General features: G+C 44.9%; 41 protein-coding genes and 1 pseudogene (2 of these 42 running past the window's edge). 39 read left to right on the top strand and 3 right to left on the bottom strand.

The genetic code is table 11. The features are described from left to right. Positions 1-1,669, top strand: the 3' portion of a protein-coding gene (locus AB5Z12_RS00735) for an aryl-sulfate sulfotransferase (RefSeq protein WP_226815172.1). It extends 407 nt beyond the left edge of the window; 1,669 of the gene's 2,076 nt are visible here — the last part of the coding sequence; the start codon falls outside the window, past its left edge; the stop codon is at positions 1,667-1,669. A gap of 64 nt (positions 1,670-1,733) precedes the next feature. After that, positions 1,734-1,838, top strand: coding sequence for a DUF6783 domain-containing protein (locus AB5Z12_RS00730; RefSeq protein WP_368072594.1), 105 nt, complete (start codon positions 1,734-1,736; stop codon positions 1,836-1,838). A gap of 14 nt (positions 1,839-1,852) precedes the next feature. On the opposite strand, the gene AB5Z12_RS00725 is transcribed toward AB5Z12_RS00730, so the two are convergent. Beyond that, entirely contained in the window at positions 1,853-2,758 is a 906-nt protein-coding gene (locus AB5Z12_RS00725) for an AraC family transcriptional regulator (RefSeq protein ID WP_118577895.1), read from the bottom strand. 354 nt (positions 2,759-3,112) lie between these two features. Here AB5Z12_RS00725 and AB5Z12_RS00720 point away from each other — a divergent pair, with 354 nt between their 5' ends. From AB5Z12_RS00720 to AB5Z12_RS00560, 33 genes are all read left to right on the top strand, one after another. Further along, positions 3,113-4,036 (top strand): dihydrodipicolinate synthase family protein, encoded by a 924-nt coding sequence (locus tag AB5Z12_RS00720; protein WP_118577896.1) that lies wholly within the window; start codon positions 3,113-3,115, stop codon positions 4,034-4,036. A gap of 203 nt (positions 4,037-4,239) precedes the next feature. Continuing rightward, positions 4,240-5,289: a sialic acid TRAP transporter substrate-binding protein SiaP gene (locus tag AB5Z12_RS00715; protein WP_173717183.1), complete on the top strand. Its 1,050-nt coding sequence runs from the start codon at positions 4,240-4,242 to the stop codon at positions 5,287-5,289. A 234-nt stretch (positions 5,290-5,523) separates the two neighbouring features. Next, complete coding sequence (locus AB5Z12_RS00710; RefSeq protein WP_173735351.1) at positions 5,524-6,018, top strand: TRAP transporter small permease; 495 nt, start codon at positions 5,524-5,526, stop codon at positions 6,016-6,018. Then, entirely contained in the window at positions 6,015-7,301 is a 1,287-nt protein-coding gene (locus AB5Z12_RS00705) for a TRAP transporter large permease (RefSeq protein ID WP_148461351.1), read from the top strand. Before AB5Z12_RS00710 ends, AB5Z12_RS00705 begins: the two co-directional genes overlap by 4 nt. Before the next feature lie 357 nt (positions 7,302-7,658). Next, positions 7,659-11,264 (top strand): glycosyl hydrolase, encoded by a 3,606-nt coding sequence (locus tag AB5Z12_RS00700; protein WP_368356789.1) that lies wholly within the window; start codon positions 7,659-7,661, stop codon positions 11,262-11,264. A 21-nt stretch (positions 11,265-11,285) separates the two neighbouring features. Continuing rightward, complete coding sequence (locus tag AB5Z12_RS00695) at positions 11,286-11,744, top strand: YhcH/YjgK/YiaL family protein (RefSeq protein WP_148461352.1); 459 nt, start codon at positions 11,286-11,288, stop codon at positions 11,742-11,744. A 74-nt stretch (positions 11,745-11,818) separates the two neighbouring features. Then, positions 11,819-11,905, top strand: a complete 87-nt coding sequence (locus tag AB5Z12_RS00690; protein WP_368356822.1) for a DUF6783 domain-containing protein — start codon at positions 11,819-11,821, stop codon at positions 11,903-11,905. Beyond that, positions 11,902-12,453, top strand: coding sequence for an ECF-type riboflavin transporter substrate-binding protein (locus AB5Z12_RS00685; RefSeq protein ID WP_148461353.1), 552 nt, complete (start codon positions 11,902-11,904; stop codon positions 12,451-12,453). The genes AB5Z12_RS00690 and AB5Z12_RS00685 overlap by 4 nt, the downstream gene beginning before the upstream one ends. Positions 12,454-12,743: 290 nt before the next feature. After that, positions 12,744-14,468 carry an ABC transporter ATP-binding protein gene (locus AB5Z12_RS00680; RefSeq protein ID WP_173716768.1) on the top strand — a complete coding sequence of 575 codons (1,725 nt, stop codon included), beginning with the start codon at positions 12,744-12,746 and terminating at the stop codon, positions 14,466-14,468. Then, a complete protein-coding gene (locus tag AB5Z12_RS00675) occupies positions 14,458-15,288 on the top strand; it encodes an energy-coupling factor transporter transmembrane protein EcfT (RefSeq protein WP_148461355.1) in 831 nt (276 codons plus the stop codon). Before AB5Z12_RS00680 ends, AB5Z12_RS00675 begins: the two co-directional genes overlap by 11 nt. Before the next feature lie 325 nt (positions 15,289-15,613). Next, positions 15,614-15,838 carry a hypothetical protein gene (locus AB5Z12_RS00670; protein WP_148461356.1) on the top strand — a complete coding sequence of 75 codons (225 nt, stop codon included), beginning with the start codon at positions 15,614-15,616 and terminating at the stop codon, positions 15,836-15,838. Between the two features lie 293 nt (positions 15,839-16,131). Beyond that, positions 16,132-17,355 carry a M28 family metallopeptidase gene (locus AB5Z12_RS00665; RefSeq protein ID WP_368356790.1) on the top strand — a complete coding sequence of 408 codons (1,224 nt, stop codon included), beginning with the start codon at positions 16,132-16,134 and terminating at the stop codon, positions 17,353-17,355. 12 nt (positions 17,356-17,367) lie between these two features. Continuing rightward, positions 17,368-17,904, top strand: a complete 537-nt coding sequence (locus AB5Z12_RS00660) for a hypothetical protein (protein WP_368356791.1) — start codon at positions 17,368-17,370, stop codon at positions 17,902-17,904. 53 nt (positions 17,905-17,957) lie between these two features. Next, a complete protein-coding gene (locus AB5Z12_RS00655) occupies positions 17,958-18,749 on the top strand; it encodes a LytR/AlgR family response regulator transcription factor (protein ID WP_368368527.1) in 792 nt (263 codons plus the stop codon). 200 nt (positions 18,750-18,949) lie between these two features. Further along, a complete protein-coding gene (locus AB5Z12_RS00650) occupies positions 18,950-19,171 on the top strand; it encodes a hypothetical protein (RefSeq protein ID WP_187565353.1) in 222 nt (73 codons plus the stop codon). 445 nt (positions 19,172-19,616) lie between these two features. Beyond that, complete coding sequence (cysK, locus tag AB5Z12_RS00645; protein ID WP_368356792.1) at positions 19,617-20,546, top strand: cysteine synthase A; 930 nt, start codon at positions 19,617-19,619, stop codon at positions 20,544-20,546. Positions 20,547-20,965: 419 nt separating this feature from the next. Further along, positions 20,966-21,625: a hypothetical protein gene (locus tag AB5Z12_RS00640; protein ID WP_173770577.1), complete on the top strand. Its 660-nt coding sequence runs from the start codon at positions 20,966-20,968 to the stop codon at positions 21,623-21,625. Next, positions 21,622-25,335: a leucine-rich repeat protein gene (locus AB5Z12_RS00635; protein WP_368356793.1), complete on the top strand. Its 3,714-nt coding sequence runs from the start codon at positions 21,622-21,624 to the stop codon at positions 25,333-25,335. The genes AB5Z12_RS00640 and AB5Z12_RS00635 overlap by 4 nt, the downstream gene beginning before the upstream one ends. Before the next feature lie 488 nt (positions 25,336-25,823). Further along, positions 25,824-28,412 (top strand): leucine-rich repeat protein, encoded by a 2,589-nt coding sequence (locus tag AB5Z12_RS00630; protein WP_368356794.1) that lies wholly within the window; start codon positions 25,824-25,826, stop codon positions 28,410-28,412. A gap of 105 nt (positions 28,413-28,517) precedes the next feature. Next, a complete protein-coding gene (locus tag AB5Z12_RS00625; RefSeq protein WP_368356795.1) occupies positions 28,518-31,406 on the top strand; it encodes a tetratricopeptide repeat protein in 2,889 nt (962 codons plus the stop codon). A 205-nt stretch (positions 31,407-31,611) separates the two neighbouring features. Beyond that, the gene (gene larE, locus AB5Z12_RS00620) at positions 31,612-32,436 is read left to right on the top strand and encodes an ATP-dependent sacrificial sulfur transferase LarE (RefSeq protein ID WP_195478252.1); all 825 of its coding nucleotides are present in this window, start codon (positions 31,612-31,614) and stop codon (positions 32,434-32,436) included. A 246-nt stretch (positions 32,437-32,682) separates the two neighbouring features. After that, positions 32,683-34,578, top strand: a complete 1,896-nt coding sequence (locus tag AB5Z12_RS00615) for a leucine-rich repeat domain-containing protein (protein ID WP_187565334.1) — start codon at positions 32,683-32,685, stop codon at positions 34,576-34,578. Positions 34,579-34,898: 320 nt separating this feature from the next. Continuing rightward, positions 34,899-36,356: an ABC transporter substrate-binding protein gene (locus AB5Z12_RS00610; protein ID WP_227200121.1), complete on the top strand. Its 1,458-nt coding sequence runs from the start codon at positions 34,899-34,901 to the stop codon at positions 36,354-36,356. Between the two features lie 58 nt (positions 36,357-36,414). Further along, positions 36,415-40,308, top strand: a complete 3,894-nt coding sequence (locus AB5Z12_RS00605) for an ATP-binding protein (protein WP_368356796.1) — start codon at positions 36,415-36,417, stop codon at positions 40,306-40,308. Between the two features lie 117 nt (positions 40,309-40,425). Beyond that, the gene (locus tag AB5Z12_RS00600; RefSeq protein ID WP_368356797.1) at positions 40,426-42,861 is read left to right on the top strand and encodes a glycoside hydrolase family 3 C-terminal domain-containing protein; all 2,436 of its coding nucleotides are present in this window, start codon (positions 40,426-40,428) and stop codon (positions 42,859-42,861) included. A 13-nt stretch (positions 42,862-42,874) separates the two neighbouring features. Then, positions 42,875-43,378 carry a GtrA family protein gene (locus AB5Z12_RS00595; protein ID WP_118577927.1) on the top strand — a complete coding sequence of 168 codons (504 nt, stop codon included), beginning with the start codon at positions 42,875-42,877 and terminating at the stop codon, positions 43,376-43,378. A gap of 81 nt (positions 43,379-43,459) precedes the next feature. After that, a complete protein-coding gene (locus AB5Z12_RS00590) occupies positions 43,460-43,621 on the top strand; it encodes a DUF6783 domain-containing protein (protein ID WP_306467751.1) in 162 nt (53 codons plus the stop codon). Positions 43,622-43,716: 95 nt separating this feature from the next. Continuing rightward, positions 43,717-45,111, top strand: a complete 1,395-nt coding sequence (locus tag AB5Z12_RS00585) for a S1C family serine protease (protein WP_148461379.1) — start codon at positions 43,717-43,719, stop codon at positions 45,109-45,111. A gap of 359 nt (positions 45,112-45,470) precedes the next feature. Continuing rightward, positions 45,471-46,199, top strand: coding sequence for an HAD family hydrolase (locus AB5Z12_RS00580; protein ID WP_118577735.1), 729 nt, complete (start codon positions 45,471-45,473; stop codon positions 46,197-46,199). A gap of 3 nt (positions 46,200-46,202) precedes the next feature. Further along, entirely contained in the window at positions 46,203-48,215 is a 2,013-nt protein-coding gene (locus AB5Z12_RS00575) for a diguanylate cyclase (protein WP_368356798.1), read from the top strand. A 121-nt stretch (positions 48,216-48,336) separates the two neighbouring features. Further along, complete coding sequence (locus AB5Z12_RS00570) at positions 48,337-49,923, top strand: sensor histidine kinase (protein WP_368356799.1); 1,587 nt, start codon at positions 48,337-48,339, stop codon at positions 49,921-49,923. Then, positions 49,920-50,948: an ABC transporter substrate-binding protein gene (locus AB5Z12_RS00565; RefSeq protein WP_195589577.1), complete on the top strand. Its 1,029-nt coding sequence runs from the start codon at positions 49,920-49,922 to the stop codon at positions 50,946-50,948. The genes AB5Z12_RS00570 and AB5Z12_RS00565 overlap by 4 nt, the downstream gene beginning before the upstream one ends. Continuing rightward, a complete protein-coding gene (locus tag AB5Z12_RS00560) occupies positions 50,923-52,527 on the top strand; it encodes a response regulator (protein WP_173718023.1) in 1,605 nt (534 codons plus the stop codon). The genes AB5Z12_RS00565 and AB5Z12_RS00560 overlap by 26 nt, the downstream gene beginning before the upstream one ends. Before the next feature lie 9 nt (positions 52,528-52,536). On the opposite strand, the gene AB5Z12_RS00555 is transcribed toward AB5Z12_RS00560, so the two are convergent. Further along, positions 52,537-53,685 (bottom strand): GntR family transcriptional regulator, encoded by a 1,149-nt coding sequence (locus AB5Z12_RS00555; protein WP_294425902.1) that lies wholly within the window; start codon positions 53,683-53,685, stop codon positions 52,537-52,539. 5 nt (positions 53,686-53,690) lie between these two features. Beyond that, complete coding sequence (locus AB5Z12_RS00550) at positions 53,691-53,843, bottom strand: DUF6783 domain-containing protein (RefSeq protein ID WP_320054993.1); 153 nt, start codon at positions 53,841-53,843, stop codon at positions 53,691-53,693. Here AB5Z12_RS00550 and AB5Z12_RS00545 point away from each other — a divergent pair. The 4 genes and pseudogenes from AB5Z12_RS00545 to AB5Z12_RS00530 form a co-directional block, all read left to right on the top strand. Then, positions 53,781-53,942 (top strand): annotated as a pseudogene (locus AB5Z12_RS00545) (DUF6783 domain-containing protein); the annotation flags it as partial. The gene AB5Z12_RS00550 and the pseudogene AB5Z12_RS00545 sit on opposite strands and share 63 nt — an antisense overlap. A gap of 500 nt (positions 53,943-54,442) precedes the next feature. Next, positions 54,443-55,426, top strand: a complete 984-nt coding sequence (locus AB5Z12_RS00540; RefSeq protein WP_173769138.1) for an ABC transporter substrate-binding protein — start codon at positions 54,443-54,445, stop codon at positions 55,424-55,426. Positions 55,427-55,594: 168 nt separating this feature from the next. Beyond that, the gene (locus AB5Z12_RS00535) at positions 55,595-57,151 is read left to right on the top strand and encodes a sugar ABC transporter ATP-binding protein (protein WP_330386301.1); all 1,557 of its coding nucleotides are present in this window, start codon (positions 55,595-55,597) and stop codon (positions 57,149-57,151) included. Continuing rightward, a protein-coding gene (locus AB5Z12_RS00530; protein WP_118577725.1) for an ABC transporter permease crosses the window boundary here: on the top strand, positions 57,151-57,671 show its 5' portion. It continues 541 nt past the right edge of the window; the window shows 521 of its 1,062 coding nt (coding positions 1-521); it begins with the start codon at positions 57,151-57,153; its stop codon lies off the right edge, out of view. The genes AB5Z12_RS00535 and AB5Z12_RS00530 overlap by 1 nt, the downstream gene beginning before the upstream one ends.

Here is a 57,671-nt window from a genome sequence, read left to right as displayed (position 1 = left end):
AGTACTTTTTGACACAGAAGAAGAGTATGGAGTGCGCTTTACTGTGAAAGGAAAAACTGCAGCAGCAGACATCAGCGGAGAGATAGATGCGGCCAGTTCACACAGAGTGCCCATTATCGGTCTTTATCCGGGAGAGGATAATACAGTAGTACTGGAACTTCTGGATGATTCCGGCAGAGTGAAGGATTCCCAGGAGATCACCATTACAACAGAAGCTTTGCCAGAGTCTCTTACGGATGTGATCGAACCTGTGGAGACCAGTGGAGAATCTGCATATGATCTGACCATGGTTTACGGACAGCGCACTCATCTTCCTTTTGCATATGACTGCATGGGAGATATTCGCTGGTATATGAACAAAGAGACTGGAAATTATGGCCTTTACATGCTTTCCAACTGCAGAATGATCTGGCAGGATACTGCCGGATATGTTCCGAACCTGGAGAAGCCTCAGTCTACCAATCTTTATGAGCTGGATTATCTGGGAAGAGCTTACAACATGTATTATCTTTCCGGGGGAAGTCATCATGAGGTAATTGAGAAGGAGCCAGGCGGAAATCTTCTGGTGCTTACAAGCTCCATGCAGAGCCATTGTGAAGATAAAGTTGAGGAAATCGACCGGCAGACAGGTGCGGTGGTAAATGAACTGAAACTTCAAGATATTATTAAATGCAAATACGAGAATCTGGTTGACTGGGCTCATATTAATACGGTTTCCTATCAGCCGGAGACAGATACTATTCTGCTCAGTGTCCGCAATCTGGAATCTGTGATCAAGGTAAACTGGACAACCAAGGAAATCCAGTGGATTCTTTGCGATCCAAGATTCTGGGAAGGCACAGACTATGAAAAATATGTGCTGAAAGCAGATGGTGATTTCATTTATCAGTTCCAGCAGCATACAGCATATCAGATTGATACAGATCTGGATGGCGATGACCAGACTATAGAAATCACCATGTTTGATAACCATTTCCTGTGGAGAAGGAAGAAAGATATCGACTATTATGACAAGACAGAGGAATCCTACCTGCTGGTATATTCTGTAAATGAAGCAGAAGGTACTGTGAAGCAGATTAAGAAGATTCCTACGGTATGGTCCAAGATCACATCCGCAGCGATTTATGAGGCTGACAGCAATCATTTCTTCGGAATGTGCGGTCATGTGGCAAATGCAGAAAACGGCTGGAAGGGAATGACCTACGAGTTTGACTACGATACAGAGAAGGTCCTGAATCAGTACTGTCTTAAGAAAACCTTTTACCGTGCAGAGGAAATGCGGATTGATTACAACGATCTTGCAAGTCCTATGGAGCTGGATGAGAATTATATCAAAGGAGAATTGTGGCAGCCGGTGAAGACCTGGAAATGGCTGTGGAACAAGAAACCGGATCAGGTGCTTCCGGCAGATACCCTGACATATAACATCACTGGAAAAGTGCTCTATATAGGGACCTATGATCATCAGATTTCCCAGATCATTTTTAAAGGGGCGAAGAATACCTATGTTTATGATACAACAGAGGTTCGTCTGCATATGGAAACATTTCTGGATTTCTATGAAAATATCCCGGTGCCGCTTCAGGGAATGAATGCAGATAATTATGAAATCTACGTCATGTATCAGGACGGATTTTATGATACACAGCAGACCTTTGCAATCAATTAAACAGGTGATATTGCAAAGCCAGAATAGTAAGGGTATTGAGCCCGGATTCAGCTGCCGCAGCTGAATCCGGGAAAAATATACAGCAAAGCAGGGCGCGCAGATTGCGGGAATGATTTTCAAACACGCTCTGGACGCGGAAAAAAATGCTGCAAAATCATTTTTGCAATGATTTTGCAGCATTTTCTATGACTGGGAAAAACTTTTGCGGTATGCCGCCGGGCTGTAGCTCAGAGTCTTTTTGAAAACAGAGCAGAAGTAATTGCTGGAAGAAAAGCCCAGCTGGTAAGCAATATCTGTAATGGAATCATCTGTAGTCTTCAGAAGCATCTGTGCCCGATCCATTTTCTGGAGGGTAATGTATTCAGCAGGAGTAATTCCCAGTTCTTCTTTAAATTTGGCTTTAAAACGGGATAGAGAATAGTTGGATGCCTGGGCAAGCTCCTGAAGTGTAATGGGGTTTTCAATATTCTGTTCAATGTATTTCAGCGCATGTCCGATGTCACTGTTCAGCTGTTCATTGATCTCTTCCTGGGCTGGAACTGCAGTCAGGTAGTTCAGGCTGGCAAGTACACAGGTCAGATACTGGACACCGGCAATGGAGTCGCCTTCTGTTCCGTAAGAAATCAGGTTAAAAGCAGTGCGCAGCATGGAAATCTGGGAACTGCCTACATGGTACAGGTGCTGATCCATATTCAGAAGCCGATGGCACAAAATATTGCTGTAATGCTGGTTCAGACCAAGGAAATTATCGTGCTCCTTCAGATCCAGCTGCATTGCAAAAAATTCGCAGCGGTTCTGGGCAATATGTCCTGTAGTATGAAGCTCATAAGGTCTGGTGATAAAAAGGTTATTTCCGGTAGCACAGTAGCTGGTGCGGACGCCGCCTTTCATAACGTAAGTCTTGCGCTGGCCTTTCACCATGAAATGAAGCTCGATGATATCAGAGTGATAATGCAGAGGAACCGGAACGCCAGGTGCCATAGGTGTAAAATGAGAAAGATTTCTAAGCCCCGGGATCTTATGTTTATCTGCTGTTAATATTTTTTTATGTTCGTTCCATATGTAATCGTCAAATATTTCCTGTTCCATTCAAGTCGCCTCTTCTTATGTCCGTGAATTATTGTGTTGCAGTCTGTTTTACTACTGTTCACTGGTAACGTTCCGCGAAGTGTGTTACTGTGAACGAAGTGAACCGTAACTCTGTTTTGTTTACCGCACTATGTTTTGCTGGTTTGTATTCTTTTTCGTACAAAGTTATAAAATAGTACTAAATATTTTGCTGAAAGCAATTTTAAATTATTTATATTATACTATAGTCACAGTTGAAAAGCAATTGCGCGGTTGCAGTGGATAGTAAATGTTGTTGTTCATTCCGTTCATAAAAACACATCGCGGAACGTTACCGGTGAACAGCAACAAGTAAACATCAAGAGGGAGAAGAGCATGAAAAAAACAATTGCAGGCGGCGTATGGCCGGTTATGATCACACCTTTTACAGAGGACAACAGGATCGACTATGATGCAGTCCTTCGAATCATTGAGTGGTATGACAAGAACGGTGTTGACGGAATCTTCGCAGTATGTCAGTCCAGTGAAATGTTTGAGCTGAGCCCACAGGAGAGAGTGGAGCTTGCAAAATTTATTATCAATAATACACCAAAGCACATGGGAGTAATTGCTTCCGGACATTGCGCTGAGAAGGTAGAGGATCAGATCCGCGAAGCTCAGACTGTAATCGATGCCGGTGTAGATGCATATGTTTTCATTTCCAATCAGTTTGCAAAAGAGAACGAGAGCGAAGATGTAGCTAAGAAAAATATTGAATATCTTCTGGATCACATTGATGGAGATATGTTCGGGGTTTATGAGTGCCCGGCACCATACAAGAGACTTCTTTCACCAGAGCTTCTCAAATGGTGTGCAGAGACTGAGAAATTTGCATTCCTGAAAGACACCTGCTGTGATCTTGATCAGCTGGAAGCAAAATGCAAAGCAGTTGAAGGCACTGGATTAAAGATCTTTAATGCAAATGCAGCAACACTTCTTCGCAGCATGGAAATGGGATGTGCAGGATACTCAGGAGTTATGGCAAACTTCCATCCGGATCTTTATGTATGGCTTTGCAAGAACTATAAAGAGCAGCCGGAGAAAGCACAGGAGCTTATGAACTTCCTTGGCGCTGCTTCCATGGTTGAGTGCCAGGTATATCCGGTAAACAGCAAATACCATATGAATCTGGTAGGTGTGCCGATGACACTTCAGTCAAGAAGACAGGATTATAAGCTTCTTACAGGAAGCAAGAAATTAGAGATCGAAGAGTTCTGTGCGATCACAGAGACCTTCCGCAAGAGCTTTTTTGGAAAGTAATCAGAGATAACTGCCGGAACGGTGGGGACTGTGAGGCAGATGCGAAAGGTATTGAAAGGGCCGGGGATAAAGGTTACTTCTTGTCGGAAGGGCAGGAAGGCCGGCTGAAAGGTATTTCTTAAGATTTGTAATTGGGGTTACAAATATACGTGAAAAAAGGGAAACAAAAACACATAGTGTGTAAAAACCAGGAGGATGAGAGAATGAAAAAAAGATTAATGGCAGCAGTATTATCAACAGCTATGGCAGCAACAATGCTGTTAACAGGAAGCATCAGTGTACAGGCAGCAGATGCTGCAGCAGCAAATGACCCGGCAGTAGAACTGATCTTTACATCAGTATCTGTAAGCGGTGACTCCCATACAGAGGCTATGTATGAGTTTGCAGATAAAGTAGAGGAATTATCCGGTGGTTCCGTAACATGTAAATGCTACGACAACGGTTCTCTGTTCTCTTCCGAGAACGAGTTCGATGCTCTTCTTAACGGAGATGCAGATCTGGCATATATTTCCTTCCCGACAATTGCAACACAGATTCCGTCCTACAGCATGTTTGCTTCCGGATATCTGTTCAGCTCTTATGAGCATATGACAAGCGTTCTCAACGGTGACATCGGACTTAACAAGATCCGTCCACAGATTGAAGAGACACTGAACATCAAACCTCTTTCCAGCTTCTATCTTGGAAGCCGTGTAATCAACACAAGAGAGAAAGAGATCAACAGCTATGATGATATGAACGGATTACTTCTCCGTATGCCGAACTCCGAAGCATGGCTGTTCCTTGGTGAGGCACTTGGTGCAAACCCGACACCACTTTCCTTTAGTGAGCTGTATACTGCACTTCAGACTGGCGCTGTAGACGCACAGGATAACCCGCTTCCAAGTATCGAGAGTGCAAAATTCTATGAAGTAACAAAATACATCGCAATCACAAACCACGTTGTTGACTCCATCATGCCATGTATCAACGGTGACACATGGAACAGCATGACAGAGGCTCAGCAGGAAGCTGTTACTGAGGCTATGGAATATGCAAGAGATGTAAACGATACAGCAAGACTTGACAGAGAAGCTGAACTGATCAAATTCTTTGAGGAGAAGGGACTTACTGTTACATATCCTGACATCAACGAGTTTAAAGAAAAAGTTCAGGCTAAGTACATGGAAAACGAAGATATGATCAAAGACTGGGATATGGATCTTTACAACGAAATCCAGGCTATGGCTGATACAACAACCGCAGAAGAGTAAACCGAATTGTCGTGACAACAGGCAAGACATAGTGATTAGCTATGAATTGACAGCAAAACTTGAGACATCTGTCTGACTTATAACAAAGAAAAGTCCCAGGCTGTGTGTACGGCCTGGGCTTTTTAATAAAGAACAAGTTTTGGGTCTGTCTGCACAGGTGATACATTTTGCAGTAGTGGCTGAAAATGGGAACAAACCGATGGCAGAAAAGTGAATCTGAGAGGAGAGGAAACTGTGGATAATTTCAAAAAGATCGGGAAAAAGATCGTCGATTTCCTTGGCGTTTTTATCCCAAACATTACGTTTTTGGTAATTTTCCTTACCTTTATGGTAACAATCGTATCCAGATATTTTTTCAAAACCCCTGTAACATGGAGTTATGAGGTATCTGTTCTGGGTTACATGTGGACCATGTTCTTCGGCGTTGGTAAGGCAATGGAGGCTGATGAACACGTAGTATTTGGTCTGGTTTACGATGCTGTAAAACCTCGTACCCAGTTTATTTTTAAAGTAGTTTATAATACATTTCTTTTAATCCTGCTGGTAATCTGCTTTGTACCGTGTTTCCAGTCCATGGTTGGAAAGAAAATGGTGACAGGAGTTCTGAAGCTTCCATATACAGTTGTTTTTGCACCATTTATGTATATGCTGGCTGAGATCATTGTCAGAACCTGTATCAATATCAGAAATGCATTTAAAGAATACAAGGAAGGAGGAAAAGAATCATGAGTATGCCGATTATTATGTTGTTCGTGGTTATGGCTATCTGCTTTATAATCCGTATGCCTGTTTCTTTCTCCATGCTTGCAGCTTCTATTACATATTTTCTGCTTGCAGCTCCGGACAAACTGGGCCAGGTATTTACCGTTATCACTGGTAACATGTTTGCGAACTATACCATGCTTGCAGCGCCGCTGTTTATTTTCATGGCAAACGTGCTGAATGAAGGTGAGGTAACAGACAAGCTGTTCTCTTTCTGTAATGGTCTTCTTGGAAGATTAAAAGGTGGTACAGCACAGGTTAACGTATTTATTTCCCTTATTTTCTCTGGCATGACTGGTTCTGCTATCGCAGATGCTTCCGGCATTGGTCTGATGGAGATCGACCAGATGAAAAAAGAGGGCTACGATGCAGAGTTCAGCTGTGCCATCACAGCCGCTTCTGCAACGGTAGGACCGATTTTCCCACCAAGTATTCCGATGGTTATTTACGCTATGTTATCTGGCGCTTCCATTGGTAAGCTGTTCATGGGCGGTATGGTTCCTGGCGTTTTACTTGCCATTCTTCTTATGATCTACGTTGCGTTTATTTCTCATAAGAGAAATTATCCGGCTGGTGTGGTCATGAGCAAGAGAGAGTTCCTGAAGGCTACACTGCAGGCTCTTCCGGCGCTGTTTACAGTTGTAATCCTTCTTGGTGGAATTTATTCCGGTATCTGTACTCCTACAGAGGCTGGTGCTGTTGCTTCTGCATACGCACTGATCATCTCAGCACTGATTTACAAAACACTGGGATGGAAAAAGCTTTGGGGTATCATCAAGAAATCCGCTGCCAACACAGCTACACTGGCTCTTCTTTGCGGAACTTCCATGCTGTTCTCTTACATCATCTCTCTGGAGCAGGTTCCGAGAGTTGTTGCAAGCCTGGTTATGGGAATCACAGATAACAAGTACATTTTCCTGTTTATCGTAAACATCGTATTCCTGCTTCTTGGCTGTGTACTTGATGTAAGTACGATCCAGCTGGTATTTGTACCAATGGTTCTTCCACTGGTACAGGCTATGGGCATTGACCTTGTTCATTTCGGCGTTGTGATCTGCCTGAACATGATGATCGGTCTTTCCACACCGCCATTTGGTATGCTGTTGTTTATTGTTTCGGGACTTGGAAAAACGAAGATCAAGGGTGTCATACGGGAGATTTTGCCGATGGTGCTTATTATGATCGGGCTGTTGTTCCTGGTTACTTATGTACCGGATATTATTATGTTTATACCTAACAACTTCATGTAAAATATGAACTTGGGTAGTATGAAAGGGACTGTTTTGCAGTCCCTTTTGTTGTATCATTGGCTGCACGGACGCATTTTCGCAGCTGATATTCCACGCGGGGCGGTGCAACACTGCGGCGAGCTAACTGCTAACTACGACTAAATCGTTCAGGAGAGCCTTCACGATTAAGTCTTCGTAAGCAGTGGATCTCGCCTCCGTTAAGGGCGCACCTGGAAATGCCCAGCTTAGGAATATCAGTTGCGAAAACGCTGTGTATTGGTAACGAATGGATACAATAAAAGCGACGGTGCTGATGATGATGGAATAGGGAATTTAGAACAATAATGTAATGTGGGACTATAAGAGGAGGACATAAGGATGGGCACATTGGATAAGGTAAAGGGATTGGTTGAGAATCCGCCGAAGGAGTATCGGAGTGCTCCTTTCTGGGGATGGAATGACAGGCTTCAGAAGGAGAATCTGGGAGAGCAGATAGAGGGATTTAAGAAGGCGGGGATGGGGGGATTTTTTATTCATTCCCGTGAAGGGCTGGAGACGGAGTATCTTTCCACAGAGTGGATGGAGGATGTGAAGTTTTGTGTGGATAAAGCCCGGGAAAATGATCTGGAGCTGTGGATATATGATGAGGATAAATGGCCGTCGGGGGCTGCGGGAGGTATGGTCAGCAAGGTAAATCCAGCGGAGTTTACGGCCAGGGCGCTGACGATGGAGTGCGGGAAAGCAGGAGAGCTGGCGGTGCCGGCGAAGCTAAGTACCGAGGAAGAAAGGATAGTTACTGAGGACTCGGATTCGTTAATGTGCGGCGGGAATCGAAGCGTGGACGAAAATTCCATGTCCGGTAGGAACGGCGGTGAAGGTTTGGCAGTGGAAGAAACTATGGAGACAGAGTTTCTTCAAGGTATTTATGTGATTCAGACAGAAGCGGACGGCAGATTTATTAAGAGGATGAAAGAATATCCGACTTATGAGGAAGCTGCTGGAGCTTGCGGTGTTGATGAAGAGATTCTGCTTCTGCGCCAGGAGATTTCTGGTAAGAGTGAGTGGTACAACGGCTTGATGCCGCCAGATAATCTGAATCCGGAGAGCGTGAAGACATTTTTGAAGTTGACCCATGAGCATTATGAGGAAGTGTTTGGCGGAAGTTTTCCAAAAGAGGTGAAAGGATTTTTCACAGATGAACCAAACTGCTGTGATTTCTTCAGCGTTTTCCATGAAGGCAGACCGTGGATTCCGTGGAGTATTGGATTTACAGAGTATTTTATTGAAAAGAGAGGATATGATCCGCAGGAGAAGCTGCCTTATCTGTTTTTTGATGGGGAAGGGGCGGAGAAGATCCGTCATGATTATTGGAAGACGGTGGCACAGCGTTTCGAAGAAAGTTATATGAAACAGGTTTATGAGTGGTGTGATAAACGGGGACTTCGTACTACGGGACATATTTTATATGAGAACGACCTGGGCTATCAGACTCGTGTGTGCGGTGCGGCGATGCCTCAGCTTCGTTATCTGCATAATCCTGGAATTGATCTTCTTGGCGCACAGACGGATGAGTATCTGACTGTGAAACAGTGTGCAAGCGTGGCACATCAGTATGAACGTTCCATGACCATCAGTGAGGCTTACGGCTGCACTGGCTGGGAGCTGGATTTTTCTACTCAGAAATGGCTGGGAGACTGGCAGTTCGCGCTTGGAATTACGAGACGTTGTCAGCATCTTGCCCTGTATTCCATTACTGGCTGCAGGAAGAGGGACTATCCGCCGGTTTTCAACTATCAGAATACCTGGTGGGATGACAATGATAAGATGGAGAATTATTTTGGTCGTCTGGCGCTGTGTCTTTCTCAGGGTGAGCCGGTGCGGAAGGTGCTGATGATCCATCCGATTTCCAGCATCTGGACCGAGTGCCGCAGTGACCGGGCGGAGGATTTCAATCATCTGGAAATGAATATGGGATGGCTGGATGAGCATATTACTTCTTTAAATCGAAAAGGTGAGTATTATAACCGGATCGCAAAAGCGCTGACTGCAGGGCATGTGGATTTTGATTTTGGAGATGAGATCCTGTTGGAGCAGGACGGCAAGGTTGAGGATGGAATGTTTGTGGCAGGAAAGTGCAGCTATCAGGTGGTTGTGGTTCCGGGAGTGAGCAATCTGTTTGCAAACACGGTGAAGCTGTTGAAGGAATTTCTTGCAGCTGGTGGAATGGTGATCTGGCTGAAGCCGTATCCGGTGATGATTGAAGGAGAACGGATTGGTAGTAAGCAGATCTGCGTTGCTAAGAGATGGGATAAAAAAATAGACAGTGAAGATGTAAATGAAGAGAAATCTGACCGCAGGAAAGTGTGTGGAAAATATGGTGATATCCGGGATGTTTTAGATGAGGAAGCATTTGTTCATACGGTTGAGCATGAATGGGAGCTGACGGAAGCTGTGGCGAAATGCACCGGAAAAGATTTTACTGTGCGAAATGCCAGCGGCGCAGAGGATGGTGAGATTCTTTCCATGCTGAGAAAGACAGAAGATGGACATATTCTTTTCCTGACAAATCACGATCGGAACAATGCACATCAGGTTTACATAAAACTTGACTGCGGGAACGCTGTGGAAGAGCTTGACCCGCTGACCGGAGAAGTTTGTGAGGTGGAAACTGTTGCGGATGGAGAGGGCGTTTGCTTTACCAGGACATTCGAGACGGGGATGAGCCGAATTTATTTTGTGAAGAAAATAATAGGGGCTGGACAGATTATTAAAGAGATAAATAGTGTTGAAGACAAATGTGGAATTGAGGAAGATACTACCGTTGTGGACTTGGCGGCTGTTTCTGATGGCGTAAATGCGGTGCATGAAATGACAGTGAGCAAAGCTGCCACATTCCCATACAGACATCCGCATTACACAGATCCCGTATTAGCTACATTCGGTCCGGACGCGAAATTAAGAAGAACTATGGAGAATGTGCTGACGATAGATAAATGTACTTATGAGCTGGGGACTGCTTCAGCAAATAAAATTTGTGACGGAAATGCTATGGTGGAAGATAAAGATCTTGACGCAATTGTAGAGCTGGTATCAGAATTCAGACATGGCAGCGGACTGTCAGAAGCAGGAAGCGTCTGTGAGTCCGCAGAGATGGAAATCTGGCAGGCGCAGAAGGAAATTCGTGAGAAATTGCGCATGCAGCAGGTTTACTATAACGGTGCACCTCAGCGATATACCTGGGTGGATCAGCCACATCCGGCAGATGGAACACCATTTACCATGCATTTCCGGTTTAATGTTGCAGAAGACATTTCCAGTGAATGCAGTTTTGTAATTGAGAAGCCTTATGGTCTGGAAGTTTACTTCGATGGCGTGAAATGTGCGCAGACCGGCAAATGGTTTATTGACAAAGACATGCGTTGCTTCGGACTTCCTGCTTTGAGTAAGGGGGTGCATCGGATTACCATAAAAGGCAGTTACGACCAAAAGCGGGAACTGGAAGATGTATTCGTAATTGGAAATTTCGCCGTAGATATGTCTGGCAATATTTCCAGGGAAAAAGAAATTCTGCATACTGGTGATTGGAGCATGCAAGGTTATGTAAACTATCCTGGCGGTATGATTTACCAGTACAAGGTGCCACAGTTGATTTCCGATAAGCAGGTTCTTCTTCATTTGGGTGAGTGGAGAGGTACCCTTCTGAAAGTCAGAGTAAATGGTAAGGAAGCTGGTTTTCATTTCGAAAAGAAGAACTGTGTCACAGATGTAACTGGTCTTTTCGAAAAAGAAGAGAATACTCTGGAAATTGAAGTTTCAGGAAGTCCAAGAAACATGTTCGGCCCATTCCACCAGTCCTACACCGGCTGCAGCCGAATCAGCTGGGCTGATTTCCGCACCGAGGGAATGTTCCATACGGATGGGAAGGTGCTGAAGCCTTATGGTATGATGGGGCAGAGTTATATTTGTGAGTATGAAGAGCAGTAAAAAATAACAGGAGGATTTATCATGATTGCAGATTACGCAGACAAACTGAATACATATGAGGAATTTAAAGATTACGCTGACATGGTTCAGCAGTTTATCAAAAAACAGAAAGAGGAGAACCTTCCAGAAGGCAGATACGACCTAAAAAACGGCATTTTTGCCTTGGTTCAGAAATATACCACCAAGCCACTGGAAGGTGCACAGATGGAATCCCATAAGAAATACTGTGACCTTCAGTACATTGTAGAAGGCACTGAGAAAATTTACTGGGCATCTCTTCGCAAGCTTACCGTAGAGGATGACCGCACCCCGGAAGCTGACATTATTTTCTATAAAAGTGGTCCGGAGCAGGGATACACTCTTCTGGAGGCTGGCATGTTTGGTTTCTACGCTCCTGAAGACGGTCATATGCCCTGCATCGCCGTAACAGAAGCCCAGCCCGCAACGAAAATTGTGTTTAAGATTCCGGTGAAAGGCTGAAATAATGTGGATTCAGATTGACAAGCTCTTAATAAAGCGTATACTATAGCGTGTTAGAGCCTGCTTGAAAAAACATTCCCGCAAATTGTGACGCACATCTTGCAGAAAGCCTTTATCAAACACGCTCTAGTAAGACACATAGTAGGAGGAAAGAGCTATGAAAAACAACAATAGTATCAAAACCGTAGTTGCCATCGGTATCGGTGCAGCACTGTTCTTTGTGCTGGGACGCTTTGTGGCGATCCCTAGTCCGGTTCCGAACACAAACATCAGTCTTCAGTACGCAGTACTTGGACTTCTTGCAGCAATGTATGGCCCGGTTGCAGGCGGACTCATTGGTTTCATCGGGCATACACTGATCGACCTGTCCTGGGGTGGAAGCCCATGGTGGAGCTGGGTTATCACATCTGCATTTGTAGGTGTTGTGATCGGTCTGTTCGCCAAGAAGCTTCAGGTTCAGGAAGGCGATTTCGGAAAAGGCAAAGTTGCCGTTTTCACAGTTGCAAACGTGATCGCACATGTTGTAGGATGGGTAGTTGTTGCACCTGTACTTGACATTGTAATCTATGCTGAACCGGCAAACAAAGTATTTGCACAGGGTGCATTCGCCGCTGTTTCAAACACCATCACAGGTGTTGTAGTCGGCGGTCTTCTGATCCTGGCTTATACAAAAACAATTGCAAAGAAAGGCTCCCTGGATCAGGAATAAGTTGAAAGGGAAATTTGTAAAAGACCTTGCTATGGGGAAACTTGTGGCAGGGTCTTTTTTGATGCATAATTTTATTGGATCCAAAAAGTAAATTTCGCAAGATTTATGCAAAATAAGATAAACTTTGGTAAGAAATTTTATTGTGGATTTAAGAAATTCGTGTTATCCTTTTGAGATGGTGTAAGGTGTACACTTATAGAGATGCAAATTGTTAAGTGGTTCTGAAGCAGTCACATTGTTTACAAATTGACGATGGATTCGCTTCAGGATATTTGATTTTGAGGTACTATATGACAGAGAAAAAATCTCCTATTATTTCTTTCAAAAACTTTTCTTTCCAGTACCGGGCACAGAAAAAGCCTACGCTGAAGGAAATTAATCTGGACATTTATCCTGGCGAGCGGGTGTTGATCGCAGGTCCTTCCGGCTGTGGAAAAAGTACTCTGGCAGGCTGCATCAATGGCCTGAATCCTTTTTCCAATCCAGGAGAATGCAGCGGGGAACTTATTGTGGATGGTGTGGATGCGCCGAAGAGCAGCATTTTTCAGCTCTCTGCACATGTGGGCACAGTGCTGCAGGATCCGGATGGTCAGTTTATCGGGCTGACGGTTGGCGAGGATATTGCCTTTGCATTGGAAAACAGCTGCATGCCGCAGGATGAAATGCATGAGATCACCCGTCACGCGGCAGAGCTGGTCGGAATTCAGGATCATCTGGATTACGCGCCCCACGAGCTTTCCGGAGGGCAGAAGCAGCGCGTCAGCCTGGCGGGGGTAATGGTGGATCAGGTGAAAATCCTGTTGTTCGACGAGCCATTGGCCAATCTGGATCCGGCTACAGGTAAGCAGACTATTGAGCTGATCGACGAGATTCAGGAAAAAACAGATACTACGGTGGTGATCATTGAGCACCGTCTGGAGGATGTTTTGTGGCGAGATGTGGACCGTATTGTTCTTATGGGCGATGGAAAAATTCTGGCAGATCTTCACCCGGATGAGCTTTTGTCCACCAGACTTCTGGAAGAAAACGGAATCCGAGAGCCTCTTTATCTTACTGCACTGCGTTATGCAGGTGTGGAACTTGCTCCTGCGAAGAAACCGGCACATGTTGATTCTGTTGTGATAGATAAGGCAGACCGGAAGAAAATGACAGACTGGTTCTGGTCCCGCCCGGCAGCAGAGGCTGAGAAAGAACATGAGCCGCTGCTTGAAGTTAGAAATCTTACCTTTGGTTATGAGAGAGGCAGGCAGACCTTACGTGATGTTTCTCTTACAATCCAAAAGGGTGAAATGGTCAGCATTGTAGGGAAAAACGGTGCCGGGAAATCTACTTTTTCCAAACTGGTCTGCGGCTTTGAGACACCAGATTCCGGTGAAATTCTTTTCCAGGGAAGGAATCTTCTGCAGGAAAATATCCGCCACAGAGCCAAACATATTGGCTATGTGATGCAGAATCCCAATCAGATGATTTCCAAGACTATGATTTTTGATGAGGTGGCACTGAGCCTTCGCAATATGGGAAAAAGCGAGGAAGAGATTCGGGAAAAAGTGGAGGAAACTTTGAAAGTCTGCGGACTTTTCCCATTTCGGAACTGGCCGGTATCGGCGCTTAGCTTCGGGCAGAAGAAGCGTGTGACCATTGCCAGTGTGCTGGTGCAGGATCCGGAACTGATCATTCTGGATGAGCCGACTGCGGGACAGGATTTTCGCCATTATACAGAGATTATGGAGTTCCTTCGTGGGCTGAATGAAAAAGGGGTAACAGTTGTGATGATTACCCATGATATGCATTTGATGCTGGAATATACGCCTCGGGCACTGGTTTTTGCAGATGGCAGGCTGATCGCGGATAGAAGCGCGGCAGCAGTTCTTTGTGATCCACAGCTGATCCGTCAGGCGGCACTGAAGGAGACCAGTCTTTTTACCTTGGCGAACCAGCTGGGAATCAGTCCGGCGGAAGAGTTTGTGCAGCGTTTTATTGAGGAGGACAGGGAGGTGCGAAGCCATGGCCGCTAAGACAGTGTTGAATTATCTGCCAAGGGAAAGTGTGATACACAAGCTGACAGGTACCACCAAACTGGCGTTTTTCCTGCTTTTTACTTTTGCAAGTATGATCACTTATAATACGTGGGTACTGCTTGGGCTGTTTGCGGTGAGCCTGGCGGCGTTTAAACTGAGTAAGATTAAGTTCCGCGAAGTGCGGTTTATGATGATTTTTATGCTGGTATTTCTGGTGTTGAATAATCTGTTTATTTTCCTGTTTGATCCTAACCAGGGAACGACGCTGTATGGCACCAGACATGTGCTTTGCCACCTGTTCTGGCGGTATGATCTGACTGCAGAGCAGCTGTTTTATATGGTGAATATTTCTCTGAAATATTTTGTTGCGCTGCCGGTTGCAATCTTGTTTATTTCTGCAACGAACCCAAGTGAGTTTGCTGCTAGCCTGAACAGTATTGGAATTTCCTATAAAGTGGGTTATTCTGTGGCGATTGCGCTTCGATACATTCCAGACATTCAGCGTGACTACCATAGCATCAGCCAGGCTCAGCAGGCAAGGGGCGTAGAACTTGGAAAAAACGAGCACTTTTTTGCCCGGCTGAAGAATTCGGTGAATATTCTTCTGCCGCTGATCCTGACCAGCCTGAATCGGATTGATACTATTTCTAATGCAATGGAGTTGCGTGGGTTCGGAAAGGATAAGAAGAGAACGTGGTATATGAAGAGACCTTTTGAGAAAAGGGACTTCGTGGCAATTGGAGTTGGCGTGCTGCTGCTGGCAGTAAGCCTGACGGTGACGATACGGTGGGGGAGATTTTATAATCCGTTTGTGTGAGGGAATTGAATAATATGAAAGATATGAGATGGCTGTGCGAGGGGGCTCGCATGGCTATTTCTTTTAAAGTAAATTAAGGAGTGTACATATTATATTTGGTTATTTGTGGGGGGAGACAGATATAAAAAGAAGCATGACTGTCAAGAAGGAGATTGGATGCAATCTTTAAACGCACTATTAGTAAAACATTGGAAAAGGCATTTTATGGTCAATCATATGAAGTGAAAATTTTATGGTCCCTTCTTGTATTCTGAATTTGTGCGTGTTACTATGAACTTGTAGATATCTTTTGATCTGTGAAGCGTTTCCTGCGTAAGGAGGAAAAATGAGCAGAAAGCCACAGAACAAAAGAAAAAGAGACACTGCTTACCATCCGGAGCTGCATACAAGAGATGTGAACAGCCGTGAGATTTTCAAAAACGATACACTTGCCAGCCAGTTTTTGAGAAATTATACGAATATTCCATTGTTTGCGAATGTTCAGCCTGAAGATATCAAGGATGTATCCAGCAAATCAACTCTATTTACAGCAATGCGCCGGAAGCGATAAAAGAAATTTACAAGAAGATTTTATGGACTTTACTAATAAAGATGAATGTGCCCGTGGACGAGGCAAGAGAGATGATGGGCGAGATTGGAGGTCGTGGAATGGGTTATCTGTTTGAAAAAAGAGCAAATGTAACCGAAAACTAAATTTAAGTAAGGGAAACAAATCACGATGAAAGGTATTAATACGTAAAATGTTATAAACTTAAGTGAAATTTATAAAAACAAACCTCCGGTTCTCAGGGACACTCTGAGAGCCGGAGATTTTATCTTCAATTCACAAAGGAGAAAACCATCATGAATTTATCCAATATTTTCGAATCCACCGATTTCGTCCACGCCAGTGGCACGAAGGAGGAACTGCAGGTTGCTGAATTTCTGAAAGCGCAGTGCGAGGCACTGGGAGTGCCAGCGAGGCTGGAGGCTTTTCGGGTTGCTATGGGAGAGATTGAATCTGCGCATTTGTTTGCAGATGGGAAGGAAATCACCTGTAAGGCGTTTAACTGCTGTGGCAGCGGCAGCGTAGAGGGAGAGCTTTATTATATGCCGGGAACGGATCCTGTTTCCATAGCAGGTGCAAAAGATAAAATTGTACTGATGGACACTCAGGGAGTTGGATTTTTTGTTTACCAGGACCTGATAAAAGCAGGAGCAAAGGGAATTATTTTCCAGTACGGAAATATGTATTATCCAAATACAGATATTGATCAGCGCGATCTGCGCGAAGCCGTTGTAGGGGAAGAACGGAAAGTTCTTTGCGCCATGATCCATTCCAGCCAGGCAGTAGAACTGGTGAAAAATAAGGTGAAGAACATTCGTCTGGAGGTTTCCCAGAAAGAGTACGACGGAGAGTCCCACAATGTAATTGCAGAGCTTCCTGGCAGACGGGACGAGTTTATTGTGCTTAGTGCCCATTACGATTCCACTTCTTTATCCCACGGCGCTTATGACAACATGAGTGGCTGCGCAGGTTTGCTTGGAATTATGGAACAGCTGAAGGGAAAAGAACTAAACTATGGTCTTCGTTTCGTATTCTGCGGAAGTGAGGAGAGAGGGCTTCTGGGCTCTAAAGCATATGTGAAGGAGCATAAAGAGGAACTGGACAAAATAGTGCTGAACATTAATCTGGATATGATTGGAACTTATATGGGTAAATTTATCTCCTGTGTTTCCGCAGAGGACAAGCTGGCACATTATATATCTTATATGGCAGCAGAAATCGGTTTTCCAATTGAGGCAAAGACCGGAGTGTATTCCAGTGATTCTACACCTTTTGCAGACAGCGGAATTCCGGCACTCTCTTTTGCCAGAATTGCCAGCTCCAATGTGGCACCAATTCATTGCCGCTATGATGTGAAGGAGGTTATGTCCATGGAGCAGCTACAGGGGGATATTGATTTTCTGGTGAAGTTTACAGAACGTTTTGCAAATGCAGCAGTGTGTCCGGTTGCAAGGGAGATTCCGGAGAAAATCAAGAAAGAACTGGATGAGTATCTTGCAAGAAAAAGAAAAGAGCAGTAGGGGAGGCATCCTATGAGTTACATAACCACATACACAAGAAACCATTTCAATCCGGTTCATCCGGAGGCGGAGAAGATCGATATTCAGGATATTGCACATGCGTTGTCGCTGACCTGTAGGGGAAATGGACATGTAAGTTCTTTCTGGTCTGTTGGGGAGCATTGTATTTGCTGTGCGAAAGAGGCTCTTGGGCGAGGGTATTCCAATCGTCAGGCGCTGGCTTGTCTTTTGCATGATGCCAGTGAGTGCTATATGTCAGATGTGCCCCGTCCGCTGAAGCAGGAGATGCCCAGATACCGTGAGGTGGAAGAGCAGCTGCTTCAGGTGATTTATAAGAAATTTCTGGGAAGCAGTCTGACTGATGAAGAAGCGCAGCATCTGAAAGAAATCGATGATGATCTTCTCTGGTATGATTTAGAGGTTCTTCTGGAAGAGAAACAACCGGGGGATGCACCGAAGCTGCACTTTGAGCTGGATTATACAGTGCGGCCGTTTGTTGAAGTAGAGCAGGAATATCTGGAAATGTTTCAAAAACTGAGCGAATCATAAAAGACAGATTTTTACTCGGAGAATGCGGCATTTATTATGCAGAAATATGAGGGATGGCAGATTCAGAAACAGACCTCAGACAGATTCTATGGGAGGAACAACACATGAACCAGGAGATAAAAATAGCGGTTTGTGATGACCTTGCGGAAGACAGGGAGAATATCACCCGGCTGCTTTCGGAATACACAGACAAAAATAACCTATATGTGAAAATAGAAGAATTTTCTTCCGGGGAGGCATTTTTATCCTCAGATACATCTGTTTATTCACTGGTTTTTATGGATATTTTTATGAGTGGGATGAACGGTATGGAGACGGCGAAGAAGCTGATTTCAAGAAACAGCCGGGTGCAGATCGTGTTCGGGAGCACCAGTACGGAGTTTGCAGCAGAGGCCTTTGATATTGAGGCGCTTCATTACATGGTGAAGCCAGTGAGAAAAGAGAAGCTGTTTCACATTCTGGATCGCTTTTTTGACAGTGTCTACTCCCTGCGGACTGTGAACGTGAAAGTGGGACGGCTGGAGGAGAGCATTTACATTTCCGATATTCTGTATGCAGAAGCAGATGGAAAACGAGCGAAAATTCACACGAAAAAGGGCGTGATAGATGCTTCCATGTCTATGGCAGATCTGGAAGAGGTTCTGCCAGCCAATGAGTTTTGCCGCCCGATCCGGTGGGCGCTGGTTTCCATGAGGGAAATCGTGGCTATGCCTACGGATATTCTGAAGCTGTCGGATAAGACAGAAATCCCCATCAGTCGTCTTAAGCGAAAGGAAATCCAGGATGCTTTTGCAAATTATAGCTGGCGAAGTACGAGACGGCGCATGCGGGGCGGAATCCTGTAAAAGAATTTGCAGACTACGTATAATTATAAAAGGAAAAACTTTATAGCGTGTTTGAAAAAAGGTTTTCTGTAAAATATACGTTATAATCTGCAGGCGAAACTTGAAGCGAAATATTGAGAGAACGTTTCGGACATGTTATGATGTGGAAAATATGAAAAATCTTTAGAAAACAATTTTTTGAAAGCGGAGGACATCATACTATGGGAAAAATTATTAATTTATCATCCGTACTGGAAAAAGAAGAGAAATTACAGCAGGTTGTAGATTACATGGAGGAACTGAAAGACCAGTTTTCAGATTTGATCCAGGAGTATGAGGATGATGGCGCAGATGTAAGGAAAGTCGATACACTGACTGAGGCTCTGGACGCGCTGGAAGATGCATATGAGATGGTCTGTGAAGTTGCTGAGGAAGAGGAGTGATAATTTATTAAAAATAAGGTACATTCAGCTAAAAACACGAAACAACACAACGTGTTAATTAGTACTGGGTGTACTTTTCTTGTATATTGTGGAGATTTTGTAGTGTATAGAAATCGTACAAGCGTCGCTACGCGACGGCTCTAATGTTACTGTGAACTTTGTTCACAAAAAACACCTCGCGGAATGTTACCAGTGAACAGTAACGCTCCAATCTATTTTCTTATATAAAATCCCAAAAACCTATTGACATAGTGGGTTAATAGTGGTAATATCCATTTAACGAATAAATAACCCAGTAAATCAATACGGAATATCGACAATTATTGCCGAAGAAGCAAGCTGGCAGTTACTGGGGGCAGATACAGACATAACAGGCGGGCCGCCATACGGCGACATCACCTCGAATAAATGTAAAGCGGCCGCAGGCGCCGGGAAAGGAATGGATATGGCATACTATAAGGGAACACTTGGATTAATCGGAAACACCCCACTTGTAGAGGTTACTAATATTGAGAAGGAGCTTGGACTGGAAGCTACTGTTCTTGTGAAGCTGGAATACTTTAACCCGGCAGGAAGCGTTAAGGACAGAATTGCCAAGGCTATGATCGAGGATGCAGAGCAGAAGGGAATCCTGAAGGAAGGTTCCGTAATCATTGAGCCAACTTCTGGAAATACCGGAATCGGTCTGGCATCTATCGCAGCAGCTAAGGGATACAGAATCATCCTCACCATGCCAGAGACCATGAGTGTTGAGCGTCGCAACATTCTGAAAGCATACGGCGCAGAGCTTGTTCTTACCGATGGAACCAAGGGAATGAAAGGTGCCATTGCCAGGGCCAACGAACTGGCAGAGGAGATTCCGAACAGCTTCATCCCAGGACAGTTTGTGAACCCGGCGAACCCGGCAGTGCACAAGGCGACTACAGGTCCGGAGATCTGGAAGGACACTGAGGGAAAGGTTGATATCTTCATCGCAGGTGTTGGTACAGGCGGAACCCTTACCGGAACAGGCGGATATCTGAAAGAGCAGAACCCGAATGTGAAAATTGTAGCACTTGAGCCTTCTACCTCCCCGGTATTATCTGAGGGAAAAGCAGGTCCGCACAAGATCCAGGGAATCGGTGCCGGATTTGTTCCGGATGTTCTGAATACCAAGGTTTATGATGAGATTTATAAAGCAGAGGCTGATGAGGCATTTGCCACAGCGAAGCTTCTTGCACACAAAGAAGGAATCCTGGTTGGAATTTCTTCCGGAGCTGCGTTAAAAGCCGCAATCGACTATGCAAAGAAGCCTGAGAATAAGGGCAAAGTGATCGTAGCCCTTCTTCCGGATACTGGTGACAGATACTATTCTACACCACTGTTCACTGAATAAAGATACATTGTAAACATACGGTAACTGTGAAGGCATTGCGCAGTTATAGTTTACCAAATAAGAAGCCTCACTATCTGATATCGCTTATACAGAGTTGTTATCAGAGCGGTGAGGCTTTTTTGCGTAATATTACGCTATTATTTTATTTGGTTAGCAACTGTACCGTCAGCATTGATAGTACAATTATCGGTCGGATTGAACTCGAGAATGTACATAAAAATTGCATGCTTATACATAAAAACGACAACTAACTTTTCCGGCGCCGTTTGTGATTGTAAGGGGAAAATAGCTATGCTAAAATGGATTTAGTCAATTATCAAAAATAAATGTAATTGTTCAGTGCTAATTTTCAAAATGCTTTGTATTTCGGCATTTGATTCTGACCAGTTATAAATGAATTTAAGGGAGAGAAAAGAATTATGAAAAGGAAGGCAATCAGCCGGATACTTGCAATTTCGCTGAGTGTTGCAATGTGTGCACAAAGCATTCCGATTTATGCGGCAGAAGAAATTGGGACTTCAGCTGCAGCGGACTTCTTCGCAGAAGATTCTATTGAAAACCAGAGTTTGAATGAAGGCGACGCGGAAACTAACACGGAAACCAACACAGAAACCAACGCGGAAACTAACACGGAATCTAATACAGAAACCAACACGAAAGCCGATGCGACAACCGGCATATCGGAAGCGTATACGTTGGAAGAGAGTAATTCAGCGACCACATCGGAGGAAACGGTTACTGACGAGGATGGATTCTGGTCTGGAGAATCAGAAACAGTTGAATCTTCAGCAAATGGTTCTGGTGGATGGGAATCTGCGGAAATGGATGGAGCAGAAGCGGGAGATGAGGCGGTAAAGCGAGATGCTGCAGCTTTTGTTTCGGGCGACGTGGAAGAAAACGTAGAGGAAACTGGAGAGACAAATGAATTGGAAGAGGCTCTTTCTGAATCGGCAGAGATGACAGAAGGTGATTTTTCCTATGTAATTGTAAATAACAGTTATGCGCGTATTACCAGATATTCCGGAAGTGCCACCAGCGTTCAGGTTCCGTCTACCATAGGTGGTTATGCGGTCAGGTGATCGGAGCGAGAGCATTCCAGGGAAATACAGTGCTGGAAAGTGTGGAGCTTCCCGATGGTCTTACCACCATATACGCCTATGCATTTGAAAACTGTACCAGTATCACCAGCATACATCTGCCAGACAGCATCACCACATTGGGCTATAAAGTCTTTGGAGGCTGCAGCAATCTTGTCAGTGCCAATTATCCGGTGAACTGGGTAAACAGCCCCAGTGGAAACGGATCGAACAGCTATGAATATGGAAATGTATTTTCCGGCTGTCCGAAGCTGACCGGGATAGAGATTCCGGAAGGAGTAAAGGTAATCGCACCCCACAGCTTTGCAAGCTTAACCACACTAACCAGTGTAACGTTGCCATCAAGCCTGACCGAAATCGGTGCATACGCATTCGCAGGAGCAACCGGTCTCACAGAAGTAACGCTTCCTTCCAATACCAAGACGATAAGAGATTATGCATTTGCCGACTGCGCAGGTTTAAAGGATATTTACATTCCAGATTCCACTACTGATATCAGGAAAGCTGTATTCGAAAACTGCCCACAGCTGACGATACATTGCAGTTATTATTCTATGGCAACCATATATGCCATTGAAAATAATATTCCATTTGAGCAAATTGGAACTTATACGGACAGCGCCGAAACCGTCCTGGATCGTTCAGGCACCAGCTATTACGGAGACTTCGGAAGTGCCACAGCCAATGGATATGTGGCCATGACAGTACGCTATAACATAAAAGACACATGGAAATCTGCAGTAAGCGACCTGAATGTGAAGCTGGTTCTTCCTTCCAACGGAGAGCTTGACGAATCCACATTAAAGGTGGATGGGGAGTTATGCCAGAACTATAATTTAAAGGACAGGACACTGACCATTCCTGTGAAAGGCACCTCAGGAATTATCCGTTTCAGCATCAAAGCACAGAATCAGTCAGCTGCTCGCAGTTATGCCATTTTAAATTACAGAAAGAATAGAAACTCCAGCCAGGAAATCATTGGTGTATTGAATGAAAGCATTAATCTGTTCACCATAGATGCACCAGATGTTGTATCAAAGCCAACCGTAAATGTTTCCGGTATGGCAAATGCTGGAGGAACTGTTACCCTGCTTGTGGATGAGAAAGAACAGCAGACAGTCCAGGTATCAAAGGCCGGCTTATGGTCTGCCGTCCTTACACTGGAAAATCCTTCCAACTATGAGACATATAAGATCAAAGCACTCTGCACACAGGCAGATGGTACAACAGAAACAAGAACTGCCGCAGTTACCTATAATGAAGGAGAACCCTCAATCGAGTCCTTCAAAATGTACTATAATGAGCATGACAAAATAAAATCCTACGATCTGACAAAGACAGACGGAGTAACACCTTTGGTGTATTACCTTCCGAAAAGCAAATTTGACTATGAGCTTACCTTTGAAAACCCGGATCAGATAAAGACTCTGTACGTTACAAGCACCAGAAACAACCAAACGAAATATCTGGAAGCAACCTATGATCCGGAAAAAAATGCGTTTGTGACAGACGGATATTTCGATGAATCCGATCACAACTATGTTCCTGGTGTGATCAGCTATGAATATAACAAAAAAGTTCCAGAAGTAAAAATGGGACAGGATGTTGACTGGGAGGCTTTGCAGAAAGGACTTCCCGAAGGCGCAGAAAATGATATTACGGTAAGGAAAAATACAGCAACGGATTATGACGCAACCATTGATCTCAGTAAATTCGGGGAAGATCTGAAAGATGTAGGACTGGATGTCACCATCAGCGTGTTTGACGAGAGCAACAGCTCCAGTATGGGAACATGGAAGGGATTGATCGACGAAGCCAATAAAGATATGGGCTATCTGATCCCGGGGTATGATGACAGCAAGTATATCTGCAACCTGGATTATTCCGACAAAGGCACCTGGTATATGCTGGTAAAGGATGTTACCGGAAATAAATACATTGGATTTATGCTGGACACTGCTACAGATAATGCCGGTACCCTGGATCAGTACTGGACACTTTCCCAGATTTCCTCCCACCTGTCAACAATAAATAAGGGAGCGTCTATGTTATATCAGAACTATCAGATTGAGAAAGACATGGATGAGCTGAGAAAAGACGTACTGGCTTCCGGCGGTAACTATTCCGACCAGGAATTAAAGGAGAAATTGAAAGCTGTGGATAATCTGGAGAGTGACCAGAAAATGTTTATGATCATGACAGCGATGATTCCACTGGTCGTAGCCGGAGGTGCGATGGGCGCAGGTCCGGTAATTGCGCTGACTGCCATATTGGGAACGATTACAGCAGCTTCCTCATTATTCTGGGATATCAGAAAAGCAGATATTAAAGGGGAAAAATTCAAGCTTCGTTTTGTAGTAGATCCAAGCGGCTATGTGTTTGATCTTTCCACAGGAGAGAGAATTGAGGATGTTACCGTAACAGCTTACTGGATTCCATATGATGAATCTGATGATTTCTGGAATAAAACGCCGTCCCCATCCGAGTATGGAACGAAATGGAATGCGGGGGAGTATAACCAGTACAATCCTCTTCAGACAAATGCAGACGGAAAATATGCATGGGATGTGCCGGAAGGCTGGTGGAGAGTAAAATACGAGAAAGAGGGATATGAAACTACATGGAGTGACTGGATGACCGTTCCGCCTCTTCGAACCGAAGTGAATATCGGTATGGTATCGCAGACAAAACCGTCGGTAGAGCACAGCTGGGATAACGGAACGGTAGTCATAGCAGCGACTTGTACTTCCACAGGAATTATCAGCTATGAGTGCACGGACTGCCATATTACCAGAACTGAGGTTTTACCGGTGAATCCGGACGCCCACAGCTGGGATAACGGAAATGTGACAAAGGAAGCCACCTGTACTGAGGAAGGTATCAGAACCTTTACCTGTGTGAACTGCAGACAAACCAGAACCGAGAAGCTGCCCGCGAAGGGACATGGGGAAACAGAGGTCAGAGGGAAAAAAGCAGCAACCTGTGCAAGTGAAGGCTATACAGGCGACACTTATTGTAAGATCTGCGGAACCAGATTAAGCGGCGGTGAAACAATCGCGAAGACAGAACATACCTGGGGAGAATGGGAAAAGACATCAGATGCTACCGTATTTGCAGCTCAGAAAGAGAAAAGAATCTGTAAGCTCTGCCAGACCACAGAAGAAAGAGACAATGGAAATCCGCTGACTTCCAAAATGACACTTACAGCCTCTAGCCTGAAAATGAAAATAAAACAGACCACAAAAGTGCTCAAGATTTCCAGCATGGAGAGTGGGGACTATGTAGCATCTGTGGTTTCAGGCAACAGTAAACTTCTGAAAGTAAGCTCCTACACCAAAGACGGTGCAGTTACGCTGAAGGCTCAGAAGAAAACAGGAAAGACGAAACTTACAGTGACTCTGGCTGGCGGTGCAGTAAAAACTGTGAATGTTACCATCCAGAAGGGAACTGTGAAAACCACCAAAATTTCAGGTGTACCGAAGAAAATCACCTTAAAGAAAGGGAAGAAACAGACCCTGGCATCGGTTCTGGCACCAATCACAACCCAGCAGAAAGTGACCTACACCACATCTAATAAGAAAGTCTGCACTGTGACAAAAGGTGGTGTAATTACAGCGAAGAAAAAAGGTACTGCAAAAGTTACGGTACGCTCCGGCAGAAAAAAGGTGGTTATTACAGTCAAAGTGCGGTAAGTTGCAAGAGCGCGAAGCGGGCTACGCCTACTGAAAGAAAACAAAATATACCGTAAAGCGGGGCGTGCAGATTGTAAGAATGATTAAGGGGCAGACTTTAGAACTGCCAATATTACAGGATGTATGATGCCTCTGATAAACTGCCGTGTCTGATATGTTTAAGAAACATATTGAACACGGCAGTTTTTTCAAACAGGATAACTGTTTAGTATCTTCACACTGCCTTCTGGATAGTTGTCAAACAGGTTGTGTTGTGCATAAAAAAAGCAATCTTGTGCATAAAAACCGTAACCTTTCCCACCATTATTGTCTCAAAAATTCAATTATGATATTCTTTTTATGAGAAAAAAAGAGCAATTTTCCAGCTTTTGAAAATTTGCTGGTGCTATTCAGAGCCACGAAGCGTGTTGCTGTGAACGGAGTGAACAGTAACCCAAATGGATTTTTGAACAGTTATAATTGCCGAAAAAATAAGGGGGAATGAAAGAGTGAAAAAACAAATTTCAAAATGTGTGAAAATGCTGTTCCTTGGCATTATCATGTGCCTGGGTATGGCGCTTAGCGTGCATGCAGAAGGCTCAGGACAGTTTTTCCAGTTCGACGGCGAAAAGTGGAACAAGGAAGAATTTTCCTGGACAGACAGTCAGGGGCAGATCTGGTATGCCCATGAATATGGAACAAATGGAGAAGCTATTATCAGCGCAGTAACCGAGGCTGTTATGGAACTGCAGGTTCCGTCATATGTGTATAAGGATGGTGTGGCGAAGAAGGTAATTGGAATCGGTAAGTATTTTCCGGATTCAGAATATGATTACACATGGGACCGGTTTAGCTGTTTCTATTACGATGGAAAGTATGGCAACGGAATGCTGTATAAGTTGATTCTTCCGGATACACTCTGCTATGTGATGCCCAATGCATTTTCAACAGGTGGCAGCTGGTTTGACGGACTGGCAGCCGTTCAGCTGCCGCAGAATCCACGGCTTGTAATTGGAGAAGGTGCGTTTTATGGGGATAAGAATCTTCAAATCGTGCATTTTAATGACGCAGTAGGCGGTGCACAGCCTGTAAAAATCGAGAAGCAGGCATTTGGTAACTGTCCGAAACTGGAAGAGATAACGTTTCCGCCAACAGGAGCTTATAACGAGATTGATAAAGAAGCTTTTTACAGTTATGGGGAATGTTGTAACCTGAAAAGAATTTACAATGCCCCATCCGAGCTGGAACTGGGCTGGGATCAGTACTGTGCCGGTGTTGAGGAGGTTTCCTTTGCAGAAGGACTTACATATGTCGGTGGAATTTCGACTATTGTAGCTTCTGAATGGAATGAGGATGGAAGTCCCTCGCGCGGACAGGGAGAATACATTAAAACACTGAAAAAAGTAACGTTGCCCTCCACACTGAAGGAAATTGGCTGGGACGCATTTAAGGATAACAAGAACCTTACTTACATCAATCTCCCGGAGGGCTTAACCACTATTGGAAGTTATGCTTTTGCAGGCTGTACAGCGCTTACAGGTTTTACCTCTCTTCCGGCAAGCGTAAGCGGAGGTATCGGAGAAGGTGCATTTATGGGCTGCAAGAACCTCCATCTTGAAAATATATATATTCATGGAACTGACAGCCTGAAATATCAGTTCACCGACAGTGGAATTGTAAGTATCCGCATTGGTGCTGATGTAACATATACAGTTGGTGCAATGTTCAAGGGCTGCACAAGCTTAAAAGAAATCACAGTTGACGCAGGACATCCGTACCTTTCTTCCCAGGACGGTGTGCTTTACAGTAAGGTCTATAAAAGCAGCGGAGGGGAAGTGGCTGGCAGAAGTATTTTCACCTATCCTGCAGGAAAAAGCTGGGCAGGAAGCTATACACTTCCGTCAGATGTAGTATTGTTAGGCGGTTTTGCATTTGATTCCTGTAAATTTACAGAGATTCACATTCCGGCCCGTGTACTGGATCTGGATTATGACTCTATGGCTTCTATAGGAGATACGAACACATATTATGCCTTTGATTCTATCAAAGACAGCTGTAAATTATACGTTGTAAAAAATTCTTATGTGGACAATTACTTTAATACACGTTATCATTTTTATTATGAAAATGGTGATGTGCTTCCAATCAGTTATGATCTGGCTGGCGGAACAAATGACAGCTCCAACCCATCCACTTTCACAGGTGGAAACAGTATTGAGCTGAAAGCGCCTACACGAAGCGGTTATACCTTTACCGGATGGACGACAGTAGATGCGGATGAAGAAGTAAATTCTTCCGGTTCTTACACACCATCAATGGGTGAACTGGTAAGCGGTGTTAAACTGACTGCAAACTGGAAAAAGAACCCAGATCCTACCAAGGCACCAGAACCGACGAAAACCCCGGCGGCAGAGCCGACAAAAGCTCCGAATGCAGAGCCGACCAAGGCTCCATCTGCTCCGGAACCGACGAAGACTCCGAACGCTTCTGATAATAATCAGAACACTGTAATTCCATCCAAGCTTCCGAAGCTTACCGGAACCAAGGCCACCAATGTACTTACCGATGGTGCCAAGATTTCCTGGAAGCGGATTGCAAGAGCAACCGGATATCAGATCACAATTTCCACTGACAAGAAATTCAAGAAAAATGTAAAGAATTACATTGTTGAGGAAAATAAAAACAATGAACTGATCTACGGTTTGAAATCTGGAAAGACCTATTATGTAAAAGTAAGAGCAGTCGCACAGGGCGGCGGCAAGAAGGTTACTGGAAAGTATAGCAAGGCTGTTAAGTTTACAACTTATGTTGTGCCGAAGGTAAAGAAGATCAGTGTAAAGAATAACAAGAAGGGCACGATCACCATTACGGCGTCCAAGGTAAAAGGTGCTGCCGGATATGCGTTTGTGGTTACCGCAGATTCCAATCTTTACGATATTGTGGACATCAAGGAATCCAAAAAGAATACGGTAACTGTGAAGAACCTGACGAAGGGACATACCTATTATATACGTGCGTGTGCATATAAGCTGAACAAGCAGAAACAGAAGGTGTTTGGCGTGTACGCAAAGAAAGCTAAGATTACAATCAAAAAATAAGAAATCAGTTGTTGTATTTAGTTACCTGCAAAAAGTGCTGCTGGTCAGGTGACCAGCAGACAGTAATAAAAAAGGAACTGTGTTTACAACCGGAGAGAACGTGACATGAAAAAAGATGAGCAGACAAATGTGTTGCTTTCGCTGAAAAACTTATATCGGTTGTTTACCGTGAAAGATTATCCGGTCTATTCTACCGGAATTCTGGGAGAAAAAAGTAAAAAAGGTCTGACTCTGGTCAGATTCTGGGATGAATATCTTCTCTATGAGTGGAAAGGCACCAGACACGGAAAAATGATTTTTCGAAAGGATGGAAGCCAGAACCGTTATCATTCGGAATTTTGTAATCGCAAGGAAAGCTTTCCCTTGTATCATATATACATAGAGGAAGTGCTGGAAGGTCTGAATACGGAGACATTTGGCAGTCAGGTACTGATTTTTGAAAAATTCCTGAAAGAGAAAAATTATAACCATTCTGTGTTTGTACAGAAGCTGAGAAAATTTCTGGGCATGGTCATGGAGTCAGATCCATGGCTGTCCCAAGAGTGTGGGGAAAAGCTGATCTTCTGGATCGATTACATAGAGAAAAAACAGAAGGATTTTTCCCAGTCCTTTGGGGATGCCTGGCTGTTTACCCTGCTTAGTCTGCACGCGATGGCGGGGCCGGAAATATCCGGGGCAAAAATGAAACTGGTAAGAAACCGTGAAGACTTAAAGCCGGAATATATCTGGAGCTGTATTTATCAGGAATCCGGGGAAACCAGGCAGAGCTTTCTCACCCTGCGAAACTGTGAATTGTTCCGGAAATCTGTGAAAGCCAGCCATTTCTTTGGCAGAGAAGAAGAGTTATATGACTTGAAAGAGATGTTCTTCAATTCCGGAAAGTATCTGATTTCCGGAATTGGAGGAATTGGAAAAACAGAACTCATGCGTCAGCTTGTGAGCTGGATGGAGCAGGAAGAAGTAAAGTGCCGGATCGCAGCTGTTCAGTATGAGGAGAATCTGGCGGCCAGTTTTTCCAGAAGTTTTCTGAATCTTACTGGTGAGAGCGTGGAAGAAAGATTTCACGAAAGTATCTATCATCTGTCAGAAGAGCATCAGGAAAAAACAGTGCTTTTTCTGGATAATATGAACCATACGGAAGAGGAAGATCCTTACCTGTCAGAACTGAAAGATCTGCCGTGCACTATATTTGTTACTTCACGTCAGAAACATCTGGATGGGTTTACTACATTTGGCATAAAGGCACCGCAAAAAAGTGCCTTAAGTTTGATTTTTCGTGACAATTACAACAAAATACTTTCCAGAGAGGAAAAAGACCGGCTGAGTCGTTTGCTGGAAAAAGAGATTTTTCAGCATCCTCTGACATTGAAGCTTCTTGGAAAAGCGGGGACCTACTATTTTGGTAATTGGGATTATCTGGAAGAAGAGCTGCAGAATAACTGGAATGATGTTGCAGAAGAGTCCGGACTCATTGATATGTACCGTGGGCTGTACAAACTGGCTGATATTGGAGAAACCGGAAGCCAGCTGGCGAGGATGTTCGCGCTTCTGCCGTATCAGGAAATTGACCGGAATTTTACTGTGATGTTTTTCCAGGGATTTTTGAAGAAAAACGAAACTCTGGGAGAGGCGCTTGGCAGACTGGTGAAATTCGGTTGGCTGGAAGATACGGGAAATGGTTACCGTATGCATCCTGTAATTGCAGAGAGTCTGTGTACAAAGGATTTTTCAGAAGCTGAGTTTCAGCCATTCTGGGAACGGGCACAGAAGTGCTTTTTCCCGAAACAGGCATCGAAAGACGAGGATCCTCGTATGGAGGAAATTGCGTGGCTTGTCTTCCAGGGAATTTCCAGAGTACAGGGAGCGGTCAGTGGCCAGCTTGTGGCACTGGCGGCAGAGGCTGCCCGATATCTGGAGCTGCCGGTTCCTATGTGCGGGAAAATCCAGAAATTGGAAAAAAGATGTGCACAGATTTCCAATGAGACGAAGTTTATGGTAGCGTGTCTGACAGAGACAAAACCTGAACAAAACGAAGAATATATAGAACTCTTCCGCGAACAGCTGAAAAAGAGAACGCTATCATCGGAATGGATGTTGTTTGCTATAAGTGATTTTTGCAATAGGCTGGAGCAAAGCAGTAATTATGAGTGTTACCGGGAGATCTGTGATTTAATTTTTCAACAGAAGGATAATATTGATTATAAAATTGGATATGCGCTTTTGCAGACGAATATGCAGATGTTAAAGCTTAATGTGAAAAAGGCTGAAATGTGGGCAGAACGTGGAATCCTCATGTGTGTACAATGGGGGCATAGCCAGAGAATACTGGATTTTCTTTATCCAAAAGCAGAATGTCATATGTTTTTTCAGGAAAAAGAAAAGCTGGCAGATTGTCTGGAAAAAATAGAGCAGATACAACAGATACAAAGAAAGCGTCAGGGTGAGAGTGAGTATGCAATATGGCAGCTTCGTGGTCAGCTTGCAGCTATGGATCAGAATATGGAAGAAGCCGCCTATTGTATGGAACAAGCAACGGACAGGTGCAAAATGTACTGTGGTGAGAAAAATCAGATGTATTCTGCCCTGTCAGAGGAACTGGCACGAATGTATAATGCTGCCGGACGAAGGGAAGAGTCGTTGGCATGTCATCTTGCGGTTCGCAATCAGCTGCTTAAGAATGGCTATCGTGAGGGTTCTATGCTTCTGATGGTGGACAACAATATGAGTGTAGTCTACCTGGACCTGGGAAGACCGGAAGAAGCGATCCCATATCTGACAGAGGCGCTGGAGCTTACGAAGGAAAATGGACTTGTAGGTTCGGCAGTTGCAGAGCCTACCTGGAATCTGGCACGCGTTTACCGTGCACTTGGAGATGAAGAAAAAGAAGATATATATCTGAAAGCCGCCGTTGAAGGCTTCCGGGAATGCTATCCGCCGGAGCATCCCAAGCGGATCGCAGCTGAACAGAGACTGAAAGAACGCCAGGGGGAATGAACCTGGCGTTCTTTCTGCTTTTATGGAAAGATGTGCGACGGTATACTTAAAGCTGACTACAACTAATCCTATTGACATACTAGGATACTTTATAGTAACATAAATCAAAATCGTCCCAGCTCTTTGCGCGAAGGATATTTTTTGTCTGAAAGGGAAAGATGGAGCTGGGGAGAGACTAAATTTACTGCCACAGGAGGCTAATCATATGAGCGAAATCACTGCAACCAAAGAGCAGCAGAATAAATACGAAGCTTTAAAAGAATACTTACGCAGTCTGGGAAGTGTGGCTGTGGCTTTTTCAAGCGGGGTGGACTCTACGTTTCTTTTGAAAACAGCACACGATGTGCTGGGGGATAAATGTATCGCGATTACTGCCATGTCCTGTTCTTTCCCGAAGAGAGAACTGGAAGAGGCGAAGACCTTCTGTGAGAAGGAAGGAATCCGCCACATTACAGTAGAGTCTGAAGAACTGGAAATTGAGGGCTTCTGCCAGAACCCGACTAACCGTTGCTATATCTGCAAGAAAGAATTATTTGAGAAAATCTGGGACATTGCCACAAAAGAGGGGCTGAATGCAGTGGCAGAGGGTTCCAACATGGACGACAATGGTGATTACAGACCTGGTTTACAGGCTGTTGCAGAGCTTGGAGTTAAGAGCCCGCTGCGCCATAGCGAATTATATAAAGAAGACATCCGCGCCCTGTCCAAAGACCTTGACCTTCCCACCTGGGAGAAACAATCCTTCGCCTGTCTTTCTTCCCGTTTTGTATACGGTGAGACTATCACGAAGGAGAAACTTGGTATGGTAGACAAGGCAGAACAGCTTCTTCTGGATCTGGGATTTCATCAGCTTCGTGTGCGTATTCATGGTACATTGGCACGAATTGAAGTATTGCCAGATGAACTCCAGAAAGTCCTGGAGAACCGCAACCAGATCGTGAAAGCATTCAAAGAATACGGCTTCACATACGTGACCATGGATCTTCAGGGATACCGAATGGGAAGTATGAATGAGACATTGAAGAAATAGTTTTCGACTTATGAATTATCGTCTATACTATGCTGTTAGTTAATTGCTTTAAATGCTGTTTTGCTTTATCATTAAATTAATCGTCTGACAAATTTTGGGAGGGAGTATGCTGCGGGCTCATTTGCAGAATAGCAGGTTATCCATTTAGAGGAAGCGTTTATTGTTATGCAACAGATATTAATGGAAAAATCTTTGCCTCTGGAGTGTGTTTGAAAGGACGAAAAAAAGAATAGCGAGGTAAAGCGTATGAGAAACAGACGACTGGCATTGGCTGCAGCATTGCTGCTGGCAATCACAAGTGCAGACGGAGCAGCACTGGCAGTAAGTGGAGCTGATTTTTCTTCTGAGGAAGTAGCAGAAGCAGTTTTTGACGAAGTGGAGAATGAGGGTCTGGACAATCAGGATGAGGTTCAGGAACAGGTTCAGACTCCGGAGATGGATCAGGTGGAGGAACAGTCATCCGAGGATTCATTCTCAGATGCGTCTGGCATGGAAACAGCTGCAGAATGGCAGAACGAGGAAGCGGCAACAGCAGACGAAGCTCTGGTTTTTTCAGATGGAGAAGACACAGGAATTACCTATACCTTGTCAGATGATGGGAAACTGGTAATTTCCGGAACTGGAAGCATAGCAGATGATGCATTTGCTGGCAACACTAAGATAACAAGTGTGGTTATCTCAGAAGGAGTGACAGGCATTGGTTCCGGTGCATTTACTGGCTGCACCAATCTGACAAGTGTGACAATTCCAGAAGGCGTAACCGTCATAGATGGTATGACCTTTGGCAATTGCACCAGTCTGACAAGCGTAACCATTCCGGGAACGGTAACCTCTATAGAAGTTCAGGCATTCTGGAAGTGCAGCAGTTTGACAAGCATAACTATTCCTGCAAGCGTAACGAGCATTGGAAGCGGTGTATTCCAGGGGTGTACCAGTCTGACAAGTGTAAAGCTTTCAGAGGGCCTGACCAGAATTGGAGATCAGACTTTTGGCAGATGTAATGCGTTAGAAACCATAGAAATCCCGGCAAGTTTGACATCTATAGGAAATGATGCGTTTAAAAACTGTGCCAAGCTGAGAAGTATCCGCTGCTATGCAAATAGCAGCACGTGGCAGCCCAGATACATTTGTGATTCAAATACAACCGTATATTACAGTTACAATCCGAACCATACCCATTCCTACAAGTCACATGTGATAAAAATGAGTGGCTGTACCTATTCGGGATCTGAAGAAGAAATCTGTGAATTTTGCGGTGATTACTATACAAAAGAAACACCGGCACTTGGTCATGACTGGAACCGTGGGGAAACAACAGAAGATGCTTCCTGTGAAAGTGACGGAGAAAAAACTTATACCTGCAGAAGATGTGGTGACAAAAAGAAAGAGACAATTCCAGCAACCGGACATAGCTGGGTAAGGTCATGGCATGAAGATGCAACCTGTACAGATGACGGAGTCGATGAATACACCTGCAGATATTGCGATACGGAAAAGAGAACTACAATAAAAGCAACCGGACATAAATTTTCTGCATGGGCAGTAACACAGGAAGCAACTGTGGATGAGGAAGAAGTCCAGACACGTACCTGCAGTGCATGCGGTGAGCAGGAAACAAAAATTACCCGGGACAGACTGCAGCCAACAATGAAATTGAATCAGTCCAGTATTGTGCTGAAGACCGGACAGAAGACGAAGTGTCTGAAAGTAACCGGGCTTGCAAAGGGAGATTTCATTTCCACCTGGAGTACGGATAACTGGAGTATTGCAGATGTATCTGTTAGTTCAGATGGAACCTGTAACATTACCGCCGGTAAAACTACAGGCAAAACCCGTATTCACATATACCTGAACAGCGGATATGAAAAGTCTGTTACCGTAAAAGTCCAGAAAACCGCTGTAAAAACCACAAAGATCAAAGGTGTGCCGAAAACACTGAAATTAAAGAAAAATCAGAAATATTCCCTGAAACCGGTTTTAAAACCAGTAACAAGCAAAGAAAAAATCACCTACAAATCCAGCTCCTCCAAGGTGGTAAAGGTAGATTCCAAGGGCAGAATTACTGCAAAGAAAAAAGGAACAGCCGTAATTACGGTGAAAGCAGGGAAGAAAACAGTTAAGTGTAAGGTGACTGTGAAATAACGTATATTTTGAAAGGACAGGAATGAAATATTTTCTGTCCTTTTTCATGAATATTTATTGATTCTTTTTCTCACATTTCCTATAATAAGCCTATGTGTTATAAATTTACCCATGTGACATGTAAAAACGCCGGAAAGGATATTGTATCCCGTAGAAGTCAGCGATGCATTTTACCTGTTGCAGGGGCTTTTTGTTTTGAAGATTTGGGATTTCAAACACGCTCTGGTCTGCCATGGCAGCAGGTCTTTGGACAGTGTTGCAGACAGAAGTATATATTGAGTTAAGCTGCGGTATCAGGTGCCGTGAGGGAGTAAAAGAGTATGAAGAAAAAATGTGTGGCAATGATGTTAATCGCAATAATGACCGCATCTTTAGCTGGCTGTGGAAGCAGCAAGGACGGAAGCGGTAAATCTGTAAAGCTGGATTCGGATCACCCGGTGTCCCTGACGATCTGGCATTATTACAACGGTGCCCAACAGGCAATGTTTGACACCCTTGTAAAGGAATTTAATGCCTCCGTTGGAAAAGAGGAGGGTATCTACGTGGAGAGCTACAGTCAGGGTTCCGTATCCGACCTTGAGGAAGCAGTCAACAGCTCTTTGAACGGAGAAGTAGGAGCAGAAGAACTGCCGGATATTTTTTCTTCCTATTCTGATACTGCTTACGCAGTACAGCAGCAGGATAAGCTGGCAGACCTTTCCGTGTATTTTACAGAAGATGAGTTGTCCAGGTATGTAGATTCCTACATCCAGGAGGGCTATTTTAACCAGGATGGCGCTTTATATCTTTTCCCAGTTGCCAAATCCACAGAGATCACCATGATCAATAAGACTGACTGGGAGCCTTTTGCAGAAGCCACTGGAACTACAGTGGAGGAACTTGCCACTACAGAAGGTATTGCAGAGGTTGCACAGCGCTACTATGAGTGGACGGATGAGCAGACCCCGGATGTGCCGGACGATGGAAAAGCATTCTACGGCAGAGACTCCATGTCCAACTATTTTATCATTGGCATGAAGCAGATGGGAAAGGAAATTTTCCAGGTGAAAGATGGAAAAATGACCTTAAACACAGACGAAGATCTGATCCGCCGCCTTTGGGATAATTACTATGTACCATATATGAAGGGCTATTTCGCATCTCTTGGAAAATTCCGTTCCGATGATGTGAAGACAGGAGATATTCTTGCATACACGGGCTCCACATCTTCTGCCGTATACTTCCCGGATACCGTGGAAATAGGGAATAAAAGCTATCCGATTGATTACATCGTATGTGATTCTCCGGTTATGGAGGGCGGCGAGAACATAAAAGTTCAGCAAGGTGCCGGAATGGCAGTGACCAAGTCTGATGAGGAACATGAGTATGCTGCAAGTGTATTCCTGAAATGGTTCACACAGAAGAACCAGAACCTGCGCTTTGTATGCGAATCCTCCTATATGCCGGTTCTGAAAGAAGCCAACAGCGTAGACGCACTGGATTCCGTTATTAAAGAGAATAATATAGAAGTCAACCAGAAGGTTTACGATTGTTTTACAACGGAAATGGAAGACTTTGATAAAACAAGTTTCTATACAATTGGAGCCTTTGACAATAGCTACAGTGCCCGTAAGATCCTGGATTATTCTCTGGCTGACAAGGCAAAGGCTGATAAAGATGCCATGGACGATGCAATCGCAGACGGAGAGAGCCGGGAAGAGGCTCTTGCACAGTATCTGACAGATGAGAATTTCCAGAGCTGGTATACAGAATTCTGCCATAGCCTGGAGTGTATTTGAAAAAACATTCAAAGTGGTTTTTTAGACAGATTCTGGACATAAGGAGGTGCGGAGGACTGTGAAGAAAAAGAAATCTCTTTGGAACATATTTCTGATTCCTATACTGATCATTGTGTTTGTACAGGGTGCAGTCCCATTCCTGTCATTGATTTTCAGCGGAATCCGCTCAAACATGGAGAATGCGGTTATCGGTCTGGATAGTCATACGGTGGAGAACCGTAAGGTAGTTCTGGAGAACGACATGATCGAGCAGTGGAGCAGCGTGTACAAGGAAAGTGATAGTCTTTCCTCAGCGCTGACAAAGGTATTGAGCAATCATCAGATGGATATGCAGGGCTTCATGGGCTCAGGGAGAGTCCAGGAGGAATATCTGGAAACAGTTTTTTACGATATGGTGGAGGTTTTGCAGTACAATTCCACTTCTGGAATTTTTCTGGTTCTGGGAAATGACGGTGATACAGATTCGGAAGGGGAATACAAAGGCTTCTGGGTGAGAGACTCAGATCCCCAGACCAAAACGGCTTCCCGCACGGACCTGCTGATGGAGCGTGGAAGTAAGGTACTGTCGCAGAATATGTCCATTTCACTGGATACTTCCTGGCATACAGATTTCCACTTCCAGGGCAATGGGAAAAGAGATGCCGATGACTTTTTTTACCAGCCATATATAACAGCAGAAAATTACGTTGATTCCCGCACCAGTATGAAAAATCTGGGCTATTGGTCGAAGCCGTTTATTCTGGAAGATTTCTATAAGGATAACCATAAGATGATCACATATTCGGCACCTCTTGTTTATGATAAAACCGTTTACGGTGTGCTTGGAATTGAAGTGGGAGTGAATGATCTGACCAAATTTTTTCAGGTAAAAGATCTGGATTCCGATCTGAATGCAGGATTTGCCCTTGTGGTAGACCATGGAAATGGAAATTATGAGGGAATTGCCGGTGAGGGTGCGCTGTATGATGCAGTTTCCCGGGACGGAAGTGACTTTGTTCTGGAGGAGCCGGTGCAGGAGAATTTGCGGCTGGTACAGGGGGCTGCCATTGGGAAACAGCAGATTTACGGACTTGTGAGCAATCTGGAGCTGTACAGCAGAAATGTGCCGTATGAAGATACGCAGTGGGCATTGTGCGGTTTTGTTACAGAGGATTCTGTGTATGGATTGATTTCCGATGTTTATGAGAGAATTCTGGGAGCGATTCTGGGAAGTGCCCTGATGGCAGTTATTCTGGTTTATTTTCTTGTCCAGTATGCGACGGAACCGGTTTACCATCTGGTGGAGAGTGTACGAGGCGGAGTGAAGGGAATTCACGGTTTTCAGGAGTCAGGTATTCAGGAGCTTGATGAGCTCCATAAAGTGATAGAGAATCTGACGGATACCCAGATGCAGACAGAGAATCAGCTTCTGGAGGAAAAGGAGCGCTATCGGATTGCGGTAGAAAGTTCCCAGGATGCCTTTTTTACCTACAAATGTAAGGAAAAACTGCTGGAAATAGTTAACAGTAAAGGCAATGACGGTGTATGGGACTGCGGAAAGCATCCGGAATTTCTTGATAATGACAGTATCCATCCGGCAGATAAGGCAAAGCTGGTGAACGCAGTAAAAAGCTCAGACGGCGTTCTGGATGTTGACTTTCGTCTGCAGCATGCCAATGGAGAATTTCAGTGGGTAAATCTATCCGGAAGCATTACTTTTGATGAGAATAAAGAGCGCAGCAGGGTCGTTGGCTGTATTCACAATGTGCATCAGCACAAGCTTCTGGAGCAGGCGCAGAAAAGAAAGCAGATTTATGACTCCATTACCTCTTTTTACCGCCTTGGAAGCGGACTGGAAGTTGTGGAAACACTGTGTCGGGATGACCCGGAAGGGGTACTGGTACTTCTGGAAATCCAGCAGTTTTCCAAAATCGATGAGCGCTATGGCCTGATCTTCGGAGATATTATTCTGGAGCAGTTTGCCGGTCTGCTGGCGAAGCGCTTCCAGGAGGACGGTTTAAACGGTGGTATTTATATCAGGGCTGGTGCAGACCAGATGCTGGTATGGCTGCCGGTATGTACGACCGGACCGATCGTGAGAAGTGTGCAGGGACTGGAAAAGGAGTTTGGGGCGCTTACAGATGAGAAGCATCTGTCCCTTTCCCTGAAATGTGGAATCGCAGTTACAGGCAGCAGAAATTCGCTGTCTGAGGCACTTGAACAGACGAAGACTGCTCTTACAGCTGCACGTCATGGAAAGCAGGAAATCATGTTCTATGAGGAGCTTTCAACGGTGGAAAAAGCCTGTGCGGTTGATGTGGCATTTGCGGAGGTGGCTTCTCTGGAACGTCTGAAGGAAATGACACTTTCCTCTATAGCTCTGAACCTGTTTGACAGAGATGGTGATACTTCTGTGGTTCTGGATATTCTGGCGTTGAAGCTGCAGGAGAAATACCATCTGACAGACATTGTGATCACCCATTTCAACGGGGAATATATGGTAAATAACCTGCTGTACTGCTGGAAAACCTGGGAGAAAAAGGATGGCTGGGACGGTATGGTCCACTGTTCTGAGAAGCAATACCAGCACTTTGTGGAGACACAGGAAATGCAGCAGCTTCTGACTTCCGGGGAAAGCATATGGAAAGAGCCGCTGATTCAGCCTTTTGCTTCAGGCAGAAACGATATTGTATTCCATATGACAGATAACGGACAGTATTCCGGAAGTATTGTATTCCGGGACATTGACCAGGATGTTCTGGAGAAAAAAGAAGAGTGTAAGTGTCTGGAAGAAATCAGCGCAATTATTCAAAACCGGTTGAATCTGGAGCGTCACGATCTTTCTGCCAAGGCGAAATCGGATTTCCTGGCCCGTATGTCTCATGAGATCCGTACTCCTATGAACGGTATTATAGGTATGACGGAGATTGCATTGAAAGATGGACAGACTGAGGAGCGGCGAATCGATTGTCTGAGAAAAATCGAGTACTCCTCGGAATATCTGCTTGGACTTATCAACGATATTCTGGATATGTCCAAGATTGAGAGCGGAAAGATGAGGCTGATCGAAGAAAAATGCAATCTCATGGAGATGATACAGGGACTTCGTCCTTTGCTGGAAGCGAAGCTGAACGAAAATAACATTCAGTATATAGCAGATATCCAGCTGAAAAACCATTGGTTTATGGCAGATTCCCTGCGGCTGAACCAGGTTCTGGTAAATCTTCTGGGAAATGCGCTGAAGTATTCCAGACCAGATGGACATGTGTGGCTGACCGTTCGCGAGACAGAAGAAGAGAAAGGCTTTTCCAATCTGTATTTTCAGGTCAGGGATGATGGAATTGGAATTGCACCTGAGAAACAGCAGCTTATTTTCCGGCAGTTTGAGCAGGCGGATAATTCTGAAAATGCAAGAAAACAGGGCACTGGTCTTGGTCTTGCCATCAGCAGAAGAATTGTGCGGATGATGGATTCCGATATTAAGTTGGAAAGTGAGCCTGGTAAGGGAAGCAGCTTCAGCTTTAACGTGAAGCTTCAGCCGGTAAGCGGAGAGAAGACTACGGTCACCAGCCAGCCGGAGGAGATCAGCTTCCCGGGAAAAAGAATCCTGGTGGTTGAGGATAATGAGCTGAATATGGAAATTATCTGTACGATTCTTGAAAATTACGGAATTAAAACCGAGCAGGCAGTTAACGGAAAAGAAGCTGTGCGGCGCATGGAAGAATCCGTTCCCGGATATTACGATATGATCTTTATGGATATTATGATGCCGGAAATGGACGGACTGGAAGCAACCCGGACCATCCGGAATCTGGATCGTGAGGATTGCAAAAAGATTCCGATTTACGCAATGAGCGCCAACGCTTTTGACGAGGATGTGAAACGTTCCCTGGCAAGCGGTATGAACGGACATCTTTCCAAGCCTGTGAATCTGCAGGTGCTGGAGAAAACGCTGCAGAAAGTGCTGGGATAAAAATAAATGGTTTTTTAATGCATCTTGTGCAATATATTGACAGTTTGTGATAACCCCGTCTTTTACAGACGGGGTTATGTTATATTTATGGCAATATAGAAGGGAGCGATCACAAGCATGAAATATCAGAATATCATAGATAACATGACCCTGAAGGAAAAAGCCGCATTCCTCAGCGGAAAAAGCGAGTGGCAGACAAGAGATTTCCCGCGTCTGGATATCCCGGCGATTTTCTGTTCAGACGGACCGAATGGTGTGCGTAAACAGGCAGGAGCAGGAGATCATCTGGGAATCAATCCAGCAGTACCGGCAACCTGTTTTCCTACAGCGGCAGCTATGGCAAACAGCTGGGATGAAGAGCTGGAGCAGAGGGTAGGCGTTGCCCTTGGTGAAGAATCCATGGAAGAAGACGTAAACGTTCTTCTTGGACCTGGACTGAACATTAAGAGAAATCCTCTCTGTGGACGTAACTTCGAGTATTTTTCCGAGGATCCCTATCTTTCCGGAAAAATGGCAGCTGCTTTTATCCGCGGTGTGCAGAGCACAGGAGCAGCAGCCTGTGCAAAACATTTCGCTGTAAACAGCCAGGAACTTCGCCGTATGGCAATGAATGCGGTGGTAGATGAGAGAACTCTCCGTGAAATCTACCTCACCGGTTTTGAGATTGCCATCAAAGAGGGTGGCGCGAAAACGGTTATGAGCAGCTACAACGAGGTAAACGGTGTTTACGCCAACGAAAACGAGCATCTGCTGAAAGACATTCTCCGCGATGAGTGGGGCTTCGAAGGCTCTGTTATCACTGACTGGGGCGCTTCTAACGACCATTCTCTCGGTGTAAAGAACGGTTCCACTCTGGAAATGCCGACTCCGGGACTTGATGCGGCAAGAGAGCTTCTTGCCAGCGTAGAAAGCGGCAAGATCAGTGAGAAGGACATCGACGAGCGCGTAGACGAGCTTCTTGATCTGGTACTTACTACCACCGAGAATGCAAAGCATTATAAAAAAGTGGCGGACAAGAAAGCCCTTCATGAGGAGCACCACAAGCTGGCACGTCTTGCCTGCGAGAACAGTGCAGTTCTTCTGAAAAATGAGGACGGAATCCTTCCGGTTGGAGCGAAGGTTCAGGCAGCCATAATCGGTGACTTCGCTTTTGACCCAAGATACCAGGGCGCAGGTTCCTCCATGGTAAACTCCACAAAAGTAGATTCCATCAAGGACATGCTGGAGACCAGCGGAATTTCCGTAACTGGAATCGTCCGCGGTTATCAGCGTGACGGCAAGGAAGACGAAGCTATGAAAAAAGAGGCCGTGGATCTTGCACGCCGTTCTGATGTAGTTCTGTTTTTCTTCGGACTGAACGAAAAAAGCGAGACAGAAGGTCTTGACCGTAAGCATCTCCGCATTCCCCAGAACCAGATCAACCTGATTCAGGAGCTGGCAAAAGCAAATGCAAACATGGTTGGTATCATCAGCGCAGGTTCTGTTATCGAAATGCCATGGCACCATCATTTCAAAGCCCTGCTTCATACCGCCCTCATGGGACAGGCTGGTGCAGGCGCAGTTCTTGACATCCTTTCCGGAAAGGTTAATCCATCTGGAAAGCTTGCAGAAACTTACATTAAGAAATATGAGGATACTCCTTCTTACAATTACTATCCGTCACAGGAGCGGAACTCTGAGTACAGAGAGGGAATTTACGTAGGATACCGCTACTTCGACACCGCAGGTGTGCCGGTAAACTATCCATTTGGATATGGTCTTTCCTACACTACATTTGAATATGACAATCTTCAGGTGAAGCCGGATGGGGCGACGTTTACCCTTCGCAACACCGGAAAGTATGATGGTGCAGAGATTGCCCAGCTTTATGTAGGACTTCCGGGAGCAAAAGTTTTCCGCCCGGTCAAGGAGCTGAAAGGCTTTTCCAAGGTGTTCTTAAAGGCAGGCGAGGAGAAAACCGTTACCATTAAGTTCGACGACAAGACATTCCGTTACTGGAATATGAAGACAAATAAATGGGAAGTAGAAGGCGGCGTTTACAGCATTATGATCGGTGCAAGCTGTGCGGATATCCGTTTTCAGGATTCTCTTGCCATTATCGGAACCACTGAGGTAATGCCATACTATACCAACCGCGTTTCTTCTTACGTGGAGGGAAAAATCCAGCAGGTCGGAAATGAGGAGTACGAGACGATCCTGGGACATTCCATTCCGGACGGAAGCTGGAGCGGCGAGCTTGGCATGAACGATGCCCTTTGCCAGATGTATTACGCGAAGAGCGGAATTGCCCGCTTCATCTGTAAAAAGCTGGGCGAAAAGCTGAAAAAGAGCGAGGCAGCGGGAATTCCGGATCTCAACACCTTGTTCCAGTACAACATGCCATTCCGTGCAATCGCCAAGATGACAGGCGGTATGGTTTCCATGGAAATGGTAGAGGGACTTCTAAAGGTTGTAAACGGTCATTTCAGCGGACTTGGAAAAGTAATCAGCGGATTTTTCAGAAACCAGAAGCTGAACAAGCAGTATGAGAAAGATCTGGAAGAGCAGAAATAGGAGGAGTATCATTATGGGAAAAATCAAACAGTTAATCGAAGATCACCCAAACATCTGGGAGTTTATTAAATTTAACGTATTATCCAACTGCGCAACTATTACAAACTTCATTATCATGTGGCTGTGCACCGGTTTTATTTTCAAAAGCTTTGCAAATACACCATTTAAGTTTCTGGTGTTCAATTACGCAGATAATATCGAGTCCAATCTTGGTTTATGTGGATTTTTAAGCTTTTTGGTTGCAACTGCAGCAGCTCAGACCGTAAACTTCTTTGTACAGAAGAATCTGGTTTTCAAATCCAATGCAGCGTTTGAGAAGGCTGTACCGAAATACATTGTACTTGCAGTTGTGCTGGTGCTTGTATCCGCAGCACTTCCGGCTTACAGCCAGAGCTTTTTCGTAAACATCGGTATTTCCGAAGCACTTGCACCTACACTCGCAAATGTTCTGAACATTCTGGTTCAGGTAGTTCTCAGCTACCCGACCATGAAATTCTGGATCATGCCGAACAAATAAAGATGATTGTTCTTTACCCGGATTGCCTTGCAGTCCGGGTTTTTTAATGCTAGAGCGTGTTTGAAAAAGGCTTTCTGCAAGATGTGCGTCACAATTTGTGGGAGATTTCGCTCGGATGAGGGCGCCGTAGCGGGCTACGGCAACCGAATTCGGGTGAAATCTCCCGCAAAGTGGGGCGTGCAGATTGCGGGAATGATTTTTCAAACACGCTCTAATATTAAAAGGCGGAATTTAACAATTTAAACACATTTTTCCCACAAAGAGAACACAAATTGTCTCTATACTGTGAACTATCAAATGAAGAGAACATAAAGGAGTTTCTAAAGGAGGCTTTTATCATGAAGAATAGAAATGAAGAATTAAAGAGAAAACTTAAAAAGGCAGCAAGCATTAGTCTTTGCGCAGTACTGGCAGGCGGCCTTGCAGCAGGGACATATACAGGAGTTAACTATCTGACAGGCTATGAGCAGAACGTACAGGCAGCAAGCGAAGGTAAAGTTGAGCTGCTGAAATCCGAGAAGAAATCGGATGATTCCCAGGATGACAGCAAAGATGAGAGTACAGCAAAGGGTAGCCTTGATGTATCTGATATTGTAGAAGAGGCAATGCCAAGTATCGTTTCCATTACAACCAAATCTGTAGAAGAGGTTCAGAACTACTACGGAATGTTTGGTCAGTACGGTGCTTACTCTCCTGAGCAGAGAGAAGTACAGGGAAGCGGTTCCGGTATTATCATTGGTAAGAACGATTCCGAGCTTCTGATCGCAACCAACTATCATGTAGTAGAAGGTGCGGAGACTTTATCTGTTGGCTTCTGTGACAGCACAGCATGTGAGGCTAAGGTAAAAGGTTATGACAGCGAGAGGGATCTTGCAGTTGTAGCAGTTTCCCTGGATGATATTGACAGCGATACAATGGATGCCATTACGATTGCAACTATCGGTAATTCCGATGACCTGAAGGTTGGTGCACAGGTTGTTGCAATTGGTAACGCACTTGGTTATGGTCAGTCCGTAACAACCGGTATTGTAAGCGCCAAGAACCGTCAGCTGAATTCTGATGATACAGTCGGCGATTATGACAGCGACAGCAATTCCGCTACAAACCTGATCCAGACAGATGCAGCAATCAACCCAGGCAACAGCGGTGGTGCTCTTCTGAACATGAACGGTGAGGTTGTTGGTATCAACTCTGCAAAGCTTGCTTCCACAGCGGTTGAGGGTATCGGTTATGCAATTGCAATTTCTGATGTAACAGATACGCTGGAGAGCCTGATGAATGAGGAGACCAGAGATAAAGTTGATAACCACGGTGTTCTGGGAATCACAGTTCGGAGTGTTGACAGTGCAGTAAGTGAAGCATACGGTGTTCCGGAAGGCGTTCTTGTAAGAGACGTAACAGAAGGCGGTGCAGCTGATGAGGCTGGTATTGAAGCAAAATCCATCATTACAAAATTTGCAGGCAAGGTTGTTACAACCAAGGAACAGCTGGTTGATTTCCTTTCCTACTACGAGCCTGGTGAGGATGTAGAGCTTACCATTGAGGTTCCGGATGGAAAAGGTTACAAAGAAGAGACAGTAACTGTAACTCTTGGCGAGAACACAAATACACAGAGTACGGATTCCAAGGACAACGGTGACGGTCAGGGAAGCAGCCAGGATGATAATCTTCTGGAAGACTGGGAGAATAACGAAGGCGGCTCAGGTCTCCAGTACGGCGAGGGCTGGAATTAAACACTTGGGCGAATACGCTCTAGTAAGGCATACAGATTGCCGGAATGCTTTTTAGACACGCTCTAAGGCAGGAGAACCGGGATTGATTCAGCCACGGAAATGTAAATAATAGAATGAGAGAGGTTCATCTGTAAAAAAGGTGAACCTCTTTTTTCGGGCAAAATTTCCCACAAAGCGAGGCATGCCGGTTGCGAAACAGATTTTTCAAATATACTCTGCTTTGAAATAGTTAGAAAACACATAGAAAACTGAATAATAGATTGCGTAACCTACCTTAAAAAGGTATAATTATTTTATTGTCTGCAGACTGCGGCATAATATTTTTTAGAGTTATACGAAAAAGGAAAAGAGTCAGCAAAATGAACAACGAAAGATTTCTGGTTTTCGATATAGATGATACCTTATACAGCCAGATGGAGCCGTTGCTTACAGCTTGTGAGTTCAGTCTGGGCAGGAAGCTTCCGGATCCGGAGCTGTTTTACCGGATTTTCGGGAAAAGAAGCGCTGAAATGTTTCTGTTCAGCGAGAGTGGACAGGTTTCCATTCATGAATCCCGGATTTACAGAATTGAAAATACTATGAAAGACCTTGGAATTCCCTTTACCAGAGAGCAGGCAGAGCTCTTCCAGAAGAGATATAAAGAGAATCAGTCCCATCTTCATGTTTCAGGGGTAATGACACAACTGCTGGACGAATGCGAAGCTGCCGGAGTGAAAATGGGCGTGATCACCAACGGACCTTTTTCCCATCAGGTTCAGAAGTTCCACACACTGGGACTTGATAAATGGTTTACAGAGGATCAGCTGATCGTGTCTGCAGGTGTGGGCGTGGTCAAGCCGGATGTGAAGATCTTCCGCATGGCAGAAGAAAAATGGGGAATGAAGCCGGAGAATACTTTTATGATCGGGGATTCTCTGGAGAATGACATTGCAGGTGCAAAAAATGCCGGATGGAAGACCATCTGGATGAACCATCACCGTTATACGGTTCCGGAAGGTATGGAAAAACCAGATTATATTGCATATACAGAGGAAGAGTTGAGAAAGCTTATTGTCCAAATATGCTTTACAACGAAGAAGGATGGATAAAGTATGGTATCAGATTACAAAATCACCATGGAGCAGGCAGAATACGAGATGGTCTGTTACCGTAGGGTTTTTAACTTTGTAAGGCTTCTTGACCAGGAAAAACTGGAGAAATTGAATGCAGAAGGTCTGTTGGCAGCAGAGGGCGGACAGACAAAAAAAGCAGATTTGTGCATAGGACATTTTTGCCAGGGCTGTGTGGCAATGGAAGCCTTTTTACGGAAGGCAGAGCTGTGCAAGCTGGAATTTATTGGAGATGACATTTATCAGATCATGGCTAAATATCTGGAAATTGACGGTAATCCTTATGTAATGGAGCTTTTGAAGAAAATGGACAAAAGCAGCCTGATCGACCGGAAAGATCATGAGCGCCTGATCAGCAGCCTTACTGGATATAACGAGAGACTGTACCAGGATGTTCTTACGAAGGCATACAACAGACGTTATTATGAAGAAGAATTGAAGTCCCAGATGGGACCGGCTGGAATTGCCATGATCGATCTGGACGATTTTAAGCTTTATAACGACACATATGGACATAATGCCGGGGATATGGCACTGACTGTTGTTGCAGAAACCATATGCAAGCATATCCGTAAGGATGATATTCTGATCCGCTATGGCGGGGATGAGTTTCTTCTGGTGCTTCCCGGAGTAACAGAAGTGAAATTTGCCGGAAGACTGCAGGAAATCCATGATAAGATCCACCTGGCTGCTGTGCCGGGATATGCCGGGCTTCAGCTTTCTGTGAGTATTGGAGGAACAATTGCCGGGGCAGATGAAACCATCGGAAGTGTGGTAGGAAGAGCTGACCGCTTTATGTACCAGGCGAAAACCCGTAAGAATCTGGTGGTAACCGAGTCTAATGAGATAAAAGATGGAAATGCAGACGGCGCAGAGGTTAATCGTGATGAGCTGAAACAGCAGATTCTGATCGTGGATGATGCTGAGCTGAACCGTGATATTCTTGCGGAGATTCTGCACCATGATTTTAAGACTATGGAAGTAAGCAGTGGGGAGGAATGTCTCTCCGTGCTTCGGGAGTATGGTGCAGGAATCTCACTGGTGTTGCTTGATATTGTAATGCCTGGCATGGACGGCTTTGCAGTTCTTGAGGCGATGAACCGGAACCATTGGATCGAGGACATTCCGGTCATCATGATCTCCAGTGAGGAGACAGAATCATATATACGCCGGGCGTATGAAATGGGAGTTTCAGACTATATCAGCCGCCCGTTTGATGCCAAGGTTGTTTACCGGCGTGTATATAATACTATTAAATTATACGCAAAACAGAGGCGCCTAATCACACTTGTAACGGATCAAATTCGAGAAAAAGAAAAAAATAGTCAAATTTTGATAGATATTCTCAGCCATATCGTAGAATTTCGTAATGGAGAGAGCGGTCAGCACGTTCAGCACATAAAGATGTTGACCGGATTTCTGCTGGACAGACTGATGCAGAAAACAGACAAATATGATCTGAAATGGTCTGACCAGTACATGATCACAATAGCATCTGCCCTTCACGATATTGGTAAAGTGGGAATCGATGAGAAGATTTTGAATAAACCAGGCAGACTGACAAATGAAGAGTTTGAGGAAATGAAGAAGCATACCCTGATCGGTGCTTCCATGCTGAAGAGTCTTGGGGTATATCAGGATGAGGAGCTTGTGAAGGTGGCTTACCAGATCTGCAGATGGCACCACGAGCGCTATGACGGCAAGGGCTATCCGGATGGTCTGAAGGGGGAAGAAATTCCGATTGCAGCCCAGGTGGTTTCTGTTGCGGATGTATATGATGCACTGACAAGTGAGCGCGTATATAAGAAAGCATTTTCCCATGAGAAGGCTATGGAGATGATCCTGGCTGGTGAGTGTGGAACCTTCAATCCGCTGCTTCTGGAGTGTTTGCAGGATATTCAGGGCAATATACAGGGGGAAATGAAGAGAGCAGCAGAGCAGCCTATGCTTGTGCAGAATTCTTATGTGGGGAAGATGATTGAGACGGTGCAGTAGGCATGGATTATTATAATGTAATATATTGCGGTATTGTTCGGCGAAGTGTTTTTGGTAGAAATCGTGAACAGCAGCATTTGCAGGTCGGGGGACCTGCGGGAGTGGGGGTAAGTTTTACTTTATGAAAAAGAAAATTCTTACACTGGCGGCAGTGGTAACACTGCCGTTTATTCTTCTTGTGATGTATCTTCTTGCCTCGATGGCAAGCTACAGCAATACCTACGATGAGATCGTAAGCAATATGACTGTGGCGAACAATTACAATCTGAATTTCAAAGAAGAGATGGATGAGAGCCTGTATAAGCTGGTTGTTGGCTACGTCACTCTGGACACCATCGAAACAGACAAAAGTCTTAAGAATCCATATACTTTAATAGATGAATTACGCAGCGAGTTTACCAGACTGACAGCCATTACCACAGAATCTGAGAGCAAGCTGTGGCTGGAGAGCCTTCTTCGCAATATCGATACCCTGAAAAAAAGGGTGGACGATATTGTGGACAGCATTTCTGCCGGTGGCAGATATAATGAAAATATTGAGAAGCTGGACAACAATATTTACATTCTGACGGAATTGATCCAGGATGATATTCAGTATTATATTTATTATCAGACACGTTATATGGACAAGGTTACGGATACCCTGCAGGATCAGATCGGGCGGTTTATGGTGGTGTGCAGTGTGCTGATCGGCGTGCTGATCATTGTGGTTGCAGTCAGTGCGGTGATGATCGTTTCCGGTATTATACAGCCCATCAGTCAGCTGAACCAGGCTACGGAGAAGATTGCCCAGGGTGATTTCAATGCCAGAGCCCAGGCGGATTCCGATGATGAGGTGGCTGAGCTTGCAGTGAGCTTTAACAAAATGGCAGGAAGCATGCAGTCTCTGATCGATAAGGTGAAGGAAGACGAGCGGAAAATGCGAAAAGCAGATCTGCGCCTTCTTCAGGAGCAGATTCAGCCTCATTTTCTTTATAATACGCTGGACACCATTGTGTGGCTGATCGAGTCCAATGAGCCGGACGAAGCGGTGACCATGGTTGTTACACTGTCGGACTTTTTCCGTGAAATCCTCAGCAAAGGGAAGGAATTTATTTCCATTAAGGAAGAAGAAAAACACATCAGCAGTTACCTCCAGATTCAGGAGATGCGTTATCGGGATATTCTGGAATATGACATTCAGCTGGATCAGGTGATTTATAAATATCAGATTCTGAAACTGACCCTTCAGCCAGTGGTGGAGAATGCACTTTACCATGGAATCAAATATAAACGTGCCAAAGGCTGTATTCACATTCACGGGGAAAAAGAGGGCGATATTATCCGTCTGACTGTCCGGGATGATGGTGTGGGCATGGATGAGGAAGAGCTTGAACAGCTTCGCCAGCAGATCGAGAAGCCCTGCCAGGAGACGGAGAAGGGCTTTGGTCTGGCAAATGTAAATGAGCGTATCCACATGTATTTCGGACCGGAGTATGGAATGAAGATCCAGTCACAGAAGGGCAAGGGAACTACAGTGGAGATTGTGATCCCGGCTATTCTGGAAGCTCCGGTGGAGAAAACAGGGAATGATACAGCAAAAGCGGTTGATGTCAGCAACAGCGTGAATTCTGACGCAAATAAAAAAATAGAAAATAATCCGAAACAGCAGAATGACAATAAGATAATTGAGGGTGGACAGCCACAGCAGGAGGAGACAGGCGTATGAGACAGTTTATAAGAAAAAATATCTGGGCTGTGGCGCCGGTTGTACTTGTGCTTGTGGCACTGGCTCTTCTGGGAAGCCCTTTGAGCAGTAAAGTGCAGGAAACTCCTGCGGAGGACGATAATCTGATCGTAGTAGGTGTTGCCCAGGTGGGAAGCGAATCTGTATGGCGAAGTGCCCACACTCAGTCCATTCAGGACGCTTTCACCAGGGCAAACGGCTACATGCTGATTTTTGACAATGCCAGACAGAAGCAGGCCAATCAGATCAAGGCCATCCGAAGCTTTATTTCCCAGCAGGTGGATTATATCGTACTTTCTCCTATTGAGGAATCTGGATGGGACACTGTGCTTCAAGAGGCGAAGGATGCCGGGATTCCGGTAATTCTCATAGACCGTAAGGTTTCTGTGGATGATGACTCCCTCTATGCTTCCTGGGTTGGTTCCGATTTTGTCCGCGAAGGACAGGATGCTGGTTACTGGCTTGAGGATTACATGAAAAAGCAGGGCAGGGAAGATGACGAAGTTAACATTGTAGTGCTGAAAGGAACCAAAGGCGCCTCCGCCACCATCGGCAGAACCCGTGGGTTCAATGAAGTGGCAAAGGTGCAGCGCAATTGGAATATTTTGCAACAGGTAGACGGAGAATTTACCACAGCAAAAGGAAAAGAAGAGATGGCAAGGCTTCTGGATCAGTATGAGGACATAGATGTGGTGGTTTCACAGAACGATGACATGACTTTTGGTGCTCTTGAAGCCATCAGAGAAGCAGGAAAAACTGCAGGAGTGAACGGCGATATTACGGTAATTTCCTTTGATGCGGTGGATGCCGGCGTGGAGCTGGTGAGAAACGGGGAGATCAACATTGATGTCCAGTGTAATCCTGACCAGGGAAAATACGTGGAGCAGATCATTCAGGATATGGAAGCTGGCAAAGAAATAGAGAAAGCATATTATGTTCCGGAGCGGGTGTATACCCAGGAGAACGTTGGGGAGGAAGAAAATGTTACGGAAGGTATTTCTGGTTGAAGATGAGACGGTGATCCGCGAAGGGCTCAGGGACAGGATTCCCTGGGATCAGTTCGGATACCGTTTTGTAGGAGAAGCAGCAGACGGGGAAATGGCTTTGCCCCTGATCCGTAAGACGAAGCCGGATGTATTGATCACGGATATTAAAATGCCTTTTATGGATGGGCTTTCCCTAAGTAAAATTGTGAGCAAAGAATTTCCGCGGATGAAGATTATTATTATCAGTGGTTATGATGATTTTGAATATGCAAGGCAGGCAATTGAAGTTGGCGTTGATCAGTATCTTCTGAAGCCGGTTACCAGAATGAAGCTGAAAAATGTACTTCTTGAACTGAAAGATAAGATCGAGCAGGATCAGGAGCAGGAGGACTACCGCACCCAGTTCCAGAATGAGATCCAGGAGTATGAGCAGTTTTCCAGACGGCGTTTTATGGAGAAAATTCTGGAGGGTGAGCTGTCGGTTAAGGAGATTTATGATGAGGCAGAGCGTCAGTCCATAGAAATTACGGCAGCAGGATATAATCTGCTTTTCCTGTATTTACAGGAGAAAAATAAGGACAAGATGGCAGGTTTTCTTCGGAAACAGGATGAAGTGCTTCATTATTTTCTCCGATATCCCCAGTATCTGCTTTTCCGCTGGAATGTAAACAGCTACGGAGTTCTGGTAAAGGGGGAATTGTCCCGGCTTCCGGAGCTGACAGATAATTGCGTGGAGTATGTGAAACGGACCTGCGAAGGGGAAGAGCAGATGGACTGGTATGTGGCGGTAGGAAAACCTGTGGAGAGATTGAGCCTGCTTTCCCAGTGTTATCAGAGCGTGAATCATTATTTTGCATATCGTTTTATGGTGCCGGGGCTTCATGTGCTTACAGAAGAAACTTTGGAAAGTTATGTAAACTCGCAGGGGGAGAACCGGCTGGCAGCAGTGGATTCTTCACAGCTGAATCCTGAGATCATCAAGGATTTTCTCACAAAAGGAAGCAGCAGTGAGATCCAGGAGTTCGTTCAGGGATATCTGGGTGGAATGAGTAAGGCACTGGAGTCCAGAATGTTCCGGGATTATGTGGTGCTTCATATTCGGTTTACAACTATTATGTATCTGGAATCCATTGGTGTGGAAAAAGAGGGTTATACAGAACGGATCGAGGGAAAATATCAGGATACCAGTATCAAGGCATCGCAGGTGGCAGGGTATTGTGTGGACATTCTTCAGAGTGCCATTGATATCAGGGATGAGAAGAATGAGTCTCAGGGCAACAGCGCCATGAGGAAAGTGCTGGATTATATTGATGAGAATTACTATAAAGAGACCATTTCCCTGAATGAAGTAGCGGATGCGGTGAATATGAGTGCCAACTATTTAAGCGCAATTTTCAGCCAGAATATGCAGAAGACGTTTGTAGAGTATATTACCTGCAAACGTGTTGACAGAGCGAAAAAACTCCTGCGCGAGACGGACAAGTCGTCCGGAGAGATCGCACAGGAGGTGGGATATAAGGATCCCCATTATTTCAGTTATGTGTTTAAGAAAAAATCCGGGTGCAGCCCAAGGGAATATCGGAGTAAGGGGACTGCATGATATTCAAAATTAATTATGCGATTTCGGCAGTGATAACTGCCATGGGACTTCCTGCGAAGAGACAGGGAGTCCTTTTAATTTGTTTATGCTCATTTGGGCGGCCAGAGTACCAGGCTGGTGTGTCTGGTGTGTCAGTGTTGTGGCGCGGAGCAGACCAGATGTGGTAAGGTAGCTGGTATTGAAGGCGGCTAGTGTTATTGTGGTTTCGAAACTATGGTCGGCGGAAGTAGTCTTGAATCCAGTGCTTTGAAGAGAGGATGAAAGGGAAGCATGAGTTGCTATCTTTTTCTCCTGTCCAAGCGACAGCTCTTCCCATAACAGCCATGCAATAAAGTCATCCTCACAAATAAACGCAGTGCAGTCGGGGGTGATCCGTTCTAGAAATTTTTTCAGGAAGCTGATATCCTGGCTCTGACGGAAATCATCCAGTTCCTGTGTGGTGTACCAGCAGATGTTGCGGTCTGGTACAGTCAGCCCCTGATTTTGCATAGCATCCAGAAATCCCTGGTAGCGTTCAAGTCCCCGCTGATCGTCCATCTGGAAAATACCGGCGATAGAAGAGTGGCCTTTTTCCACAAGACTTTGCACCAGAAGACCAGCCCCATATAGATTATCTTCATAGATTACTGGAATCTGAGACAACTGGGGATAAGCACATCCCAGGAACAAAATGGAAGTTCCCCTTTGTATCAGCCTTTGATAAAGCTCTGTATTAGGTGATGGTAAGGCGCTTTTTACAGGCTCCACAATAAGTGCCCGCAGCGGACTTTTCAAAAGAAACTGAAGGATTTGCCGTTCCTGGTCCACATGATTGTGAGTGGGGTAAACCTTGCAGGAAAATCCCTCCGCAGCCAGCGCCACACGAATATCATTTATCAGTGCAGGATATTCATATTGCTGTTCATCGGGAATCAGAATTCCAACTATATTCCGGTCTTCCAGGCTGGAAAGTCCGGTAATGTAAGCTCCGCTCCCTTTAATGCGGCGGATTTCCCGCTCATCTTCAAGAACCGCCAGCGCAGCCCGGACCGTTTGTCGGCTGACACGGTATCTGACAGCCAGCTCCTGTTCGGTGGGAAGCTTGTTGATTCCCTTTTGAATAGAATCTGAAATGATTTCTCTTAGCTGTTCAACCAGCCATTTATATTTGATAGCCATATATTTTAGTTCCTCTTTCTTAGGTTAGAGCGTGTTTGAAAAAGCATTCCTGCAATCTGTACGCCCCACTTTGCGGTATATTTTGCCCGAATTCGGTTGTCGTAGCCCGCTACGACGCCCTCCTCCGGACAAAATCTCCCACAAATTGTGACGCACATCTTGCAGAAAGCCTTTTCCAAACACGCTCTAGAGCGTGTCTGAAAAAGTATTCCCGCAATCTGTCGCGCCACTCTGGTTTTTTTATTTTGCTGGGATAGTTATTTCATAAAATTTTCACATGAATTATTTATGATTTCCCAATAAATCTTCTGCTTTTTCACTTCTAAAACCCAAAATATTATACCTTTTTTCAAATGATCAAACCTTTTTTTTCCAGCTTAGACAGTTTGCCAAATCGAAAAACATAGAAAAAGGTGTAATATTTTTCACAAAATCATAAGAAAACAAACTTTCTAAATGAGAAATCATAAAATATCACCCCTTTTCCTGCCTGAAATTCATTATAATATAAATTTGTCTGTATTTCACTATGAAAACCAACAAATTTGTATTGTTTGAACTGACGAAACAACCAAAAGACGGGAAAACAATATTGAAATTTATGTTGATTTTCGCTAAATTATAGACATCAAGAAGAACACGGATTCAAAGAACGGACGGAAAGCTAAGACAGCAAACGGATCAGTGTTGAACGAGAAACCAATGGCAGGCGCGACCTGCAAAAGTATTTTTCTAAAAGAAAGAGAGGAACAATCACATGAAAAAGAAATTAGCAGTTATGGCACTCGCAGCAGCAACACTCAGCATGATGGCTATGCCGGTTTACGCTGACGATCTGGTAACAGTTGGATACGCACAGGTTGGACATGAATCAGACTGGCGTACAGCAAACACCCAGAACTATCAGGACGTTTTCTCAGAAGAGAACGGATACAGCCTTGATCTTGTAGACTGCGACAATGACAATGCTGCACAGCTTGAAGCAGTTCGTACATTCATTAGTAAAGATATGGATTACATCGTAATCGCTCCGATCCAGTCCGCTGGCTGGGACACCGTTCTTCAGGAAGCACAGGATGCAGGAATCCCTGTAATCATCGCAGACCGTGAGATCGAAGCAAGCGACGACTTATATGATGCATGGGTTGGAACAAACACAACAAACGAAGGTATCACAGCTGGTAACTGGTTAGCTGAGTATCTTGGCGATAAAGATGCTAACATTCTTGTAATCGAAGGTTCCGTAGGAGCTTCCGCAGCACTTGGACGTACAGAAGGATTCAATCAGGTAGCTGGCGAGCATGACAACTGGAAGATCCTTGATTCTCAGTCCGGTGACTTTACACAGGCTGGTGGCCAGGAAGTTATGGAGTCCTTCATCAAATCCTACGAGGGACAGTTCAATGTAGTTGTCTGCCAGAACGATAACGAAGCATACGGCGCAATGGATGCAATGGATGCAGCAGGTATCACCTACGGTGTTGACGGCGATGTAACTCTTATTTCCTTCGATGCAACACACGATGGACTTCAGTACACATTAGACGGAAAGATCAACTGCAACGTTGAGTGTAACCCGATCCAGGCTGAGGTTGTTAAGGGCGTAATCGAAAAAATGCAGGCAGGCGAAGAATTTGAGAAGACAACACTTGTTGAGGATCAGGCATTCGTAGCACCTGGAATCGAGAGCGAATATGCAACAACTATGACTGATGAAGTTCTGGCTGGACGTGCTTACTAATCAGAAAAATCAATCGGAGAGTGTGAAAACAGCAGAGCTGTGAAACAATCCGTAAACATCGAAATTGGTGATCAGCAAGCAGCTGAAAATCGATAAAGATGAACGAATAGGGGAGGAAAGTCCCAATGCGGATTTTCTTCCCCTTAATTTTCGCGAGCAACGAGGAGAATGAAAAATGAAGTTGATAACGGGAAGGGAGGAATCGCGTTGGAAGCAGGAGTAGTATTGAAAATGCAGGGAATCTGCATGACATTCCCAGGTGTAAAAGCACTGGAAGGCGTGGATCTGACATTGAAAAAAGGTGAAATCCGCGCGCTGATGGGAGAGAATGGCGCGGGTAAATCCACATTGATCAAGTGCCTGACCGGCGTAAATAAATTTGAGGCTGGAGAGATTTATCTGGAAGGATTTGATCATCCCATCGTAAATAAAGATACCATGGACGCCCAGAAGAAGGGCATTTCTACTGTATATCAGGAAGTAAACCTCTGTCCAAACCTTTCGGTGGCAGAGAATCTTTACATAGGCCGCGAGCCGCTGACAAAGCTTGGAACGGTCAACCGAAAGGCAATGAACCGTCAGGCAGCTGCCCTTATGAAACAGCTGGAGCTTGACGTTGATGTAACACGTAATCTTGAAGAATATTCACTGGCATTGCAGCAGATGATCGCAATTGCCCGTGCTGTAGATATGGACTGTAAGGTGCTCATTCTGGATGAGCCCACATCTTCACTGGATGATCGTGAAGTAGAAAAGCTTTTTACCATGATGCGCAGACTGAAGGAGAAAGGTGTAGGAATCATATTTGTTACCCATTTCCTGGAACAGGTTTATGCAGTATGTGACGGAATTACCGTTCTTCGAAATGGTCAGCTGGTTGGCGAGTATGAGATCGCAGATCTTCCGAGAGTGAAGCTGGTAGCAGCTATGATGGGAAAAGATTTCGACGATCTTGCTTCCATTAAACCGGAGAGCACAGGAGATAAGAGAAAAGAGCCGATGGTAATCGAAGCCCGTGGCTTAAGCCACGCAGGAACCATCAAACCATTTGACCTTGATATCCACAAAGGAGAGGTTATCGGTCTTACCGGACTTCTTGGAAGCGGACGAAGCGAACTGGCACGTGCTATTTACGGTGCTGACCGCGCCCAGACTGGTACTTTGAAAGTAAAAGGCAAGGAAGTTAAGGTGAAAAATCCTATTGATGCCATGCATCTTGGAATGGGACTTCTTCCTGATGACCGTAAAGCGGAGGGAATTGTTGCAGATTTGTCCGTAAGAGAAAATATCATCCTTGCAATTCAGGCAAAACAGGGAATTCTGAAAAAGATCCCTATGGCAAAACAGTGTGAGATTGCAGACAAGTATATTGATCTTCTCCAGATCAAATGTGCAAGCCGTGAGACCTTGATCAAACAGCTTTCCGGTGGAAACCAGCAGAAGGTTATCCTTGCAAGATGGCTTGCAACAAACCCGGATTTCCTGATTCTGGACGAGCCTACTCGAGGCATCGATATCGGTACCAAGACAGAGATCCAGAAGCTGGTTCTGAAGCTTGCGGATGAAGGAAAGAGTCTGATCTTCATTTCCTCTGAGATTGAGGAAATGCTCCGTACCTGCAACCGTATGGCAGTTCTCCGTGACGGTCAGAAGGTTGGAGAGATTGATGAGGCAGATATGAATCAGATGAACGTAATGAAAGCAATCGCAGGAGGTGAGCAGTAATGGGTAATTTCAAAAAACTGGCGCAGAAACGTCTGTTCCTTCCGGTTTTCAGTATGATCCTGGTCATGCTGATCAACGTAGTATATGATATTGCAACAGGAAGTGCACCGCTTTCCTTCTTTATGATTTCCATTAAGAATGGTGTACTTTACGGACGTCTGATCGACATCCTGAACCGTGGAAGTGAAATCGCCATACTGGCAATCGGTATGACACTTGTTGTATCTGCTTCCGGTGGTACTGATATTTCCGTTGGTTCCGTAATGAGTCTTTACGCAGGTGTCTGCTGTATGATCCTTGCAGGATACGGAAATGTAAATGTGCAGGAATATGCGCATCCGCTGCTGGTTGGCATTGGAGCCGGACTTCTTGTCACTTTGATCTGTGGCGTTTTTAATGGATTTCTGGTTGCCTATATGAATATTCAGCCTATGGTCGCCACCCTGATCCTATGGTCGGCAGGCCGAGCAGTAGGACTTCTTCTTTGCAACAGCCAGATCGTTTATGTTCGAGTTCCTTC

It is taken from the genome of Ruminococcus sp. RTP21358st1_G6_RTP21358_211008 (assembly GCF_040908885.1).
Classification (GTDB): domain Bacteria; phylum Bacillota; class Clostridia; order Lachnospirales; family Lachnospiraceae; genus Blautia_A; species Blautia_A faecis.
The sequence above is the reverse complement of the archived record's forward strand: the minus strand, read 5'-3'. Positions and strand labels throughout refer to the sequence as shown.

Coding starts and splice junctions, on each gene's coding strand:
- AB5Z12_RS00540 (WP_173769138.1), top strand. CDS start 54,443: ATGAAAAAGAAATTAGCAGTTATGGCACTCGCAGCAGCAACACTCAGC.
- AB5Z12_RS00685 (WP_148461353.1), top strand. CDS start 11,902: ATGAAAAACAACAATAGTATCAAAACCGTAGTTGCCATCGGTATCGGT.
- AB5Z12_RS00650 (WP_187565353.1), top strand. CDS start 18,950: ATGGGAAAAATTATTAATTTATCATCCGTACTGGAAAAAGAAGAGAAA.
- AB5Z12_RS00675 (WP_148461355.1), top strand. CDS start 14,458: ATGGCCGCTAAGACAGTGTTGAATTATCTGCCAAGGGAAAGTGTGATA.
- larE (WP_195478252.1), top strand. CDS start 31,612: ATGAGCGAAATCACTGCAACCAAAGAGCAGCAGAATAAATACGAAGCT.
- AB5Z12_RS00680 (WP_173716768.1), top strand. CDS start 12,744: ATGACAGAGAAAAAATCTCCTATTATTTCTTTCAAAAACTTTTCTTTC.
- AB5Z12_RS00655 (WP_368368527.1), top strand. CDS start 17,958: ATGGCAGATTCAGAAACAGACCTCAGACAGATTCTATGGGAGGAACAA.
- AB5Z12_RS00615 (WP_187565334.1), top strand. CDS start 32,683: ATGAGAAACAGACGACTGGCATTGGCTGCAGCATTGCTGCTGGCAATC.
- AB5Z12_RS00555 (WP_294425902.1), bottom strand. CDS start 53,685: ATGGCTATCAAATATAAATGGCTGGTTGAACAGCTAAGAGAAATCATT.
- AB5Z12_RS00535 (WP_330386301.1), top strand. CDS start 55,595: ATGAAAAATGAAGTTGATAACGGGAAGGGAGGAATCGCGTTGGAAGCA.
- AB5Z12_RS00715 (WP_173717183.1), top strand. CDS start 4,240: ATGAAAAAAAGATTAATGGCAGCAGTATTATCAACAGCTATGGCAGCA.
- AB5Z12_RS00595 (WP_118577927.1), top strand. CDS start 42,875: ATGGGAAAAATCAAACAGTTAATCGAAGATCACCCAAACATCTGGGAG.
- AB5Z12_RS00625 (WP_368356795.1), top strand. CDS start 28,518: ATGAAAAAAGATGAGCAGACAAATGTGTTGCTTTCGCTGAAAAACTTA.
- AB5Z12_RS00585 (WP_148461379.1), top strand. CDS start 43,717: ATGAAGAATAGAAATGAAGAATTAAAGAGAAAACTTAAAAAGGCAGCA.
- AB5Z12_RS00590 (WP_306467751.1), top strand. CDS start 43,460: ATGTGCGTCACAATTTGTGGGAGATTTCGCTCGGATGAGGGCGCCGTA.
- AB5Z12_RS00700 (WP_368356789.1), top strand. CDS start 7,659: ATGGGCACATTGGATAAGGTAAAGGGATTGGTTGAGAATCCGCCGAAG.
- AB5Z12_RS00565 (WP_195589577.1), top strand. CDS start 49,920: ATGAGACAGTTTATAAGAAAAAATATCTGGGCTGTGGCGCCGGTTGTA.
- AB5Z12_RS00670 (WP_148461356.1), top strand. CDS start 15,614: ATGAGCAGAAAGCCACAGAACAAAAGAAAAAGAGACACTGCTTACCAT.
- AB5Z12_RS00580 (WP_118577735.1), top strand. CDS start 45,471: ATGAACAACGAAAGATTTCTGGTTTTCGATATAGATGATACCTTATAC.
- AB5Z12_RS00600 (WP_368356797.1), top strand. CDS start 40,426: ATGAAATATCAGAATATCATAGATAACATGACCCTGAAGGAAAAAGCC.
- AB5Z12_RS00665 (WP_368356790.1), top strand. CDS start 16,132: ATGAATTTATCCAATATTTTCGAATCCACCGATTTCGTCCACGCCAGT.
- cysK (WP_368356792.1), top strand. CDS start 19,617: ATGGCATACTATAAGGGAACACTTGGATTAATCGGAAACACCCCACTT.
- AB5Z12_RS00610 (WP_227200121.1), top strand. CDS start 34,899: ATGAAGAAAAAATGTGTGGCAATGATGTTAATCGCAATAATGACCGCA.
- AB5Z12_RS00705 (WP_148461351.1), top strand. CDS start 6,015: ATGAGTATGCCGATTATTATGTTGTTCGTGGTTATGGCTATCTGCTTT.
- AB5Z12_RS00560 (WP_173718023.1), top strand. CDS start 50,923: ATGTTACGGAAGGTATTTCTGGTTGAAGATGAGACGGTGATCCGCGAA.
- AB5Z12_RS00725 (WP_118577895.1), bottom strand. CDS start 2,758: ATGGAACAGGAAATATTTGACGATTACATATGGAACGAACATAAAAAA.
- AB5Z12_RS00575 (WP_368356798.1), top strand. CDS start 46,203: ATGGTATCAGATTACAAAATCACCATGGAGCAGGCAGAATACGAGATG.
- AB5Z12_RS00695 (WP_148461352.1), top strand. CDS start 11,286: ATGATTGCAGATTACGCAGACAAACTGAATACATATGAGGAATTTAAA.
- AB5Z12_RS00720 (WP_118577896.1), top strand. CDS start 3,113: ATGAAAAAAACAATTGCAGGCGGCGTATGGCCGGTTATGATCACACCT.
- AB5Z12_RS00570 (WP_368356799.1), top strand. CDS start 48,337: ATGAAAAAGAAAATTCTTACACTGGCGGCAGTGGTAACACTGCCGTTT.
- AB5Z12_RS00640 (WP_173770577.1), top strand. CDS start 20,966: ATGAAAAGGAAGGCAATCAGCCGGATACTTGCAATTTCGCTGAGTGTT.
- AB5Z12_RS00550 (WP_320054993.1), bottom strand. CDS start 53,843: ATGTGCGTCACAATTTGTGGGAGATTTTGTCCGGAGGAGGGCGTCGTA.
- AB5Z12_RS00660 (WP_368356791.1), top strand. CDS start 17,368: ATGAGTTACATAACCACATACACAAGAAACCATTTCAATCCGGTTCAT.